This window comes from uncultured Roseobacter sp. (assembly GCF_947493125.1).
In the GTDB taxonomy this organism is placed as follows: domain Bacteria; phylum Pseudomonadota; class Alphaproteobacteria; order Rhodobacterales; family Rhodobacteraceae; genus Roseobacter.
This window is the reverse complement of sequence record NZ_CANLQB010000006.1, coordinates 282,501-337,303: the sequence shown is the minus strand read 5'-3', so window position 1 is coordinate 337,303 and position 54,803 is coordinate 282,501. Positions and strand designations below refer to the sequence as shown.

Sequence of the window (54,803 nt, the reverse complement as noted above, 5' to 3'; positions counted from 1 at the left end):
CCCACATTGTTGGCGAGGCCGGAGGCGTCGGCGCCGTCGATGATGCCGGTTTCAAGGGCCGTGAAGATCTCGGTGAAGTCCATCACGATGGGCGAGGCGCCCAGCTTTTCGAAGATGATGGTCTGCATGCCGGGGGGGGAGCGGAACTTCCAGTCCTTGAAGTCTTCCACCGATGCGATGGGTTTCGAGGAGGCAAAGCTCTCCTGGCCGTAGACCCACCAGCCGATCAGCTCCATGCCGTATTTGTTATAGAGCGGGGCCGCGGCTTCCTTGCCGCCACCGAAATAGAGCCAGCTGAGCTGTTGGTAGGGCGTGTCGTAGCCGCCCATGATGTCGCCCACAAACTGGAACGCGGAGTTCTTGCCGGTCTGATAGCCGCCGCCGGTCATGTCGCAGTCGAGAATGCCGGTGGAGGCCGCGTCAAACGTCTCCACGGATTTCACGACGGAGGAGGAGTAGAACATCTCCACCTCGATTTCGCCGTTCGACATGTCCTGAATGTCCTGCATGTATTGCGCGGCGAGTTTGCCGGAGACGGTTTCAGGGGCGTAGTGTGTTTGGATGCGCAGCTTGGTGGTCTCTGCCGACGCGGTGAACGCAGTCGACGCAGCCAGCGCTGCCACGGCGGCAGCGGTCGCCGCCTTCTTGATGAGTGTCATGTTGTCCTCCCAGACGTTGAGCGCACATTTTCGTCGGGGCGTTTCGGCCCGGTCTGTCTTACGCTATCGAAACGTTAGGCTGAGGGGTGCATGGCAAGCAAGAAAATATTTTATTTTTCCCGAATTTCGATATTTTCTTTGATTTTCGAAATTTTGCGCGTAACGCTGAGGTTGTACTGGGAGGGTTCACATGGCTGCGCAGGATGCCGATATCTTCGACGATATGCGCCACCGGCTGATCACCGGCGAGTTCGGATATGGTACCAAACTGCGCGCCGAAAAGCTACGCCATGATTACAATTGTTCGGCCAGCACGGTGCGCGAGGTGCTGTTTCGGCTCTCCACCGTGGGCCTTGTCGAGTTTCAGGAGCAACGCGGATTTCGGGCGCCAGTTCAATCGGTTGAGCGCCAGCATGAGCTGACGCATATGCGGATTTTGCTGGAAACGGAGGGCGCGTGCCTGTCGATCCGCATGGGCGGTGTGGAGTGGGAATCGCGGCTGACCGCTGCCCACCATAAGTTGTCTCACATTGAAACGCGGGTGCGCTCATCAGGCGATCTGATTCCCCTGCTGGGGTTGTGGAGCCGGGCGGAACAGGAGTTTCACGAGACGCTGATCGATGCCTGCGGGTCGGGGCTCCTGATGCGTACGCACGCGGTAATTTACGAACAATTCCGCCAGCAACTCGTCTCGGCGGAGACGAATTACGGGTATTTTCCCGAGAATATTCGCGAGCATCAGGCGATTCTGGACGCCGCTTTGCAGCGCAATGAAGACCTGATGCGGGTCTGCGTGAACGACCATCTGGCGCGCAACCTGACACGTCCGATGCCGCGCAAGGCTCAGCCCGAAGCCCTGGGCAAATCCTCCGCCATATAGGTTTCGACGATCTCATCGAAACTGCTTTCGGCTTTGAACCCAAGGGCTGTGGCGCGGGCCGGGTCGAAGTTGCGGGGCCAGCCGGCGACGATTTTCATGATCGCCTCATCGGGCTGGGGTTTGATCAGATCGACGGCCTTTTGTCCCGCGGCCCGGCGCAGGGCCTCGATCTGTTCGGCCACGGTGCAGCTGAGCCCCGGCAGGCTGAGGGCGCGGCGACCCTCGAGCCGGGCGGTGTCGAGCGTGGCGGCGTGGGTCAGGAACCCGGCGGCGGATTTGGGCGAGGCGTGCCAGTGGCGCACGGTATCGGGCACCGGCAGCACCGCCTCCTGCCCGTTCAGCGGTTCGCGGATGATGCCGGAGAAGAAGGATGAGGCCGCGAGGTTCGGCTTGCCCGGGCGCACGCAGATCGTCGGCAGGCGCAGAGACATCCCGTCCATGAAGCCCTTGCGGCTGAAATCCTGCAACATGAGCTCGGAGATCGCCTTCTGCGCACCATAGCTGGTTTGTGGGGAGCAGAGGAATTCGTCGCCGATCTTGTCCGGGTAGGGTGCGCCGAAGACGGCGATGGAGGAGGTGAAGATCACCCGCGGCACGTATGTCCCGCCCGAGGCGTCGTGCTCGGCCCGCAAGGCTTCGAGCAGATGCCACATGGCCATCATATTGGTGGCCCAGCCCTTGTTGAAATCGGTTTCGCATTCGCCCGAGACGATGGCGGCGAGGTGATAGATCAGATCGGGGCGCAACGCGGCGAGCTGGGTGATCTTCGCGGGATCGGTCAGATTGCCGGTGATCTGCGCGGGGCCGTCGGGGCAGGTGGGTGGAAAGCCGATGTCGAAGAGCGTGATGTCGAGCGTGTCGTGCCCGGGTAGCCCTTCTGCCAGTAGTTTTGCCAGCAGTTTCTGGCCAACCATACCGCCGCCGCCGATGATGAGAATATGTGTCATGTGAGCAGCCCGTTGCGTGCTTTCAGTTCGAGATAGAGGCCCGAGTGGTCCTTTTCGCCCCCGTCCATCGCGTCGATGAAGTGCTGGAAGCGGTCGCGGACGCTTTCGGTGGCGGGCAGGGTGAGGTCGTGGCTGGCGGCCTCCTCCAGCGTGTTGTTGAGGTCCTTGACCTGGAATTTGGTGAGGCCGCCGGGCTCAAAGTTGCCCTCCGTCATACGCTCCCCATGCTGTTGCAGGATCACGCTGTCGGCAAACCCGCCTTTGAGGGCTGCACGCACGGCTGCCGGGTCGGCGCCGCCCTGTTCGGCCAGCAGCATCGCTTCGGCCACGGCGCTGATGGTGACGGCGACGATGGTCTGGTTCGCGAGCTTGGAGAGTTGCCCGGCACCGGAAGGGCCGACGTGGACCGGGCGTCCCATGGCCTCGAAGACCTCGCGTGCGGCCTCAAAGGTCTCCGTCTTGCCGCCGACCATGATGGCGAGGCTGCCTGCCTCGGCGCCTTTGGTGCCGCCCGAGACCGGCGCGTCGAGGTGGCCGAAGTGCAGGCTCTCCAGCAGCTTTGCCTGGGCGCGGGCGTGTTCGGGCTTGGCGCTCGACATGTCGATCCAGATCGCACCGGGCCCGAGCGCCCTGGCGGCGAGGGCCTCTTCGATCATGGCGCCGGAGGCAAACCCGTCGGACAGCATGGTGATGACGAACTCGGCGCCCTTGATGGCGCTCATCGCGTCGGCGGCGACGGTCGCGCCGTCCTTGGCCAGCGGTTCGGCGCGGGCAAGCGTGCGGTTCCAGACCGTCAGAGCGTGCCCGGCCTTGAGCAGATTGCGGCTCATGGGGACGCCCATCAGCCCGGTTCCGATCAGCGTGATGTGTCGCGATGTGGTCATGGTGCTGGATGTCCCCCCTCGATCCGTTTTCCAAAGCAGTAGCCAAAGTGGCGCTGTTGTCATACGCTAACGAAAACCAGCCATTGGACCAGCCCGTCCGGTGGTTTTTTGATGAAGACGGCAAGATTTGTGTTGCGACCAAGGGGGAGGCCCCCGGTTTGGAGAGCCGGTCGCAGGCACATCGGGGGAGAGAATATCATGACAGGGCAACGGCTTGAGGGTAAGCGCGCGTTGGTGACAGCGGCCGGGCAGGGCATCGGGCGGGCCAGTGCCCTGGCGATGGCCGCAGAGGGTGCGCAGGTCTTCGCAACCGACATCAACATGGATGCGCTTTCCACGATTCGGGATGCGAATCACGAAAATATCGAAATTTTCGAACTTGATGCGCGTAGTGATGAGAGTGTCTCCGCCGGGGTGGCGCAGGCGAAACCAGACGTTCTGTTCAACTGCGCGGGCTTTGTGCATCATGGGACCGTGCTGGATGCCAAGGACGACGAGTGGGACTTTGCCTTCGATTTGAACGTACGCTCGATGCTGCGCACGATCCGCGCCGCACTTCCGGGGATGCTGGAGCGCGGGGCTGGGTCGATCATCAACATGTCGTCGGCCTGTTCCAGCGTGATCGGCGCGCCGAACCGCTTTATCTATGGCACGACGAAGGCGGCGGTGATCGGGCTGACGAAATCGGTGGCGGTGGATTACGTGTCGAAAGGCATCCGCTGCAATGCGATCTGCCCCGGCACGGTGGAGAGCCCAAGCTGGCATGACCGGGTCGACGCGCTTGGGCAGCAGCTCGGCAGCAAGGACAAGGCGATGGAGCAATTCGTGTCGCGTCAGCCCATGGGCCGGGTGGCCACGGCGGAGGAGATCGCGGCGCTTGTGGTATACCTCGCCAGCGACGAGAGCGCATTCACAACGGGGCATCCCCATATCATTGACGGAGGCTGGTCAGGACAGTGACAGAGTCTGGAACAAAGAAAATCGGCATCGAAGATCTGCGGTCGCGCAAGTGGTTCATGAACCCGGACAATCCGGAGATGACCGCGCTCTATCTGGAGCGTTATCTGAACTACGGGCTGACGCGGGAAGAGCTGCAATCGGGTAAGCCGATCATCGGGATCGCGCAGACGGGCAGTGACCTCAGCCCCTGCAACCGGCATCATCTGGAGCTGACCAAGCGGGTGCGCGACGGGATCATCGCGGCAGGTGGCACCTGTATCGAGGTGCCGGTGCATCCGATCCAGGAGACGGGCAAGCGGCCCACGGCGATGCTGGACCGGAACCTCGCGTATCTGAGCCTCGTCGAGACGCTGTTTGGCTATCCGCTCGACGGGGTGGTGCTGAACATCGGCTGTGACAAGACCACGCCTGCGCTGCTGATGGCGGCGGCGACGGTGAATATTCCGGCGATTGCGCTTAGCGTGGGGCCGATGCTGAACGGCTGGTTCCGGGGCGAGCGCACGGGCTCGGGCACCATCGTCTGGAAGGCGCGCGAGATGCATGCCGCGGGCGAGATCGACGATGAGGGGTTCATGGAGCTTGTGGCCTCCTCGGCGCCCTCGGTTGGGTATTGCAACACCATGGGAACGGCCACGACAATGAATTCGCTGGCCGAGGCTTTGGGCATGCAGCTGCCGGGGTCCGCGGCGATCCCCGCGCCTTACCGTGAGCGCGGGCAGATCAGCTATGAGACTGGGCGACGGATTGTGGATATGGTCTGGGAGGACCTGCGACCGTCTGAGATCATGACGCGGGAGGCGTTCGAGAATGCCATCGTGATCAACTCGGCCATCGGCGGCTCGACCAATGCGCCCATTCACCTGAACGGAATTGCGCGGCATCTCGGCGTGCCGCTCGATAACAATGACTGGCAGAGCATCGGGCATGACGTGCCGCTGCTCGTGAACCTTCAGCCCGCGGGGGAGTACCTCGGTGAGGACTATCAGCACGCCGGTGGGGTGCCTGCGGTCGTGGGTGAGTTGATCGCCGAGGGGTTGCTGCCGCATCCGGATGTGATCACCGCCAATGGCAAGACCATGGCGGAGAACTGCGGGCATCTGCGCAGCGAGGATACCAAGGTGATCAAGCCGGTTTCCGAACCGCTGAAGGACCAGGCCGGGTTCATCAACCTGACCGGCAATCTCTTTGACAGCGCGATCATGAAGACCAGCGTGATCAGTGCCAATTTCCGCGCCAGGTATCTGTCGAACCCGGATGACATGAACGCCTTTGAAGGCCGTGCGGTTGTGTTTGACGGGCCGGAGGATTTTCATCATCGGATCGATGACCCGAGCGAGAACATTGACGAGGATTGCATCCTCTTCATGCGCGGTGCAGGGCCCAAGGGGTATCCCGGGGGCGCAGAGGTCGTGAACATGCGCCCGCCGTCTTACCTGCTGAAGAAGGGGGTCGAAGCGCTGCCGTGCGTGGGGGACGGGCGGCAGTCCGGCACCTCCGGGTCTCCGTCCATCCTGAACGCCTCGCCCGAGGCGGCGGCGGGCGGGGGGCTGGCCTTGCTCAAGACCGGCGACCGGGTGCGGATCGATCTGAACAAATGCACGGCGGACATGCTGGTGCCGATGGAGGACCTGGCCGAGCGGGCGCGCATCTTCGAGGCGCAGGGCGGCTATGACGCGCCCGAAAGCCAGTCGCCCTGGCAGGCGCTGTTCCGCGAGAAGGTGGGCCGCTTCGATCAGGGCATGATCCTTCAGGATGCGGACCAGTACCAGGACATCTCACGCAAAGGGCTGCCCCGTGACAATCACTGATCCGCAGGGTCCCGGAACGTGGAAACCTGTCGATATCGTCAAATGGATCGCGACCGTGATCCAGCTCATCGGCTATGCGCTGACCGGCATGGGCGTGACGCCCTGGAACATCTGGGCCTTTTTTGCCGGGATCATTCTTTGGTTTGCCGTGGGTGCGATGTGGAAGGACAAGGCCATCATGGTGGTCCATGTAGGCGCCTTCCTGTCGCTGCTGATCGGCTATTTGAACGCCTCATAGGGAGAAGAACATGAAGCTAGTACGCTACGGCGCGCCGGGCGCCGAGAAACCTGGACTGTTGGATGGGGATGGCACGCTGCGTGATCTGTCCGCACATGTTGATGATATCGCGGGTGAGGTGCTGTCGGATGCGGGGCTGGAGACGCTGCGGGCAATTGATCCGGCGAGCCTGCCTGTCGTGGACGGCGATCCGCGCATCGGGGCCTGCGTCGGCAACATCGGCAAATTTCTTTGCATTGGGCTGAACTATTCCGACCACGCCGCCGAGACGGGCGCGGATATCCCCGAGCACCCGATCCTCTTCTTCAAGGCGAACTCCGCCGTCGTGGGTCCGAATGATGACGTCAGCATGCCGCGCGGATCGACCCATACGGATTGGGAGGTCGAGCTGGGCGTGGTGATCGGCACCACGGCGAAATACGTCAGCAAGGAAAACGCGCTGGACCATGTGGCGGGGTACTGCGTGGTCAATGACGTGAGCGAGCGGCATTTCCAGACACAGCTGACCGGACAATGGACCAAGGGCAAATCCTGCGACACCTTCGGGCCGACAGGTCCCTGGCTGGTGACGCGGGACGAGGTACCGGACCCGCAGGCGCTCGCCATGAGCCTCGATGTAAACGGCAAGCGGATGCAGACAGGCAATACCTCGACCATGATCTTTACGGTGGCGGAAATCATCGAACACCTGTCGTCGCTGATGACGCTGCACCCAGGCGACGTGATCACCACCGGGACGCCGCCCGGTGTGGGCATGGGGATCAAGCCGGAGCCGGTGTACCTGAAGAAAGGCGATGTGATGGAATTGACCATCGAAGGGCTGGGGCACCAGCGGCAGACCGTGACGGAGGATGCGTAAATGGCGGAGTTGTTTTTGATCGGTGGCGCCACCGATGTGATGCTGGAGCGGTTGAACGCCGCCTTCACCGTGCACAAGGCGAAGGACATGGACGACCCGCAGGCGTGGCTGGCCGAGCACGGGGAGAAGATCACCCATGTGGCGACCAACGGTCATGACGGGGTGAAGCCAGAGTATATGGCGGCGATGCCGAACCTGAAGGCGATCAGCTGTTACGGCGTGGGCTATGACGCCATCGACGTGCAGGCGGCCAAGGCCAAGGGCGTTGTGGTGACGCACACGCCGAATGTGCTGAATGCCGAGGTGGCGACGACGGCGGTGCTGTTGATGCTGGCGTGTTATCGGGAACTCTTGCGCGATGATGCCTACGTGCGGTCAGGGCGCTGGGAGGCGGAGGGCAACTCCGCGCTGACGCGGTCGGCGGACAACCAGACCGTGGGCATTCTGGGGCTCGGCCGGATCGGTCAGGCGATTGCCGACAAGCTTGCACCCTGGGGCACAACGATTGTCTACCATTCGCGCAGCCCGAAGGATGTGGACTACACCTATTACGGCGATCTGACCGAGATGGCGAAGGATGTGGATACGCTCATTTGCATCACGCCTGGCGGGCCGTCCACGAACAAGATCGTGAATGCCGAGGTGATGAATGCGCTTGGGCCGCAAGGCACGCTGATCAACGTGAGCCGCGGCTCGGTTGTCGATGAGGCGGCGATGATCGCAGCGCTGCAAGAGGGGCGGCTGGGTTGGGCGGGTCTCGATGTCTTCGAGGCGGAGCCGCACGTGCCGGAAGCGCTGCGCAAGCTCGACAATGTGGTGTTGCTGCCGCATGTGGGCTCGGCCACCCATGAGACGCGGGCGGCCATGGGGGCGCTGACGGTGGACAACCTGCTGCAGCATTTGAAGGACGGAACGGTGATCTCTGCCGTGCCGGAATGCGCGGATATGTGAGCCGGTGACCCGGATTGCGCGCGTTATTGCCCGGCTCTTCAACGTGCCGCTGGATGAGGTGCTCGTGGATGCCAAACATGGCAGCCACAGCCACTTTCACCTGATCACTGCGACCGTCACGCTGGAGGACGGGCGCGAGGGCACGGGGTACACCTACAATGGCGGACGCGGCGGGCATGCGACCGCCGCGATGATCACCTATGATCTGGCGCCGTTTCTGGTGGGTCGCGACGCGGAGGATGTCGAGGCGCTCTACGAGGCGATGCAATGGCATATGCACTACGTCGGGCGCGGCGGCATCCTGAGTTTCGCGATCTCGGCGGTGGATATCGCGCTCTGGGATCTGCGCGGGCAGGCCTCGGGCCAGCCGCTGTGGCAGATGGCGGGTGGGGCTGGCAAGACCTGCAAGGCTTATGGCGGCGGGATCGATCTGGCCTATCCGCTGCCGAAGCTTCTGACCCATGTGCAGGGTTACCTCGATGCGGGGCTGAACGGCGTGAAGATCAAGATCGGACAGCCGACGGAAGCCGAGGATGTGGCGCGCATCCGCGCGGTGCGCCAGCAGATCGGGCCGGATGCCGCCTTCATGATCGACGCGAACTATTCCATGACGGTGCCGCAGGCCATTTCGCTTGCCAATGCAGTGAAGGACCAGAACATCCTGTGGTTCGAGGAGCCCATCATCCCGGATGACTACGCAGGCTATGCGAAGATCACTCAGGCCACGGGCATGGCTGTGGCGCAGGGCGAGAACCTGCACACGATCCATGAATTCGAGATGGCGCTGGACCAGGGTGATCTGGGGTTCATCCAGCCCGATGCCTCGAACTGCGGCGGGATCACCGGCTGGCTGCAAGCCTCGGAACTGGCGCGGCAGGCGGGTGTCCCGGTCTGCAGTCACGGGATGCAGGAGCTGCACGTGAGCCTTGTCTCAGCACAGGCGCACGCAGGCTGGATCGAGGTGCACAGCTTCCCGATTGACCGCTATACCACGCGGCCCCTCGTGATCGAAAACCACCGTGCCGTGGCGCCCGACGCGCCGGGCACGGGCGTTGTATTCGACTGGCCGCGACTAATACCCTTCGAGGTCGCTTCATAGCGCTCGTGCAAACATCCACTTCAATTGCAGCTTCACCCTTCCGAAAATACTCAATCCAGTGGTTGGCCACTGGCACCTAAGGCTCAGATCCGCAGGAACCGCTGTGCAATTTTCGGGATCAGACGGTCGAACTGCAGCGGCGCATCGGCCACCGCGAGGCAGATGCAATCCTCGTGGATGTCCGCCACTGGCGTGTGATGCATGTCGCTGTCTGCGATCTCCACATCCCCGCGGGCAAAGTAATCATCCTCGTCCTGAAAGGCGCCTTTCAGCACCATGGTCATCTCTGTTCCGTGGTGGCCGTGATCCGGCATCGCCGTGCCCGCCGGAATGAACAGCAACCGGGCGGAGGCCTCCTTCGAGGTCGGCAGGATCGCCTGTTTCACACCCATGCCCACCGGCTTCCAGCGGATGGTGTCGAGATCACCGCCCACATAGTCACGCAGCGGCTTCGGCAGCACCGAGCAGGCTGTCTCGTTGGTTTCCGCCGCATCGACGGGGCCCCCTGCGATCAGCGCCAAAGTGGCTTCGAGACTGTCGGGGCGCAAGGCAACCGCAGCGTCGTCTGCCATCGCCTCCAGCACCTCGCCGCCCAGAGCATCGAAGCTTTCGGCCTGCGCGCGGCAGGTGTCGCACAGCGACAGATGCGAGGCGACCATCAGGTTGAACGCCTCCGGCAAGGACCCGGCGGCATAGGCCATGAGAATGGCGTCATTCAGGTGGTATTTGATCTCGTTACTCATGTCATTCACTTCATTGTGTGGCGCAGGCGATCCAGCGCCAGCCGTATTCTCGATTTGATCGTGCCCAGGGGCAGACCGGTTTCCTTGGCGATTTCGCTGTGGGTCAGATCCCCGAAATACGCCTTTTCAATCAGCTCCCGCTGCGCGTCCGGCAGTTGTGCCAGAGCCGCACCGAGCGCCTCGGTTTCCTGTTGCAGGCTCAGGATATCTGCCTGATCCGGTTCTTCTTCGGGACCCCATCCGAGGTCCTCTGGTTCTGGCCTGCGCTGGCGGCGCAGGATGTCGATCTTGCGGTTCCGCGCGATCGTGAAGATCCACGTGGCGACCGAGGCCCGCGTCGGGTCAAACTGATGCGCCTTGTTCCAGAGCGCGGCCATCACATCCTGCGCACACTCCTCGGCGAGCGACGCATCGGCGCCGGATTTCATCAAGAACCCCTTCACGCGCGGCGCGAAGTGGTCAAACAGTTCGGCAAACGCCTGCGTATCTTTGTTGTCGCGGATGCGCATCACATGCTCCACCCACAGCAGCCTTGAAGGTACGGTCTTACCACTCACGTGTTCTGGTCCAGCCTTCATCATCGTCAACAACGGACCCGCCGCCGCGGAGGCGGCAGACTTTGGTTTCATGTGACTGTCAAGGCCCATCAACATGCCAGAGTTACGCCGCAGGTGCAAAATTGGATCAAAAAAACTTTGTTTTCGCGGCAATACATCCATTTTGAGGAGCAGGTCGTATACACGGCACACCACGAAGAATGATCGGACGGCCTTTTATGCCTTTTGAAGCCCTGACAGCAGGCACGTTTGCGCCTTTCCGCCAGCCCCGCGTATCCCAGAAGATTGCCGTGATCGGCGGAGGGATTTCTGGCATGGGCGCGGCCTTCATGCTGAGCAAGGACTACAATGTCACGCTCTTTGAGGCTGAACCGCGGCTTGGCGGGCATGCGCGCACCGTCATGGCGGGCAAGAACGGTGACCAGCCGGTCGACACCGGGTTCATCGTCTTCAACCACGCGAACTACCCTTATATGTCGGCGCTCTTTCGACAGCTCAATGTGCCGATCACCAAGTCGAACATGAGCTTCGGCGCCTCCATTGACGGCGGGCGCCTGGAATATGCGCTGACCTCGCTGGACGCGCTGTTCGCGCAACGCCGCAATATCGTCAGCCCTGCGTTCCTGGGCATGGTGCGGGACATCCTGAAATTCACAAAGCGGGCCGAAAGCGTGGCGCAGGATCGCAGCCTGAGCCTTGGCGACTTCCTCGAGGTTCTGGGCACGGGCAAGGCCTTCCGCGACCATTTCCTGCTGCCGTTCTCGGGCGCGATCTGGTCGACGCCTGTGGACAGGATCATGGATTTTCCGGCGCATGCGCTGATCCGGTTCTTCAAGAACCACGCGCTTCTTGGCGTTCATGGGCAGCATCAGTGGTACACCGTCGACGGCGGCTCGCAGCAGTATGTGAACCGTCTTGAGGCCGCTTTGAAGAACCAGGGCACGGACATCCGCCTGGGGGCCGCGGTGCAGGCGGTCATTCGCGGGCCCGAGAAGGTCGTTTTGCGGACCTGGGGCGGAGAGCCTGAGGTCTTCGACCATGTGGTGTTTGCAACGCATTCCGACGACAGCCTGGCGATGCTGGGCGATCCGACACCGGAGGAGAGCCGCGCGCTTGGGGCCATCGGGTACCAGCCCAACGACGTCGTGCTGCATGCCGACACCAGCCTGATGCCGAAGTCGCGCAAGACCTGGGCGAGCTGGGTCTACACCGAGGACAAGGATGCGCGGTCGGACCGGATCGACCTGACCTATTGGATGAACTCGCTGCAGCCCATTCCCATGGACGATCTGCATTTCGTGACGCTGAACACCAAGCGGACAATCCGCGAGGATTTGATCTATGACACGGTCACCCTGCGGCATCCGGTCTATGATCTGGCGGCATTGGAGGCCCAGACGGATGTGCAGAGGTTCAATGGCGCGCGCAACACCTGGTATTGTGGAGCCTGGATGAAGAACGGCTTTCACGAGGATGGTCTGTCGAGCGCGGTCGATGTGGTGCGCAGCCTGCGCGCGGTGGAACAGGGCCGGGTCGCTGCCGAATGACGGCCCGCGTCGATCATATCGCAGGCCAGACCTTTCATGGCCGCAAGGGATCGGTTGAGAACGCCTTTCGCTATTCGGTGGATTACATCCTGCTGGATGCGGAGGCCGAGGTGCGGGGCCCGCGGCTCTTTGCACGCAATGGTGCGGCGCTGACCTCGCTGCATGATGTGGACCATGGTGGCGCTCCCAAGGCCGGACGCGGCGCGCCCTGGGTGCGGGACGTGCTGGAGCAGCATCAGATCACGGGCGTGGCGCAGATCGAACTGCTCGCCCAGCCGCGCATGCTGGGGCATGTGTTCAACCCGGTGAGCTTCTGGCTGTGCCGCCGTGCGGATGGCGCGCTGATCACGGTGATTGCGGAGGTGAGCAACACCTTCGGGGACCGGCACAGCTATCTGTGTTATCATCGGGATCTGCGGCCCATCGCGCCGTCGGACACCTTGACCGCGACCAAGATTTTCCATGTCTCGCCGTTTCAGCCCGTCGAGGGCGGTTACAAGTTCCGCTTTGATATATCTGACGCCCGCATCGGCATCTGGATCGACTATGCGCGGGCGGAGGGGGGGCTGATCGCCACGCTCACCGGCAAGCGCCGCCCGCTCACCAACCTCGCCATCCTGCGGTCAGCGCTGTTCCGGCCGCTGGGCGCGCGGCGGGTGCTCGGGCTCATTCACTGGCAGGCGCTGAAGCTCTGGTGGAAGGGCGCACGATACCGCGCTCGCCCGCTGCCACCGAAGAAAGAGGTGTCGCGGTGACGCAAGCCTCCGAGCGTCTGCCGGCCTATTCTCTCTTCGCAGCCCTTCTCGCGGCGGCGGGTCTGCCGATCTATATTCACGCGCCGAAATTCTATGTGGATGAATACGGCGTGTCGCTGGCGGCCCTGGGGGCGGTGCTCTTCGGGTTGCGGCTGCTGGATGTGGTGCAGGATCCGCTTCTGGGCAAGCTGGCGGAGCGGGTGCGCGACCGCCGCGCGGGGGCGGTGGCGATCGGCTGTGCGGTGATCGGCGGTGCGATGGTGGCGCTCTTTGCGATCCCGCCACTGCTGCCGCCGCTGGTGTGGTTCGGGCTGACGCTGACGCTGGTGTTCTCGGCTTTCAGTTTTCTGACCATCAACTTCTATGCGCAGGGCGTGATGAAGGGGGCGGGACTGGCCGGCAAGGGGCATCTGCGGCTGGCGCGCTGGCGCGAGAGCGGGGCGCTCTTGGGCGTGTGCGTGGCTGCCGTGGCGCCGGTGGCCTTGGCCGCGGCCTTTGAGGCCCCCTTTGCCTGGTTCGCGCTGGGATTTGCCGGGCTTGCGGTGGGGGCCGCCTATGCCATGCGCAGCGAGTGGAGCACGGCGGGTCTGGCCGCCTCGACCGGGTTCGGCGTGGTGCTGCGGGACGGGCTGGCGCGGCGGCTCCTGCTGATCGCGCTGGTCAATGCAGCCCCCGTGGCGGTGAGCTCGACGCTGTTTTTGTTCTTCGTGGAAAGCAAGCTCGATGCGCCGGGCTATGAAGGGCCGCTCCTGCTGGTTTTCTTCCTGTCTGCCGCCGTGGCAGCGCCTTTCTGGGGGGCCATGGCCGAGCGGTTCGGACCCAAGCGGGTGCTGATCGTGGCGATGGTGCTGGCCATTTGCGCCTTTGGCCTGACCCTGACGCTGGGGCCTGGCGACTGGGCGCTCTTCGCGCTGATCTGCGTCGCCTCCGGCGCGACACTTGGAGCGGATCTGACGCTTCTGCCGGCGATCTTTGCTGACCGAATGGCGCGCATTTCGCCCTCGGCAGCGGAGGGGTTTGGCCTGTGGTCCTTCGTGTCGAAGCTGACGCTGGCCTTTGCCGCGGTGACATTGCTGCCGGTGCTGGAGCGCGCCGGATTTCAGAGCGGCGGCGCGTCGGAGAATACGCCCGAGACGCTGGCGCTGCTGGCGCTGCTTTACGCGGGCGTGCCCTGTGTTTTGAAGGTCGTGGCGATTGCGCTGCTGGCCGTGACCGACTTGAGCGAGGTGTGAGCGATGACGGCTTGGATGTATGTGATCACCGGTGCGCTGTTGGCCCTTCTGGTGTTCGTGATCAGTCGGCGGATGATGGGGTTCACCGCGCAGAAGCCCGAGGACTACGAAGACGGTACACCTGACTTCGACATCCGCAAGCACCTCAATGGACCGATGCTCTGTGAAGGTGTGATTTATGGACCGACCGGGCGGGTCAGCAGCCGGTTCGTTGCCGATTTCGACTGTGCCTGGGAGGGGGACCGCGGGTCCATGAAGGAGCATTTCGTCTATGACGACGGCAGCACCCAGCAGCGGGAGTGGCATCTGCAGCTGCATGACAGCGGTGCGATCAAGGCCACGGCGGAGGATGTCGTGGGGCAGGGATCGGGGCGGCAGACCGGGCCGACGGTGCTGTTGAACTATCGCATTCGGCTGCCGGAAGGATCCGGCGGGCATGTGCTCGACACGGTGGACTGGATGTATCTGACGCCCAATGGCACGATCATGAATCGCTCGCAGTTCCGCAAGTTCGGGATCAAGGTGGCGGAGCTGGTGGCGACGATGCGGCCCAAGGATGCTGCATGAGGGACTGGTCCGGCAAACGCTATTGGCTCGTCGGTGCAGGAGACGGGCTGGGTGCGGCGCTGGCCCGGCGGCTGAGTGCTGCGGGTGCGCATGTGATTGTCTCGGCCCGGTCGGAGGACAAGCTGCAAGCGCTTGTGGCGGACCTGCCCTCCGAAGGCAGCTATCAGATTGTGGACGTGTCGGATGACGACAGTGTCGCGCAGGCGGCGGAGGCGGTCGGGCCTGTCGACGGGGTCGTGTTCCTGGCCGGGGTCTATTGGCCGTTCGGCGCGCAGGAATGGCATGCGGCGCAGGCCACGGCCATGGCCGACATCAATTTCACCGGGCTGGTGCGGGTGATGGGGGCGGTGGTGCCCGGCATGGTGCGGCGGGACGCGGGCCATATCGTGATCACCGGGTCCCTGAGCGGGTTCCGCGGGTTGCCCGGGTCGATCGGCTATACGGCGTCGAAGGCGGGCACGATGTCTCTGGCGGAGTGCATGTATGCGGATCTGCGGGAGACGGGGGTGCAGGTGCAGGTTGCGAACCCCGGGTTCATCAAGACGCAGCTCACCGACAAGAACGACTTCAAGATGCCGTTCCTGATGACACCTGAGGACGCGGCGGAGCATATGTTTCGTCAGATGAATGGCCGCAAGTTCAAGGTGAGCTTTCCGTGGCTCTTTTCGCTGGTGTTCCGGGGCAGCCAGCTTTTGCCGGATTGGCTTTATTTTCGGATTTTCTCCTGAGGTTTGGCGGCTGGATCCGCCTCCGGCGGGAGTATTTTGCGAAGAATGAAGCGGGCGATGGTCAGAGCCGGGCGACGTGATCGCGGAAGGTCTGTGCGGCCCGGGTCCAGACGGGGGCGTCTGCGGCTTTGAGCTGCATGAGGGAGGGCAGCAGCTGTTCGGCATAGTCCTCGCTGCTCTCCAGCGGCAGCATGGAGGGCAGGTTGTCGATGGCCGTGACGTCGAGCACGGGGTCGTCGTGGACCCGCAGGGCCGGAGCGTCCCAGCTGGTGGTGCGGTCGTAGAGTTTGATGGGGGAGAAATCGCTGTCGGGGTCGCAGGCGATGTCGCCGATGACGCTCAGTTGGCGGGGGCGTGTGGTGGCGTCAGCGGGGACAAAGACGGGCGTGCCGGGGCGGGCGAGGATGCAGTTGAAGAAAAGATCGTGCGCGAGCACCTCGGGAAAGGGGCCGCCTGAGGCGGTTTCCGTCATGTCCCATTTGGTTGTCGCGACGCCCATGGCGGTGCAGAGGTCTGCGGCCCCCGTGCCCACGCGGCCCAGCGCGCCGATGATGAGCGCATTGGGGCGGTGGCTGCCGGTGGCCACAAGCTCGGCCTGAAGTTCGGTCAGCAGGTGGGTGGAGCTGTCGTAGCTGCCGATGGGGCCTGCGCGGGTGCCGCGCCGCTGGGCGGACCAGCATTTCAGGGCCACGGCGGCGCCCGCATAGCCCGCCCAGTAGCCGAAGGCGGCGACGCGGCGGCCGGTGTCGTCCGTGAGATATTCCAGATCGAGCAGCGTGCCGCCGCCCGCCTTGAAGCGGTGCAACAGGCGCAGGCCGGCAGGCTGGCCCTTGAAGGCGTGGCCGAACATGATGTGCCGGTGCGGCAGCGGTGTGCCATCGTCGGGCAGTTCTTTCAGGCCGAAGATGATCGCGTCGCGCGGGGCGTTGGGCCAGCTTTGGCTCGGCACCATGGCGCAACCGGCGTCGGCGTAGGCCTGGTCGGGGATGGCGCGGTTGGGGGAGGCTTCGACGCTGACCTCAATGCCTGATGCCATAAGCGCGGCGGCACCTTTCGGCGTGAGCCCGACGCGGGTCTCATTGTCGCGGTGTTCGGCGCGCAGCCAGAGGTGCGGCATCAGAGCATGCCTTTGGTTTTGACCGTCTGCACCGAGGGCCGCGCCTCCATGCGCTCAAGATAGGCGGCGACCTCCGGAAAGTCGGAAAGAGAGACCTCGTCGCGTTCGAGCCAGCTGCAGAGCATGTAGGAATAGGGGTCGGCGATGGAGAACTCGTCGCCCAGCACGTAGTCGCCCTCAAGGCAATCGCTCACGAAGTAGCGGGCGTTTTCTGCCATGTTTTCAGGCGTTTTTGCGATCATGTCATTGAGGCTCGATTTCTTGGTCGCCCAGCGGTCGCCGCGGCGCATATGCGCGTGGTTGACGTGCATGGTGGTGCCGAGGAAGTACATGACGCTGCGCATCTGGGCCGCGCGTTCCGGATCGCTCGGGGCCAGATTTGCGCCGGGGGCGAGGGCGGCGATGTAGTCGAGCAGCGCGCCGGTCTCGGTGAGCACCGTGCCGCTGTCGGTCTCCAGCGTCGGCACGCGGCCTTTGGGGTTGAGCGCGAGGTAGGTATCGCCCTTCTGCTCGCCCGCGCCGAAGTCGACCGGCACCGCCTCATAGGGCAGGCCCGCCTCTTCCAGCGTAATGGCAACGGCGATGGAGATGGTGCGGGGGGCGTAGTGCAGGCGCATGGGCGGGTCCTTTCACACGTGGGTCTGGGCGTAGTGCCGGTCGGGTGCTTCGAGGTGCGGGATGGCGTTGAACATCGTGGGCGAAAGGGTTCCGCCGATGGGGAAGAGCCGGTGCTGCGAGGTGTTGTAGATCGCCAGCGCCATCTGCGCCATGGCGGTGATGTCGAGGCGCAGGACCTGCCGCATGGCCATGGAGATGAGCCCGCCGGAGGTCACCACCAGCGCGGGGCCGTCGCCTTCGGCAATCTCGGTGAGCGCGGCGCTGACGCGGGCCTCGAAGTCGGCGAAACGCTCCGGCGCGCCGTCGATCTTGTCGTCCTGCCAGTACTGGAAGACCTGTGGCAGATGCGTGGTGAAACTGGCGTTGTCGGTGGGAAAGGGGATGCCGTGTTCGGCCTCCAGCGCACGGGCGAGGGTGAGGTATTCGAGTTCGTTAAGGCGCGCATCGCGGACGGGCTCGAGGCCAATGTCCATCGAGGCGGCAGTTTCCACGTGGCGTTTCAGCGTGCCGGTATAGAGCCGCGCGTGGTGCTGGCCGCGCTCGCGCAGGTGGGCGCCGAGCCAGGCGGATTGCTGGTGGCCCAGGCTGCTGAGCTTGTCGTAGCTGGCCTCGTCCTGAGCACCGGAGTTGGCCTGGCCGTGGCGTATGAGGGTGATGTGGGACATCCGCTCTTCTTAGGCGAGCCATGGCGCGGTGGAAAGGGTGGACCCTGCGGGGCGAGTATTTTCGGAAGAATGAAGGAACGGCTGTTCTCTATCGGAAACGCGGGTGGCGTGAATCTCATGCGAGTGGTCGGGATTGGGGCTACGGTGGTGGATGTGCTACCCTTATAGTCGGGCGGAGGTTTCCGGGAGGGCGGTGCGATGAGCGGCAAGATCACGTTTACACTGGACGGTCAGCAGGTTGAGGCCGACGCAGGCCTGACCATTTGGGAGGTTGCCAATGGCCGTGGGCTGGTGATCCCGCATCTGTGTCATAAGCCAGCACCGGGGTACCGGCCCGATGGGAACTGCCGCGCCTGTATGGTGGAGATCGACGGCGAGCGCACGCTTGCGGCCTCCTGCATCCGGGAGCCCTCTGAGGGGATGGTTGTGACAACCAATTCCGCGCGCGCCGAGGGTGCGCGGAAGATGGTGGTCGAGATGCTGCTGGCCGATCAGCCGGAGCAAGAGGTGGCGCACGACAAGTCCAGCCATCTGTGGGAGATGGCGGAGTTGAATGGCGTCAGCGAGAGCCGCTTTCCGAAGCTGGAAGAGGGGCGCATTCCGCTGCTCGACGACAGCCATGTGGCGATGAGCGTGAACCTGGATGCCTGCATTCAATGTGGGCTTTGTGTGCGGGCCTGCCGTGAGGTGCAGGTGAACGATGTGATCGGCATGGCGGGGCGCGGGCATGACAGCTATCCGACCTTCGATATGGCCGATCCGATGGGCGAGAGCACCTGTGTGGCGTGTGGCGAATGTGTGCAGGCCTGTCCGACCGGGGCGCTGATGCCGTCGACGGTTGTGGATGAGAACCAGGTGGGCGACAGCGCGGATTTTGACCAGGAGGTCGAAAGCATTTGCCCCTTCTGTGGGGTGGGCTGTCAGGTCTCGCTCAAGGTGAAGGACAACAAGGTCAAATATGTCGAAGGGATCAACGGCCCGGCGAACGAGGGGCGGTTGTGCGTGAAGGGGCGCTTTGGGTTCGACTATATCCACCACGACCATCGCCTGACCAAGCCGCTGATCCGGCGCGAGGACGCGCCTGCCAAGGGGTTGAACGTGAATCCGGGCAATTGGCAAACCCACTTCCGCGAGGCCAGCTGGGAGGAGGCGCTGGATTTTGCGGCTGCGGGTATGAAGGGCCGCGGGCGCGAGATTGCGGGCTTTGGCTCGGCCAAATGCACCAATGAGGAAGCCTATCTCTTCCAGAAGCTGATCCGGCAGGGCTTTGGCCACAACAACGTGGATCACTGCACGCGCCTCTGCCATGCGTCGTCGGTCGCCGCGCTGATGGAGAATGTGGGCTCGGGCGCCGTGACCGCGACCTTCAATGAAATCGAGAATGCGGATGTGGCGATCGTGATCGGGGCCAACCCGATCGAGAACCATCCCGTCGCCGCGACCTTCTTCAAACAGTTCGCCAAGCGCGGTGGCAAGCTCATTGTGATGGACCCGCGCGGGCAGGCGCTGAAGCGGTTCGCGTCGCATATGCTGCAATTCCGGCCCGGCGCGGATGTGTCGATGCTGAACGCGATCATGCATGTGATCGTCGAGGAAGAGCTTTACGACCAGCAGTACATCGAGGCCTATACCGAAAACTGGGAGGCCGAGAAGGCGCATCTGGCGGATTTCTCGCCCGAGGCGATGGCGCCGATTTGCGGCATTGAACCGGAAGTGCTGCGCGATGTGGCGCGGACCTTCGCAGGCGCCAAGGCCGCGATGATTTTCTGGGGTATGGGTGTGTCGCAGCACATCCATGGCACGGATAATTCCCGGTGCCTGATTTCACTGGCGCTGATGACCGGGCAGGTGGGGCGGCCGGGGTCCGGTTTGCACCCGCTGCGCGGTCAGAACAACGTGCAGGGCGCGTCTGATGCGGGACTGATCCCGATGTTCTTGCCGGATTACCAGCCGGTGACGGACGACGGTGTGCGCTCGGCCTTCACCAAGGTCTGGGGCACGGCGGATTTCTCGAATGAACGCGGGTTGACCGTGACCGAGATCATGGACGCGGTGCATGAGGGCAAGATCAAAGGCATGTATGTGCTGGGCGAAAATCCGGCCATGTCGGACCCCGATTTAGAGCATGCGCGCAGCGCGCTGGCCAAGCTCGATCATCTGGTGGTGCAGGACATCTTCCTGACCGAGACGGCGAATTATGCGGATGTGATCCTGCCGGCCAGCGCCTTTGCCGAGAAGACGGGCACCGTGACAAACACCAACCGGCAGGTGCAGATGGGGCGGCCTGCGGTGTCGCCTCCCGGTGACGCGCGGGAGGACTGGTGGATCGAGGTGGAACTGGCCAAGCGGCTGGGTCTGCCATGGGACTATGAAAGCCCGGCGGATGTCTTTGCCGAGATGACGCAGAATATGCGCAGCCTCGACAACATCACCTGGGATCGTCTGGTGGGTGAGAATGCGGTGACCTACCCGTCGCTGAGCCCGGAGGACCCGGGGCAGGCGATTGTGTTTGGCGATGGCTTCCCGCGCCCCGAGGGCCGCGCGCGCTTTACGCCAGCCAGCGTGATTGCGCCCGACGATGTGCCCGATGAAGACTATCCCATGATCCTGACCACAGGGCGGCAGTTGGAACACTGGCACACCGGGTCGATGACCCGCCGCTCGGCGGTGCTGGATGGGCTGGAGCCCGAGGCGAATTGCTCGCTGCACCCCTCCACCCTGCGCAAACTTGGCGTGGCACCGGGCGAGCACGTGGTGCTGACGACCAAGCGCGGCAGTATCTCGATCATGGCACGGGAAGATCGCGCAGTGGCCCCGGATATGGTCTTTGTGCCTTTCGCCTATGTGGAGGCGGCGGCGAACATCCTGACAAACCCGGCCATTGACCCCTTCGGCAAGATCCCGGAGTTCAAATTCTCTGCCGTGCGTGTAGAGAAAGCCGAAGGCGCTGTCGCAGCTGAGTGATCTTCTCTTTGTCGGCAGCGGGGCGTAGGGTCTGACGGACCGACGAAGGAGGGTGCGCGCGTGGTTGATCCCGATCGTTTTCTGGCTGATTTGCATGAGTTGCGCGGCTTTGGCGCTGCGGATGTGGGCAAGGGTGTGGTGCGGCCCGCCTATTCCGAGGCCGACATTGCGGCGCGCCGGTGGTTGGCGGGTCGGATGGAAAACGCCGGGCTGCAGGTCGAGGTGGACCCGATGGGCAATGTCTTTGGCCTCGCCGAGGGCACATCGCTCCTGATGGGTTCGCACAGTGACAGCCAGCCGGAGGGCGGCTGGCTCGACGGTGCGCTTGGGGTGGTTGCGGCGCTGGAGGTGGCGCGCGCAAGCCAGGCGACGGGTGGGCCGCCCGTATCGGTGGTGTCCTTTCAGGATGAGGAAGGGCGGTTCGGCGTGACCACCGGGTCGACTGTGTGGTCGGGGCTTTTGTCGATGGAGAAGGCCGATACGCTGAGTGATCATGCCGGCGTGACGCTGGCCGAGGCGCGGGCGGCGATGGCCGATATGGTCACGGGCCAAGTGGATCCGACGCAGTTTTCCGGGTTCATGGAGATGCACATCGAGCAGGGCCCGACGCTTGATGCGACGCATGAGCAGATCGGGGTGGTGACCGATATCGTCGGTATTCGCGACATGAAGATCACCTTCGAGGGCCAGCAGAACCATGCGGGCACGACGCCGATGCACCTGCGGCGGGATGCGTTCCAGGCGGTGTCGGCCTTCAATGCGCTGCTGGAGGAGCGGTTGCGCAACGTGGTCACACCGCAGACGGTGTGGACGATCGGGCATGTGAGTCTGCACCCCAATGCGTCCTCCATCGTGCCGGGGCGGGCGGTGTTTTCGATGCAGTGGCGCGATGCGGATGTGGATCGCTTGACGCGGATGGAGAGGATCATCCGCGGGACGGCGCAGGAGGTGGCGGCGCAGCGCGGGATGCAGCTCTCCTACGGGCCGATGCTGGGGTTGGAGCCGGTGCATATGGATGCGGGGCTGCAGGAGGCCTTGTGCCGTGCGGCGCGGGTGCATGCACCGGAGACCTGGCGCAAGATGCCATCGGGGGCCTTGCATGATGCGACGAATGTCTCGCGGTTGATGCCGGTGGCGATGCTGTTCGTGCCGTCGATTGGCGGGGTGAGCCATACCTTCGAGGAAGATACCGACGAGGACGACTTGGTGGTCGGGCTGAAAGTGCTGGCCGATGCGGTGGCCTCGCTGGCCTAGGGTGGCCTGAAAGCCCACCCTACCTGTCTGTTCGGATGTCTCGCCATGTGGCGATGTCTTCGAGACGTGCCCAAGGAGCGCCATGGCCCATAGGTGGCTGAAACAGTGAGGTCCTCGATACGCCTGTTATCTGTGTGACACCGGTTGGGATGTCGCGCCCGGCGGGCAGCGCCGGGCAGCGCCCGAGCCCCTTCGATGGGGGCGAGGGCGCTCCCTTCTCCAAGGTCAGGGTGCAGTTTTCGTGCGAGGAGGTGGGCATGGAGACCTTCCATTGAAGGTTCCCGATCGCATGAAACGCCTCACTGCCAGGTGACGTCACCCAGAAAGATGTAGCCCGCACCGTAGATCGTCTTGATCAACCGGGGGTTCTTCGGGTCTTCGCGCAGCTTGGTGCGCAGCCGGGAGATCCGCACATCCATCGCCCGGTCAAAGCTTTCGCTGGCCGCGCCGCCCAAATGATCCTGCATCTGCGCGCGGCTGATCAGACGCTTTGGATTTTCCAGAAACAGCCGCAGCACCTCGCCTTCGGCATGCGAAAACGGGGTCTGGGCACCGCCCGCGTCTTCCAGCATGTACTGGTCGAACAGCACCTGCCATCCGTTGAAGCGCGCCGTCTGTCCGGTCGCCGCCGCAGATCTGGTCGTGCGCAGGCGGGCGCGGATGCGCGCGACGACCTCCGCCGGATCGAAGGGCTTGATGATATAGTCGTCGGCTCCGAGCTCCAGCCCCGTGACCTTGTCCTGCACAAGCGCGCGGCCCGAGATGATGATCACGATGGCGCCCTGCTCCAGCGCCAGCTTGTGCACCAGCGTCAGCCCATCCGTATCGGGCAGCGACAGATCGACGAGACAGACATCGGGCTGATGCTGGGCCAGCGCGGCGGTGAAGGCCTGGGCGCGCGCGAAGCTGAGCGTGCGGAAGCCCGCGTCCTCCAGCGCGTCGGTCAGCATGGAGCGGATGGCAGGTTCGTCGTCCAGAATGGTGACAAGAGGGGCGGTCATGAGGCGATGGCTTTTGCAGGATGGGTGAGGAGCGCGTCGAGCGTGTCTGCGCCGAAGGGCTTCTGGAGCAAGGGTGCCGCTTTCTGTGCACTCTGGAAGAGCGGATCATCGGGGGGCAGGGAGGTCATCAGAACAACCGGCACAACGCCCGTGAGACGCTCGGCAAGGTCGATTCCCGTGGCCTCACCGGCCAGCTGGATATCCGACAGAACCAGCGAAATCTCGGGGAGATCGGCCATCAGGGCGCTGGCCTCGTCGGCGCTGGCCGCCTCGATCACGGAGTGGTTCAGCCCGGTCAGCATGTCGCGGTAGAGCGCGCGCAAATCGTCGCGGTCTTCCACCAGCAAGACGAGCGCCTGTTCGGTCAGGGCGGCAGGTCGGTAGGGCAGTCGCAGCACCACGCGCGCGCCCTGCCCGGTGTTCTCCAGCCGCAAGTCGCCGCCCGCGAGCTTGGTCATGTCATAGACCATGGGCAGTCCGAGACCGGAGCCCTCGGCGCCCTTGGTTGTGAAAAAGGGGTCAAAGCCGTGGCTCAATGCGCGGTCGGAAAATCCGGGGCCGGTATCGCTCACCTGCCATTCGATCCAGGTGTTGTGCACGATGCGCTGGGTCACCCGGATACGGCCGGTTGCGCCACAGGCGTCACGGGCGTTCAGAATGAGGTTCAGGAGGCTGTCGGTCGCCATGCCGGCGTCCAGCATGATCGTCTGGTTCGGGGCGGTGCTGTCGATCTCCAGCGTCACGCCCGCGGGCAATGTGTGGTCGGCCAGCGTGCGCAGGTTGTCCATCAGGTGCCGCAGGTCCGTCGCCCTCGGACGCAGGGTCCGGTCTGCGGTCATGCCCGCAATGCTGCTGAGCAAGGTGCCGCCCCGGCGCGCGGCCGCCAGCGTGCCACCTGCCATCTCACGCACGTCCGGCGGCAGGCCGTCTTGGCGCAGAAGCTTCGATTGCAGCCCCAGAATGATGGTCAGCAGGTTCGAGAAGTCATGAGTGAGGCCAGAGGTGATCTGCGCGGCGAGCGCACGGCGGCGCGTCTGCTGCAGCGCGACGCGGGCCTGCATCTCGGCGGTGACGTCCATCGACAGGATGTAGACGCCGCCGCGCGTATCCGGCGTGAAGGCCGCGCGGATGCGCCGGGCGCTGGCATCATCGGTGAACTCGAAAACGGAGGGCTGCCCGTCGTAGGCCGTGCTCAGATGTGGCGCAACCCGGTTGTAGGCAGAGGCGCCAAGCGCGTCGCTGATGTGCATGCCGGAGATGTCGGAGGGCCGCCCCGGCATCACGCTGCTGAGCTGGCGGTTGGAATAGGTGTAGTGGCCGGAGGCATCCACATGGGCGATATGCGCGGGCATCATCTCGGTCGTCAGGCGGGTGCGCGCCTCGATCTCGGTCAGCTCGCGCTTGGCCTCCTGCAGGGCGGCGTTCATCGCCGCCAGCGCGCGGTTGGTGCTGGAGAGTTCCTCGGCATAGGTGTTGAGCTGGTCCGACAGCTCCTCCGAGCGGCTTTGCAGCAGCGCTTCCTGCTGCTTGGTGCGCGTGATGTCGGTGTAGACCGTAACCCAACCGCCCTGCGGCAGTGGCGCGCCCTCGACGCTGATGATGCGCCCGTTGGAGCGCGTGCGCTCCATGTAATGCGGCTCGAACGCGCGGGCCTGCTCGACCCGCTCGGTCACGAAAGCGTCGACGTCGGCCACTTCGCCGTATTCACCGCGGTTCACCAGATGGCGGATGGTGTCTTCGAAGGTGGCGCCGGGGGTGACCAGCGCGTCCGGCAGATCGAACATGCGCTGGAACGGGCCGTTGCAGACCGCCAGCCGCAGATCGGAATCGTAGATCGTGAGCGATTGGCCGATCAGGTTGAGCCCGGCGGCCATCAGCTCCTGTCGTCTGCTGTCTGTAACGGCCACGTCCCCTCCCCTGCCGGATGCTGCGCCGCGCGATCCTATCATGGAATCGGGTGAGGAAAATCTGCATTGTCGGCAACTCGAAACCGGGCGGTGTAACAATTCGTAAGGATTGAGAAATCATGACGAAAAAGTTGACGCCGACCCTAAAAGACACATTGTTATCTGTATGACCGCGCACACGCGGCGCTTGTCTGAAAAAGGCAAGGTCTGGGAGGACAACAGTTGAGTGAACGCACGACAGGCGCTGGCGGGCTGCAGTCCGTCCCGGCGCTTCTGCACCGCAATGCCACGGAGTTTGCGAGCGCGCCCGCGTATCGCGAGAAGGAGTATGGCATCTGGCAGAGCTGGACCTGGGCGGAGACGCGCGAGGAGGTTGAAGCACTGGCGCTTGGGATGCTGGATCTCGGCGTGGCCGAGGGCGATTTCGTCGCCGTCATCGGACGCAACCGGCCTTATCTCTATTGGTCGATGGTGGCGGCAGAGATGTGCGGCGCTGTGCCGGTGCCGCTCTATCAGGACGCGGTCGCCGAAGAGATGTCGTACGTGCTGGGCCATTGCGGTGCGCGCTTTGTGATTGCAGGCGATCAGGAGCAGGTTGACAAGGTCATCGAGGTGCAGGCGGAGTTGCCGAATTTCGAGCAGATGATCTACCTCGATCCGCGCGGCTTGCGGAAGTACGACCATTCCCGCCTGCATCAATACAGCCACATTCAGGACGTGGGGCGGGCCAAGCGCGATGAACTCTTGGGCGAGTTGGAAGCGCGGCAGGCACGGCTGGATTACGACAGCACCTGCGTGATGCTGTATACCTCGGGGACGACGGGTAAGCCCAAGGGTGTGGTGCTCAGCAATCGCAATGTGATCGAGACCTCGAAGTCCTCCTCTGAATTCGATGATTTGCGCCAGACGGATGATATTCTGGCCTATCTGCCGATGGCCTGGGTCGGCGATTTCATCTTTTCGGTGGGTCAGGCGATGTGGACGGGCTTCTGCACGAATTGCCCGGAGAGCGCGGATACGATGCATGTGGACCTGCGCGAGATCGGGCCGACGTACTACTTCGCGCCGCCGCGCGTGTTCGAGACGCAGCTGACCAATGTGATGATCCGTATGGAGGATGCGGGGCGTTTCAAGAAGTGGCTCTTTGACGTCTGCATGGCGCAGGCGCGGAAGGTGGGACCGGCGATCCTGGATGGGCAGTCGGTGAGCCAGTGGGACCGGTTCAAGTACAACCTCGGAGAGCTCTTCATCTATGGTCCGCTGAAGAACACGCTGGGGTTTTCCCGCGTGCGGGTGGGCTATACCGCGGGGGAAGCCATTGGCCCGGAAATCTTTGATTTCTATCGGTCTTTGGGGATCAACCTCAAACAGCTTTATGGTCAGACCGAGGCGACGGTGTTCATCACCGCGCAGCCCGATGGCGAGGTGCGCAGCGATACGGTGGGTGTCTGCTGCCCGGGTGTCGAGCTGAAGATCGCGGAGAATGGCGAGGTATTCTATCGCTCGCCCGGGGTGTTTGTGGAGTATTACAAGAACCCCGAGAGCACGGCGGGCACCAAGGATGCCGAGGGCTGGGTGGCCACGGGGGATGCGGGGTTCGTCGAGGAAGACACCGGGCATCTGCGCATCATCGACCGCGCGAAGGACGTGGGGCAGATGGCGTCAGGCGCGCTCTTTGCGCCGAAATATGTCGAGAACAAGCTGAAGTTCTTCCCCAACATTCTCGAAGCCGTGGTCTTCGGGAACGGGCGGGATGAATGCACGGCCTTCATCAACATCGACCTGACGGCGGTGGGCAACTGGGCGGAGCGGAACAACATCGGTTACGCCTCTTATCAGGAGCTGGCGCGTCACCCGCAGGTGATGGACACGATCCAGAGCCATGTGGAGGAGGTGAACGCCTCGGTCGCGCAGGACGACATGCTGTCGGGCTGTCAGGTGCACCGCTTCGTCGTGCTGCACAAGGAGTTGGATGCGGATGACGGCGAGCTGACGCGCACGCGCAAGGTGCGCCGCCGGATCATTGAAGAGAAATACTCCGATATCATTGCCGCGCTCTATGACGGGTCGACGTCGGTCAGCACGGTCACGGAAGTGACCTATGAGGATGGGCGCAAGGGGTCGATTTCGGCCACCTTGGAAGTGCGGTCAGCGGCCGTTCAGGCGGTGGCTCAGAAGATGGCGGCGGAATGATGGGACGACGCTCGGCTGCGCCATCGCCCCGCCCACCCTCCCGCAGGGGGTGGTCAGATGCTGGCTTTTGGTCCGTTGTACGCGGCGCTGACGGCGCGGCTGATGTGGAAATGTGTGGAAAATCCGCGCAGGGCGGCGTTGATGTCCTTGATGGCCGCGGCGCGGCTCAGGCCTGCGCGTTTGTGGCTGCGCGCCATTTCGATCAGGCAATTCCGTTCCCAGTCGTTCGACATGGCCGCGGTTCCTTTTGCTGCTCCCGCGACAACCATAAACACAAAGTGGTTAACGTTTCGCGCAAGCACCGCGCGGGAGGGGCACGACATGCTTGATCAGACCGAAGGCTATACCACCGAGGACGGCCGCAAGATCGGTGGCGTGGTCATGGAGATGCGCAATATTACCCTGCGATTCGGGGGGGTTGAGGCGATCAAGGACATCTCTTTTGACATCCGCGAAGGGGAGATCCGGGCGATCATCGGGCCGAATGGGGCGGGCAAATCCTCGATGCTGAATGTCATCTCGGGCTTCTATGTCCCGCAGGAGGGGCAGGTCTATTACAAGGGCGCGCCACGGCCCCCGATGAAGCCCTACCAGGTGGCGCAGCAGGGGATTGCGCGGACGTTTCAGAACATCGCACTTTTCGAAGGCATGAGCGTGCTCGACAACGTGATGACCGGGCGGCTGACCCATATGAAGACGGGGCTGTTTTCGCAGTCGTTCTGGCTGGGCAAGGCGGAGAAAGAGGAGACGGAAAACCGGGAAGTTTCTGAAAAGATTATTGATTTTCTGGAAATTCAGGCGATCCGCAAGACGCCGGTGTCGCGCCTGCCCTACGGGTTGAAAAAGCGCGTGGAGCTGGCGCGGGCGCTAGCGGCGGAGCCGTCGCTGCTGCTGCTGGACGAGCCGATGGCGGGCATGAACGTCGAGGAGAAAGAGGACATGAGCCGCTTCATCCTCGACGTGAATGACGAGTTCGGCACGACCATCGCGCTCATCGAGCATGACATGGGCGTGGTCATGGACCTGAGCGACCGGGTGGTCGTGATGGATTACGGCAAGAAGATCGGCGACGGGACGCCGGATGAGGTGCGTGGAAATCAGGCGGTGATCGACGCCTATCTGGGGGTCGCCCATGACTGAAATGGCCCCGTCGGTGGCGCATCGGTTTTGCGTCGGTATCACGTCGGTATTACGTCGGTGCGTGGCGGTCGGTGTTGTAACGCTCTGTTCATATCCCGCGCTCGCCGAGGAGTTGGTGGAAAATCAGACCAACTCTGCGCTTAGCGCTTTTTACGGGTTCTGTCTGAATGAGATGTTCGATTTGGATCAGGTGAGTGAACTAGCTACTCGCTTCGGTTGGGAGGTAATCCCTAACGAGGAGCTTCAAGTCTTCGTTCCTCAGATCGAAGCGGAGGTAACCGACTACTCTGGGTATCTTGCGTTGACACCTGATGAGCCGCCCTTACCGATTGCCGTCTTCGTCGGCCAAAGCGTCGATCCCGATGGGCTGACATATCATTGCTCGATCTTTTTCAGAGATGTTTTGCCGGATGAGTTTTTGACTGCCTTCATCGCAGACACACAGGCGATTTATGTCGGAGGAGAGCAAAAAGCTGCAGGGTGGGTCGCTTTCTATGCCGTCCCAGAGTTTCGAGGTGATTTTATTCTCATCGAAAGCCAGACGCGGGGTCGTGGTTTGCGTGCGACTCGATTGATGCCGCAAGGAGATGAGTGAATTGATGAGTTGGTCGAACACTCTTCATAGGTGCGCCGCACCTCTTTTGTTGCAGCGGGACAAGACTTTTGCCCCTGTTTCGAAGGCAGCGTGCCCACCCATTGTGCAGACCAACCATACCCTCACGAACCTTCTCTTTCTGTTATATTTTTTGAACAAAAGGTTAACCATCGGCGGATTGTTTCCGTGGTACCAAGGCAAAATGGGCAAGAACCCGCTTTGTCTGCCGGCGGTCCTGTCCTTGAGCACGCATCGGCACGGTTTCGCCGGTGTCAGAGAGCAGACGGACAATGGATACCGTTTGGAGGGTACACATGAGTAAGTGGTTGTTAGCAGGGGCATGCGCCCTTGGAAGTTTAGTGTTCATGGGCACAGAGGCCGAGGCGGCACCGCAGTTTTGCGGGCAACCGACGCCCGCGATGCAGGAAACCTGCGATCTCTATCAGTCCTATTGCGCGGCTTATCTGGAGGATCCGGCCTCGCTGGACCGGTCCACCTTGCGCGAAATCCCCAGTGGCGCGCGGGCGCGGTTTGCGGCGAGCGAGCTGACGCAGGTCACGCTGGGGTATCTCACCACGCCGAACCCGCAGGTGGCTGTGGTGTATGGCGATGAGTATCCGTCATGCGAGCTGTTGATGACCGGGATGGCGTATTCCGATCTGTTGCTCGCCTATCGCGACTGGCGCGAGGGGGAAGGGGCGCTGTTCGCGGCCACGGCCCCGTTTGAGCCGGTCTCGAAACGGGAAATGCCGCGCGCCTATGCCGCCGTTTTCCTGGCCGCCCCGCGTGAAGACGGGCGGGTGACGGAGATCACGTTGAACTGGAACCTGAGCGAGGCGGGTCTGACCCGGCTCAAAGTCTCGTATCAGCCGGAGCGCGAGCACACGCGGCTTCTGCTGGGGCAAGGAGCGAACTGATGCCGGAACAGCTGGCCTTTACCATCGAGGTATTTCTCAACGGGCTCATGGCGGGGGTGCTCTATGCGCTCGTCGCTCTGGGCTTCGTTCTGATCTACAAGGCCAGCGGCATCTTCAACTTTGCGCAAGGGGTCATGGCGCTGTTTGCGGCCATGACCCTGTACGGGATCATGAATGGGCAGGTGCCCTTTGCCCATCTGATCAATGCGATTTTCGGCACCGAGATTCACTATTTTGGCTGGGAGCTGCCGGCGCTCTTGGCGATTGTGATGACCGTGGGGGTGATGATCCTGCTCGCCTGGATGGTGCAGCGGTTCATCTTCAGGTACCTCGTGGGGCAGGAGCCGATCATCCTCTTCATGGCGACCATCGGGCTGGCCTATTTCCTGGAAGGGGTCGGGGACCTCATGTGGGGCTCGGACATCAAGACGCTGGATGTGGGCCTGCCGCAGGGCATTAATGAGACCATCGACGAGGTGACCTTCGGCTGGTTCGGCTATGGGTTTTTCATCGACAATCTGGACATCGTGGCGAGCATTGTGGCGATCATTCTGGTCGCAGCGCTGGTGGCCTTTGCGCAATACACCAAGCAGGGGCGCGCGATGCGGGCGGTGGCCGACGACCATCAGGCGGCGCTCAGCGTCGGTGTGTCGCTGAACTTTATCTGGATCCTGGTGTGGTCGCTGGCGGGATTTGTCGCGCTTGTGGCGGGCATCATGTGGGGGGCGAAGTCGGGCGTGCAGTTCTCGCTGAGCCTGATTGCGTTGAAGGCCCTGCCGGTGCTGATGCTGGGCGGTTTCACCTCGATCCCCGGCGCGATTGTGGGCGGGCTGATCATCGGGGTGGGCGAGAAGCTGTTCGAGTTCCTGATCGGACAGCCCTATCTGGGGGGCGCCACCGAGAACTGGTTTGCCTATATGCTGGCGCTGGTGTTTCTGGTGTTCCGTCCGCAGGGCCTGTTCGGGGAGAAGATCATTGAACGGGTTTGAGGACAAATTCTTGAAAAGGTCCAGTGGACCTTTTCGTGTCCTCAAAGGGCGGAGCCCCGGATTGCGGCGTCTTGCAAAACCCTCCGGGGGAGGTTTTCAGCCCGGCAATGAGCGGAGCCCTGTCTGCGGTGTCGGCAGGGGACAGCGGCCCGGGGATGCGCGCTATTCCTCCAACGAGCGGAAGAGGGCGACCGTGAGGGCCGCGAGGATCGTCACACCGAGGGTCAGTGCCAGGTTCATGTCGCCGAAGATCAGCATGGCAAAGCAGAGGCAGACACCGATGATGCCGAGGCAGAGCACGATGCCGAAGCCCCAGGTCATCGAGCCGGAGAGCTTTTGCTCCGGGCGTGCGGAGGGGGTGTCGACCTCGACAAAGTCGGTGTCGACGACGTCGATGCTGTCGATCAGCGCGGCCCGTTGGGCCGTATATTCCACATCTGTGATCTCGCCGCGGCTCAGACGGGCGTCGAGCTCGCGCAGATCGTTCAGGATGGCTGTCATTTCGTCCACTCCTGCCCCCACTGGAATGTGTGGCAGGGGAAATGGGGCGAAATTGGGAGATTCCGTGGAAGATTGTGATGTGGTTAACGGCTGGAGTTTGCGGCGTCCCAGTATCCATTCGCCACAGAAAACCAGGCTGGGGGTGGGTGCATGACGGGGGTTGATCGTACAATGTACAAACTGCTGGTCGTCGGTCTGTTCATGACGACTGTCGCCTTGGCCTTGAGCATGATGATTCAGATCAGCGCTGTTACGACCGCCTCGGGCCAAGGCTATCCGTCGACCTTACAGGTCATCACCGTTCTGGCGGTCAGTGGTCGGTTTCTCTTGGCGCTTGGCGCGCTTTATTGGGTGCCCAGATTCATTAAGAGAATTTTTCCGGAGGTTGCATAATGTTCTATCGTGAAGCCGGAGATTTCAGCACCACCTACCCGCAGGACAGCCAGACCTTTCCGATCAAGTTCGACCGGTGGCGGTATTATGCGGTGCTGTTCATCGCGGTGGTGATCATCCCCTTCGTGATCAATGACTACTGGGTCAACTCGATCTTCATGCCGTTCCTGATCTATGCGATTGCGGCGATCGGGCTGAATATTCTGGTGGGCTACTGCGGGCAGGTGTCCTTGGGCACCGGCGGGTTCATGGCTGTGGGGGCCTACGCCTGTTACAAGCTGATGACCGGGTTCCCGGAGGTCAGCATGTTCATCCATGTGCTTCTGGCCGGCGGGATCACGGCGATGGTGGGCGTGCTCTTTGGCTTGCCGAGCCTGCGGATCAAGGGGTTCTATCTGGCCGTGGCGACGCTGGCCGCACAGTTCTTCCTGGTGTGGCTCTTCAACAAGGTGAGCTGGTTTTATAACTATTCCGCCTCGGGACAGATCAACGCGCCGGAGCGGGACACCTTCGGTATTCTGATCACCGGGCCGAATACCGAGGCCTGGGCAACGTATATGTTCTGCCTGATCTTTACGATCTTCTCGGCGGTCGTCGCGCGCAACCTGACGCGTGGATCGGTCGGGCGGCAGTGGATGGCGATCCGCGATATGGACATCGCCGCCGAGATCATCGGGGTGAACCCGCTGAAGGCCAAGCTGACAGCCTTTGCGGTGAGTTCCTTCTTCGTGGGCATTTCGGGCGCGCTGTTCTTCGCGGTCTATCTGGGTGCTGTGGAAGTCGGCGAAGCCTTTGGCATCACCAAGTCGTTCCTCGTGCTCTTCATGATCATCATCGGGGGTCTGGGCTCGATCTTCGGCAGTTTCGCGGGGGCGGCGTTCCTGGTACTGCTGCCGGTGGCGCTGAAGATCATCGGGGTGGATTGGCTGGGTTGGCCCACGGATATCGTGGCGCATCTCAACCTCGTCATCGTGGGCGGGCTGATCGTCGTCTTCCTCATTGCGGAACCGCACGGGCTCGCGCAGCTCTGGCGGATCGCCAAGGAGAAGCTGCGGCTGTGGCCGTTCCCGCACTGAGCAACTGCCAGGTGGGGTGGGCTTTCAGGCCACCCCCAACAGAAAAACAGAGCCGGGCCACCGGCACGTCGGACAAAAACCAAGGGAGGTATCACCGATGAACTACAAACTGGGTACATGGGCCGTGGCGGGCCTGATGGCGGCAAGCCCCGTGATGGCGGATCTTGTCTTTCCATCGCTGAGCTATCGCACCGGGCCTTATGCGGCGGGGGGCATCCCCTTTGCGGATGGCTATGCCGATTACTTCACCCTGCTGAACGAGCGGGATGGCGGCATCGGCGGGGTGATGACCCGCGTGGTGGAATGCGAGACGGGCTATAACACCGAAAAGGGTGTGGAGTGCTATGAGAGCACGAAGGGCGAAGGCGCGCTGGTCTATCAGCCGCTCTCCACCGGCATCACCTATCAGCTGATCCCGAAGGCGACGGCGGATGACATCCCGATTCACTCCATGGGCTATGGCCGGACCTCTGCCGCAAACGGCGATGTCTTCAGCCATGTGTTCAACTACCCGGCCAACTACTGGAACGGCGCCTCGGCGGCGGTGAATCATATTCTGGATGTGAACGGCGGCGATATCTCGGGCAAGAAGATCGCGCTGGTCTATCACAACTCCGCCTATGGCAAGGAGCCGATCCGCACGCTGGAGAAGCTGTCGGAGAAGCACGGGTTTGAGCTCTTGCTGCTCGCCGTCGATCACCCGGGGCAGGAGCAGAAGAGCCAATGGCTGCAGATCCGCCGCGAGCGGCCTGACAACGTGATCATGTACGGCTGGGGCGTCATGAACCAGGTGGCGATCCAGGAGGCCGCGAACATCCGCTTCCCGATGGAGAATTTCATCGGCATCTGGTGGTCGGGTGCCGAGATCGACGTGGAGCCGGCGGGCGACAAGGCCAACGGCTACAAGGCGCTGTCGATGTCGGCGGTGGGTGATGACTTCCCGCTCTATGACGATCTGCGGCAATATGTGGTCGAGGCTGGCAAGGCCGCCGGTGCGGGCGATCAGCTGGGCACTGTGCCCTACAACCGTGGGCTCTATGCCGCGATGCTGGCCGCTGAGGCCGTGAAAGTTGCGCAGGACATGCATGGCGTGGCCGACATCACCAGCGGTCAGATGCGCGATGGGATGGAGAACCTCGTCATCACCGAGGAGATCATGGCGGCGAATGGTGTGCCGGGCTTTGGGCCGGAGTTCACCGTGTCGTGTGAAAACCACGGTGGCGACGGTCTTGTGGCGGTGACGCAGTGGGATGCGGCGGCGGGTGAGTTCGTGCAGATCGCGGATTTCGCACCCACGGATATGGAGATCATCCAGCCGCTGATCGATGAGGACTCCGCTGCTTACAAGGCGGAGAACAACATCGAGAGCAATTGCAACTGATGTGACCTCTCCCCGGCGGTGGTTTGCGCCGCCGCCGGGGGATTTGAGTATTTCGGGAAGAATGAAGCCCATGCTGGACGCAGATTCTGAGGCAATGACCCAAGCGGAGACGGTGCTCGATGTGAACAACATCGAGGTGATCTACAATCACGTAATCCTGGTGCTGAAGGGCGTGAGCCTGACCGTGCCGAAAGGCGGGATCACCGCGCTGTTGGGGGGCAATGGCGCGGGCAAGACCACGACGTTGAAGGCGATTTCGGGGCTCTTGGCGTCGGAGCGCGGCGAGGTCACCAAGGGCTCGATCAAGTATCACGGGACGCCCATTCATCATGCGGACCCGGCGGAGACTGTGAAGCGCGGCGTCGTGCAGGTGATGGAGGGGCGGCATTGCTTTGAGCATCTGACGGTTGAGGAGAACCTGCTCACCGGGGCGTACACCCGCAAGGATGGCAATGCCGCGATCCAGGCGGATCTGGAGATGGTCTATGGTTATTTTCCGCGCCTGAAGGAGCGGCGGAAAAGCCAGGCGGGCTATACCTCTGGTGGCGAGCAGCAGATGACGGCGATTGGCCGGGCGCTGATGTCGAAGCCGGAGACGGTGTTGCTGGATGAGCCGTCGATGGGGTTGGCGCCGCAGCTGGTGGAGCAGATTTTCGAGATCGTGAAGTCGATCAATGAAGAGCAGGGCGTGACGATCCTGCTGGCCGAGCAGAACACCAATGTGGCGCTGCGGTTCGCGCATTACGGCTATATTCTGGAGTCGGGCCGCGTGGTGATGGACGGGCCCGCGGCGGAGCTGCGGGAGAACCCGGATGTGAAGGAGTTCTATCTGGGCATGTCGGAGGAGGGGCGGAAGTCGTTCCGCGATGTGCGCAGCTATCGGAGGCGCAAGCGGTGGCTGTCGTAAGCGAGGGTCGGGTCGCCTGTCGCACCCCGGCAGAGGGGCGCGAGGGGGTGACCAATATCCCGGTCTGGAAGTTCGACCTCATTCGCGGGCATATCGCCGAGATCCTCAGCGATGGTAAGCCGCAGGTCTACAACAATGTGCGTGATGCCGTGGGCGCACGGCTCACGGCAGAGCAGGCGCGGGCGCTGGGCAAACTGGGATGGCATGTGATCACCGTGAAGCTGGAGCTGGAGGTGCGCGGCGAGGTGGAACGCGTGGCGGCGAAAGGGCTGCAGCAGATCAGGTGGGCGGGATGACATTTTTTGACGAGCTGGAGACGCGCAGTGCGGATGCGCGTGAGGCGGCACAGACCGAGGCGTTGATCGCGCAGGTGGCGCGGGTGCGTGCGGCGGCGGACAGTTGCTTGCCTGGAGATGTGGAGGTTGCGGGGCTCGGGGATTTGACCAAGCTGCCTGTTTTGCGGAAGGCGGATCTGGCGGCCTGGCAGGCGGACAAACCGCCGTTTGGGGGTATTCCGGTCCGCAATGCGGCGCATGTGTTTCAGTCGCCCGGGCCGATTTATGAGCCCGGTGGGGTGAGCCACGACTGGTGGCGCATGGGGCGGTTTCTGCATGCGGCGGGCATCGGCGCGGACGATGTGGTGCAGAACTGTTTCGGCTATCACCTGACGCCTGCGGGGATGATTTTCGAGAGCGGCGCGCGGGCCGTGGGGGCCATGGTATTGCCTGCGGGCACGGGGCAGACGGAGTTGCAGGTGCAGGCGGCTGCTGCCGTGGGCACGACGGCCTATGCGGGCACGCCGGATTATTTGAAGGTGATCCTCGACAAGGCCGATGAGATGGGGGTGAGCCTGGGCATCACCAAGGCGGCGGTGGGCGGTGGGGCGCTGTTCCCGGCGATGCGCGCGGGCTACGCGGAGCGGGGGATCACCTGCCTGCAGTGCTATGCGACGGCCGATCTGGGCAACATTGCCTACGAGAGCCCGGCGATGGAAGGCATGATCCTCGATGAGGGCGTGATCGTCGAGATCGTGACGCCCGGCACCGGCGATCCGGTGGCCGACGGCGAGGTGGGCGAGGTGGTGGTGACGACGCTGAACCCGGACTATCCGCTTATCCGCTTCGCGACCGGGGATTTGAGCGCGGTGATGCCCGGCCAGAGCCCCTGCGGGCGGACGAACACGCGGATCAAGGGGTGGATGGGCCGGGCCGATCAGACCACGAAGATCAAGGGGATGTTCGTGCGGCCCGAGCAGGTGGCCGCTCTGGTGGCGCGGCACGAGGAGATTGTGAAGGCCCGGGTGATTGCCAGCCGCGATGGGGCGCAGGATGCGATGACCGTGCAGGTCGAGGCTGCGGGTGGCTCGGCGGAGCTGTTCTCGCAGAGTGTCGTCGATGTGCTGAAACTCAAAGGTGCGGTCGAGGTGGTCAGCCCCGGCAGCCTGCCGCGCGACGGGTTGGTGATCGAGGACCAGCGCAGCTACGAGTGACACAGCCCCCGCCGTCCCTGATCTATGATGCGGACGCGGTCGCGCGCGCGCAGCGGCTGGTGATCTGTGCGCCTGGCGCGCTGACCCGTATCGAGATTTTCGACCCCGTGCTCGCCTGGCGTGCGCGGGGGTGGGAGCCGGTGTTCTATCCCTTCCCGGGGCTCGACGGGCGGGCCCTGTCGCTGCTCGATATTGACGGAGCGGCAGCGCAGATCGCGGCCTTTGCGGAGGCGCATTCCGACAAGCAGATCGGCCTTTTGGGCTTCTCCACCGGCGGCGCGATTGTGATCGAGGCAGCCGCCCGGCTCGGGCCCGAAGTGCGCACCGTCGCACTCGCGCCGGGGCTGCCACAGGCGGGCGGGTGGCGCACCATGCTGGCCACCACCTGGGACATTCTGGGTGCTGCGTGGCGTGCGCGGGCGCTCCGGGTGCGGCCGGTCTGGCTGGAGTACTACCGGGTGTTGCTGTTTGGACGGGCGGTGCTGCGCCATGCGGATACGCGTGCGCGCAGCCACGAGATCGTAGAGGCCCGCGCGCCGCGCATGGTCTATCCCGAGAGCGGGCTCTTGCGCGCCCATGCGCATGGGTTGAAACGGTGGAGAGGCCCGCGCGCGCCCTTGCCCGTGCCGGGGCATGTGACCGTGCTGGCCGGATCGGAGGACCCGGTGTTTTCCACCGCGCAGACCCGGGCCTTTGCCGCCGCCCTGGGCGATGTGGCCCTGCGGGTGTTTCCGGGGCATGGGCACATGCTGTTCCTGACCGAGCCCTCTGTCTTTGACATCGCGCGCGCGGTTTTGGAGGGGGCGGAGGAACGCTCTGGCCTTTCTGACTGAATTTGTCGAAAAAGGGCCTCATGTCTGACGTGCCCTCTCTCTCCTCCCCGGCTCCGCGCCGCCGACGGGCAGAGGGGTTGCGCCTTCTGGCCGGTGCGGCGCTTGTCTTCGCCACACTCTGTGCGCTGCCGATGGTGGCGGTGGCGATTGCAGCACTGAGCGGCGGGACGGAGACGATCAGCCACCTGATGGAGACGGTGCTCTGGCGCTATACCGCCACGACGCTGTGGCTGGTGGTGCTGGTCTCGGCGGGGACCTTTGCGCTGGGCGTGGGCGCGGCCTGGCTGGTCACCATGACGCGGTTTCCCGGCGTACGGCTTTTCGAGATTGCGCTGGTGCTGCCGCTGGCCTTTCCGGCCTATGTGCTGGCCTATGCCTACACCCATGTGCTGGATCATCCGGGCATCGTGCAGACGGTGCTGCGCGATCTGACGGGCTGGGGGCCGCGGGACTACTGGTTCCCGGATGTGCGGTCGACCGGTGGGGCGGCGGCGATGCTGATCCTCGTGCTTTACCCTTACGTTTATCTGCTCGCGCGGGCGGCCTTCCTGCAGCAGAGTGCGACGACGTTTCTGGCGGCCCGCGCCCTGGGGGCGAGTGCCTGGTCGGCGTTTTTCAAGATCAGCCTGCCGCTGGCGCGCCCGGCGATTGCGGGCGGCGTGTTGCTGGCGGTGATGGAGACCATCGCGGATTTCGGCACGGTGGCCTATTTTGGGGTGCAGACCTTTGCGACCGGGATTTACACCAGCTGGTTTTCCCTCGCGGATCGCGCGGGCGCGGCGCAGCTTGCCCTGTGTCTGCTGAGCTTTGCGCTGCTTCTGGCGTTTCTGGAGCGGGCACAGCGGGGCGGGGCCAAGTATCATGATGCGTCGCGACGGCAGCAGCGGATGGAGCCTGCGGATCTGCAGGGGATGCAGGCAGTCTTTGCGGCGGTGCTTTGCGGTATTCCGGTGCTGCTGGGCGCGGTGCTGCCGGTGGTGATCCTCTTCTCCATGGGGCTCGGCTCGGAGCAGAACCTGCTGAGCCCGCGCTATCTGGGGTTCATCCAGAATTCGCTGACGCTGGCCTCGGTGGCGGCGGTCTGTACCGTGGGCGCAGCGATCGTGGTGGGGTTCTTTCAGCGGCTGAGCCCGGGGCGGCTGTCGCATGGGGCCGGCTATGTGGCGCGGTTGGGCTATGCGGTGCCGGGGGGTGTGATCGCCGTGGGTCTGCTGGTGCCCTTTGCGGCCTTTGACAATGCGCTCGATGCGTTCATGCGGGCGCGGTTCGATATCTCGACGGGGCTGCTGATCACCGGGTCGATCTGGTTGTTGGTGGCGGCCTACATGGTGCGGTTTCTGGCGGCCGCACTTGGGGCTTATGAGGGCGGGCAGGCGCTGGTGCCGTCCAACATGGATGCGGCGGCGCGGTCGCTTGGTCAGACACCGACGGGGACGCTGCGGCGGGTGCATCTGCCGATCTTGGCGCCGAGCCTGCTGACCGCGCTGCTCATTGTCTTTGTGGACGTGATGAAGGAACTGCCCGCGACGCTGATCATGCGACCGTTCAACTACGACACGCTGGCGGTCCAGGCCTATCGGCTGGCGAGTGACGAGCGGTTGGAGGGCGCTGCGGTGCCGAGCCTGGTGATCGTGGCGATTGGTCTCATGCCCGTGATCCTGATCTGTCGTCAGGTGGGACGGCACCGCCACAGGTAGGGCGGGCCTTGGGCCGCCGCTACGTGCTGAGGGCAGCGCCCGGCTTGGAGGGCGTCTGTACCTGATGGGCTGCACGCGTCATCACCAGAAGACCTGACGTATTACTGCGTCCGAGGTTGCAAAATCGCCCTCCGGGGGGAGGTGTCGGCATTGTCGCTCGGACCAATGGCGCGACAATGACGACCGAAGCCCGGCCTATCGGCCGGGCGGGACATCTGAGCGGGGCGTGCCGAGGTTGATCAGGCGTCCTCGCCGATCTTGTCTTGGGTCTTGGTGTCAAAATCGCTGGCGTCGTGGCGCTCGTGCAACTGGCCTTCCGGCGGGCCGCTGGTCCGGTTCACCATTACACCGCGTTGCACCGCCTCGCGCGCGCCGATCTGCTTCTCCCAGCGGATGACATTGTGATACTCATGCACTGAGAGAAACTCGCCCGCGTCATAGCTTTCGCCCCGCACGGTGCGCCCGTACCAGGGCCAGGTGACCATATCGGCAATCGTATAGTCCGCGCCCGCAAGGTATTCGTGATCGGCAAGATGCCGGTCGAGCACGTCGAGCTGGCGCTTCGTTTCCATCGCGAAGCGGTTGATCGGGTATTCCTGCTTGAAGGGCGCATAGGCGTAGAAATGGCCGAAGCCGCCGCCAAGATAGGGTGCGGAGCCCTGCAGCCAGAACAGCCAGTTGAGGCATTCCGTGCGCGCCTTCAGCTCGGTGGGCAGGAAGGCGCTGTCGAATTTCTCGGCCAGATACATCAGGATCGAGGCGCTCTCGAAAACGCGCAGGCCCGTGTCGCGGTCAAACATCGCGGGGATCTTGGAGTTCGGGTTGATCTCGACAAAGCCGCTGCCGAATTGATCGCCGTCGCCGATGCGGATGAGCCAGGCGTCGTATTCCGCCCCAGTATGGCCCAAGGCGAGCAGCTCTTCGAGCATGATCGTGACCTTCTGGCCGTTGGGCGTGGCCAGCGAATAGAGCTGCAGCGGGTGCTTGCCCACGGGCAGGTCCTTGTCGTGCGTGGCGCCAGCGATGGGGCGGTTGGTGCTGGCCCAGGTGCCGCCGCTCTCCTCGTCCCATGTCCAGACGTTTGGCGGCTCGTATTCGGTGGTGCTCATGGCGGGCCTTCCCCTTGTTACATCTTACCTCCACCTATCGTGGATGGTCCCCAGAGCAAGGGCAAGGTCTGCGGGATCAATGTGCGGTGAGGAGTGCCAATAGGCCCACGATGATCAGGCTGAGCGCCCAAATCAGATCGAGATCGAACCAGCTCTTCTGCAGGAACTTGAGGCCGAGCCAGTGGTAGACGCCGACCGCAATGGTGCCGCCCGCGAGCACCATCGCCCCGGTGTGGGCGAGTGCGACGGCGAGGGCGGTGGTCGCGTTGTTCCACATCAGGCTGTAAGCGGCGGCGTGGCCGGCGTCGGTTTCAAGTGTGCCGCAGATCCCGAGGTAGATCGGCACCAGCATCAACCCGGCACCATGGGCCATGGCGGCGAGGAAGGACCAGAGTGCGAGTCGTGACGGCGGCACGCGGGCCAGAAAGCGCGGGTGGCGGCGGTTGATGAGAAGGTAGATCCCGAGCGCGATGACCAGCAGGGCGGCCCCTGTCTGGATCTGTACCTGCCACTCGACCAGCACCAGGAGCGCGGAGAAGGGAAAAAGGATAGCGGCCATGGCCAGCAGGTGCCCCGCCGCGAGGGCGGCGAGGGCGCTGTAGAGGTTGCCGGTGTTGCGCGCCATGAGGGCCGCCGACACCGCCAGCGGCCAACCCATGCCCGGGTTGACCCCGTGATAAAGCCCTGAGACCACGACGGCGGACCAGAGGGACGCCGCCGTGTTCATGCTCTCCATTCAGCTAGACGGAAGGATAGCAGAAACTGTCGGTTGAGCAGTCGCCGCCCTCAAGCCTAATCTGGTGGCTGCGGTAGCCCTCGGGGAACTCGACCCAGAAGTTCTCATTGAGGGTCAGCCCGCCGTTTTCACCCACATCGGCGCAGACCATCGCGGCACCCCGGTCACCCGGATAGAACTGATCGTCCCAGGTGGAGTAGAGCGAATTGGTCCAGTAGACGCGCTTGCCGTCGCGGCTGATCTCGACCATTTGCGGGCCGTAACCGAAGGTCTTGCCGTTGGGGTGCGGTGTCTTCTTCACGATGCCGCCAATCTCGACCTTGCCCGCAAGCACGGGGTTCATCGGGTCGGAGACGTCATATTGGTGCATCTCGCCCAGGCCCCAGCAGGCGACGTAAAGGTATTTGTCATCGAGGCTGAGGTCGATGTCGGTGACCAGCGGCGGCACGGCCTCGAAGCCCTTCAGAAGGTCCGGCAGGTCGTCGGCGGAGGCGGGCACCGGGTCGATCGTGATGGTCTTTTTCGCCTCGAATGTGCCATCCTTTTTGCGCCACCACGTGAAGATCGCGCCTTGCAGGTTGGTGGTGTCGACCACGACGCCGCAGAAGCCGTATTCCTTGGCGGGGTCATGGGCGGGGCGGATCTCCAGTGCCATCTGGTGGTTCTCGCCCAGGTCGATGGTCTGGATGTTCTTGCGCGCGCGCAGGTCCCAGAAGTGGATCGAATGGCCGTATTTGTTGCTCAGCAGATCCTCGGGCACGATGCCGTTCTCAAACTGCGGCGGCAGGCCCCATTCGGAACTGACCATGTAGTCGCGCGGCAGATTCCACCAGAAGTCATAGTGCTTGTCCTGCGCGCCCCGGTCCATCTCGTAGCGGCCGAGGATCTCGAAGGTTTCGCAATCCATGATGAAGATGCCGGGAGGGCCGTCGGTGCCATCCTCGCCCCCACCGCCCAGCGTCGAGACATAGATGCCTTCGGGGCCACAATGGATCGTGTGCGGGCGGGAATAGCCCGTTTTCGTCATCAGCTCTTCGGGCTCGATGATCTTGTGGATTTTCGCCTTCAGCGGTTCCTTGACGTCGATCACGTAAATGCGGCTGGAGCGGATGCCGGGGATGATCAGATAGCGCCGTTCGAGGAACGCGTGGCCGGTGAGCGGGCTCAGCGCCGAGGAGCAGGCGTTCCAGCCGAAGTGGTGAAACTCGTCGCCCGTGTTCGGCATGAAGAGGCTGTGCACGATCTGGCCGTAGGTGTCGGACTTCGGGTCCACATCGACCACCGCGAGGCCATCGGGTTGCGCGCCGTCGGGGCTGAGCATCAGCGTGAAGGCGAGTGTCTCCACCGGGGCCTGCATGGCCATTTGCGGTGTCGGATAAAATGTCGGATCTGGTCTAAGATTCATCTGTTTTCCTCCCTGTCGAGCGCATCTGGATGGAAGCGCCCCCCGGGAAAAAGCTGGCACAGAATCAAATGTCAGACAATTGATTTCTCGCAGAGGGTGTAAGCGGAGATGATCCGCTGTGATATAGGAGAGGAAATATTGATGTTTTGGAATGGGTTACGGATCCGGTTCCGGCATGCGACCGGGTCTTGGTGCGATCGGGTCGGGGCGGGATGAGACGGGCTCCCGTCCAGATTCGCGTCTTGCGGTGGTTTGCGTGGCCGCCGGGACATGCGGTGCGAGAGAAGGGGCATCCGGTGCAGGGTGCCTGTGCGTGGGGTTGAGTTGGGGGGCGTTGCGGGGCGGGATCACCGGCTGTGGTGCATCGCGTGGGCGTTCGGGATCAATGGCCCGCGAAGGCATTGAGGAGCAGGCGACCCCTGAGACCGGCCAGGCGCGGCGCTCGGGTTGGGTGGCGCGATGGCTTTGCCATGCAGATCACCGGTGACGGCGGCCTTGTGTTCTGGCGGGGTCTGCGTGGGGTTCTGGTGTTGGGTGACGGGGGCTGCACGCTTCCGCGGTGCGCGGCCGTGTCTAGGGGGCGCCCTGAGAGGAGTTCTGAACAATTTTAGTCAAATTCGCTCTGTCGGAGGCCATTTGGTGCGCGGGGTGGTGCTCGTTTTGGCGCCTCTGGTGCGGAAAGGGCCTGCAGGTGATGGCGCGTTTGTCGCCGTGTTGCGACCGGCTGGCGTGGCATCAGCATGTCAGGCGGCGGCGTCGCGGACCCCATCCTGCCGGGGCAGGACACGCGGGCGTCGGGCGATTGCGCCGAAAGGACGGGGCGGTGGGGCCTACGGGGCTGATGTCCAATGATCCCGGAGGCTGCACAAGGCGGGCGGTCTCCTGCCTTGTGCAGTTGATGGCAGCGCCGGTGCGCGGACCGTCAGGCCATCGGGCGCGGTGATCACTTCGCGCAGGCGGATGCGGCGCAAGACCCGTTGCAAAACAGCCGCCATTAACCTCTTTCACATTCCGAATGCGTAGATTGATCGTTGACAGCCCGCCGGCGCGTGGGACAGCAATCAACAATCTCGTGATGGATGCAAAGATGAAAACTCAGATTATTTGGCCACTTGCACTGACCGCGCTGCTGGGCGCCTGCGCCGAAACGGCGACCACGGGAGCGCCGATCCGCAATCTGCCGGAAGAGGTGGTTGCCATGGCAGCGCCGAACCAGGACCTGAGCTCGGTGCGGATCCTGCCCCAGGATGGGTGCTATTGGTACCGGCATGTGGGGCCGGTGGAGACCACGCTGCTGCCGCTGCGCAATACGGCGGGCAGCCCGATCTGTACCCGGGCTCCGGAGGCAAGCGCCACCTGAGCCCGGATCTCGTCAGACCTCAGCTGCGCGCCGTGACGAAGCGCTCGGCTGGGTAGAGATGCGCGGTCACGCCGGTCGACACGTTGTCATAGAGCCCGTTGATATGGGCCATGACCATGCGCACACAGCCGGAGCTGGCGCGCCCCCCGATCGAGCGGGGATAGGGTGTGCCGTGAATGCGCAGATAGGTGTCGCGGTTGCCCTCGAAGAGGTACAGCGCGCGTGAGCCCAACGGATTGGTCGGCCCGCCCGGTACACCGTCGGCGAATTCCTCGTAGAGATGCGGTTCGCGCTTGATCATCGCGGCGGTCGGCGTCCATTTCGGCCATTTCGCCTTGCGGCGGATGGTGTAGACGCCCGGCTCGTAGAGGTTGCCGCGGGCAATCGCCACGCCGTAGCGCATCGCCGTCCCGTCGTCTTCGACATGGTAGAGATAGCGCGCCACCGCATCCACGTGGATGTCGCCCGGGCGCAGGCTGGCGTTCGCCTCCACACGGGTGGGCAGAAAGCGCGGATGCAGCCCCCAGGGATTCGTTGTCGCCGGGTCGTAGTTTGCGGGTGTTACACGCGCGTCCCAACTGGCCCAGTTGCTGCGGGCGGCATCGGCGGGCGTTGCGATCAGCGACGCGGGAATCGCTGCGGAAAACAGCGCGGTGGTCGTTTGAATGAAATGTCGTCTCGTTAACATGAGTCTCTGGTCCTCGATTACTCTGCACACAACGCATCATAACGCATGATAGTTTCCACCGACTTTACAGCAGAACCGGGGTCGAATCGCTTTGCTCACGCATTTGTCAACGCGCCGGGCGCTGCAACGGGCGGTCTGGTGGCCTGTTCCAAATCAAAAAACCGCCCCGAAAGGAGCGGTTTTCAACGATTTGGCGTGTGCGGTGCTCAGCCTTGGCGGGCTTTGAACCGGCGCTGTGTCTTGTTGATCACGTAGACGCGGCCTTTGCGACGCACAACACGGCAATCGCGGTGCCGATTCTTGAGCGAGCGGAGCGAATTGCGAACCTTCATGGTCCTCTCCTTTTGTCTCGGTCGGCGCGCGGGCCAGCGCCGGGGGTTGCGGGCAGTCCGGGCGGGCCGGACCGGTGAAAGGCGTGGTGGGCGATACTGGGATCGAACCAGTGACCCCTTCGATGTCAACGAAGTGCTCTACCGCTGAGCTAATCACCCAAGATGCCGACCCGAATGCCCCGACCCCAAATAAAATGGGGCGCGAGAGGTCGCGCCGGTAGCGGGTCTTTAAAAGGACTCGAAGATAAGATCAAGGGCTTTCGGTTTTCACTTTTTCTGCGCTATGGTCGGCCCTGAAGGAAGAGGTATGTCACAGTCTGCGTTTGAAGTCAGTTACCCGGAAAAAGCGCAGTCCTGCGTGGTGTTCGCCTCTCCCCATAGCGGACGGGCCTACCCGTGGTCGCTGCTGCGCGCCAGCGTGTTGGACGAGCTGGCGATCCGCTCGTCCGAGGATGCCTTCGTGGACCAGCTCTTTGACTGTGCGCCGCAGTTCGGCGCGCCGTTTCTGAAGGCGGGTGCGCCGCGGGCCTTCGTGGATCTCAACCGCAGCTGCGACGAGCTGGATCCGGCGCTGATCGAAGGGGTGCGGCGGCGCGGGCACAATCCGCGGGTGGCTTCGGGCCTTGGCGTGATCCCCCGTGTGGTCGCGAATGGCCGGGCGATCTACCGCGGCAAGATCAGCCTGCTGGAGGCCAAGCGGCGGCTGGATGAATATTGGCATCCCTATCACGACATGTTGCAGGGGCTGCTGGATCGCGCGGTGCACCATCACGGGCAAGCGGTTCTGATCGACTGTCACTCGATGCCGCATGAGGCGGTGCAAGGCATTGCGCGCACCGGCGCGCGGCGGCCCGAGATCGTGCTGGGAGACCGGTTCGGGGCGGCGGCCGCGGGCGATGTGGTGGACCGGATCGAGGCGGCGTTTGCGGCGGCGGGGTTTGTGGTCACACGCAACGCGCCCTTTGCCGGGGCCTATGTGGCGCAGGCCTACGGGCGTCCGACGCGGGGCCAGCACGCGGTGCAGGTCGAGATCGACCGGGCGATCTATATGGACGAGGCCCTGATCCGCCCCTCGGCGCAGTTCGAGGATGTGCAGCGGACCTTGAAAGGCGTGATCGCGGAGATCGCGCAGATCGGCCAGGAGCGGATGCCGCTCGCAGCGGAGTAGCGGGTCTTTTCCTCTCGGCGGTGCAGGCCTGTTGAAGGGTGCGCCGCGAACCATCAACCCGGCGCAACGCCCAGATAATCCGCGGCAACCCTCTCCGCTGGCCCGCCCGGCGGAGATCGCCGGGCAGCGCCCGAGCCCCTTCGATGGGGGCGAGGGCGCTTGGCCTCCTGAGGCAAACGCTTGGAACGAGATACGCCGCGCTAGCGCAGCGCGCGGCCCTTGAGAATGGCGTCCGGGCCGAAGCGGGCGCGGATTTCATCCGTCGCCCGTTCGGCCTTGCCGCGTTGTGCGGCCTGTGGGTCGAGCAGATCGCCGGAGCGGTCCGCGGCCTCGGCACTGATCAGATCCGACAACCCGCAACCGAGCAACCGGTAAGGGCCCTCATTGCCCACCTGGTCGAACAGGCCGCGCGCGGTGCGATAGATCGTATCGGCCATCTGGGTCGCATCGCGCAGGCTGGTCCGGCGGGACAGCAATGAGTGGTTGGCGCGTTTCAGCTTCAGGGTCACCACGCGGCCCGCGAGGTCCTTCGCCTTGGCGCGGTCCGCGACCTTTTCGGCCATGCGCCAGAGGTGACCGTCGAGCAGGTCCGGATCTGCGGTGTCTTCGTGAAAGGTGGTCTCGTTGGAGATGGATTTCATCGGTGCGTGGGCGGAGACGCGGCGCCGATCCTGACCGCGGGCGAGGTGCCAGAGCCGGTCGCCCATGGCGCCGAAGCGGGCGATGAGGTCAGTCCGATCCCAGCGCAGGAGGTCGGCGAAGGTTCGGATGCCGGCCCGGTCCAGCGCGGCCTGCGACGAGGCGCCCACACCCCAGATCAGGCGCACGGGCTTGTCGTGCAGAAACGCTCCCGTCTCGGCTTTGCCGATCACGGAAAACCCGTGCGGCTTGTCGAGATCGGAGGCGACCTTGGCCAGAAACTTGTTGTGGCTGAGCCCGATGGAGCCGGTAAGGCCCAGCTCCTCCCGCATGCGCTTGACCAGCCGCGCCAGCATGGTGGCGGGCGGGTGGCCGTGCAGCCGCTGCGTCCCTGACAGATCCATGAACGCCTCGTCGAGCGAGAGCGGTTCGATGTCAGGCGTCAGCTCCTCCATGATGGCGCGGATCGCGCAGGAGGCCTCCACATAGGCCTGCATGCGCGGCTTGATGATCACCGCCTCGGGGCAGAGTTTCAGCGCCTGGAACATGGGCATGGCCGAGCGTACACCGCGGATGCGCGCCACATAGCAGGCGGTGGAGACCACGCCGCGCCGCCCGCCGCCGATGATCACCGGCTTGCCTTCGAGGCTGGGATCGTCGCGTTTCTCCACCGAGGCGTAGAAGGCGTCGCAGTCCATATGCGCGATGGAGAGTGAGAAAAGCTCGTCATGCGCCACCACACGCGGGCTGGCGCAGGCAGGACAACGCCGACCGCTCTCGAATTCTGTCAGGCAATCGCGGCAAAGGGCGGGCATTCTCGCAGGCTTCTGCTATCGCTGTGGCATGTCCCGATCTTATGCCACCAGTCCGGAAATGAACATGCCCTTCCACGGGGCGAAGCTGGCGCTTCTGACCGCGCGCCACGTGGTCACCCTGTTGCGGGACGACGACCCGGGAATCGACCATGCGGGGTTCTGGGACCTGCCAGGCGGCGGCCGGGAAGGGGATGAGGGGCCGCTTGCCTGCATTCTGCGGGAGACCCGCGAGGAGCTGGGCCTGCGGCTGCCGCCCGAGCGCGTGCTTTGGGGGCGCCGGTTCGAGCGGGACGGCCTGGGGTTCTGGTTCTTCGCGGCTCCGGTCGAGGAGGCTTTGCTCCGCGAGATCGGTTTTGGTGACGAGGGTCAGGGCTGGGCGGCCATGACCCCTGCGCTTTTTCTGCGCCATCCGAAGGTGATTGCACGGTTCCGCGACAGGCTGCGGCTGTGCCTTGATGAGTTGTCTTTGATGGAAAAACCCCCCGCTGATCTGAGCGGGGGGAGGTAACGAACCTCAGGAAGACGCGGTTCGTTGGGGAGTATCACCTAACGTAAACTTACCACCTAAAGGCGAACCCTCCTAACCGCGAATGGTCGGATTGACCCACATCCTGTGGTCTGTTGTGCGATAGCCACAGTCTCTTGAGCGGCTTTCAGCCGCCCCGTCCTGTGGGTAAATCGGAATTATGATCTGAGATCAGTGGTTTGGCTGGTGTGCTTGCGGGCTGTTCAGCTCGGCCAGAATCGCTTGCGCCGCTGCCTTCGGATTGGGCGATTGCCACACGGGACGCCCCACGACGATATGATCAGCGCCATCGGCGATGGCATTTGCGGGGGTGGCGACTCGCTTCTGGTCGCCCAGATCGGCGCCTGCGGGGCGCACGCCGGGGGTCACGATCAGGCGGTTGTCCGCCTCGGGCAGGGCCCGGATCAGAGCCGCCTCCTGCGGCGAGGCGATCACCCCATCGGCCCCGGCCTCGAAGGCGCGCACGGCGCGGGTTGTCACCAGTTCCGGCAGATCACCTGCGCGGATCTGGCAGGCGTCGAGGTCGTCCCGGTCGAGCGAGGTGAGGATCGTGACGGCGAGGATTTTCATCTCCGATCCCGCGGCCCCTTCCTTGGCGGCGGCGACCACATGCGGGTCGCCATGCACGGTGAGAAAGTCGAGGTCGAACTGCGCCAGCCCGCGCACCGCCGCCTCGATGGTGGCGCCGATGTCGAAGAGCTTCATGTCGAGGAAGATGCGTTTGCCCTGCTCCTGCTTGAGCTCATTGGCCAGCGCCAGCCCGCCCCCCGTGAGCATGCCCAGGCCGATCTTATAGAAGCTCACCGCGTCACCGAGCCGGGTGGCCAGCTCGGCGCCCGCCAGCGCGTTCGGCACATCCAGCGCCACGATCAACCTGTCATCTCTCATCTGCCACTCCTGTTCTGGCTGCGTCTGATTAGGCGCTCTGGCGGCGGCTGTCCATCGGCGGGGGGCGCAAAAAAAGACCCGGAGAATGCCGTCCAGCGGCCTCCGGGTGAGGGTGTGACATACGACCCGGACCGCCGTGGCTGCCTGGCCGCATCTGGGGTGGCGTGACGGGCCGGCAGCTTCTTTCACGGTCTGGGCCGGTCCCCGCGCCTGACAAGTGGTTGTGTGAGGCCAGGCGAGAGGACAGGAATTGGCGTAACATGCCAACTGGTTACATATGGACAAAGCTGGCAGAATACGGGGCGAACCGATCCTGTGCCCTTGTCTGGAGTGGAGATAAGCGCTGTGGGCTTTTGGTTAACGGGGAAAGCTTTTGGCGGTTTCCCATGGGTGCTTTTCTTGATTCACATCAGGGCAACATCCGTGCTTTACACCTATGGTTGATTTTGGGGCGTCGTCGGGCTTGAAGCAGGCCGGATGGCCTCCCAGATAACCCATAAGGTTCCGCCGCTGACGTGCCGCCAAGCCGGGCGCAGCACAGGGGACGCTTAACACAAAGGAGAAGACCCATGGACTTGAGCAAGTTCACGGAGCGGTCGCGCGGGTTCATTCAGGCCGCACAGACCATTGCCACACGGGACAGCCACCAGCGGTTGGCGCCCGAACATATCCTCAAAGCGCTGATGGATGACGATCAGGGGCTGGCGAGCAACCTGATTTCTGCCGCGGGCGGGCAGCCTGCGCGCGTGGTGGAAAGCGTTGAGACGGCGCTGTCGAAGATGCCGAAGGTCAGCGGCGACGCCGCGCAGATCTACCTCGACAACGCGACGCAGAAGGTGCTGGCCGAGGCGGAGACGCTGGCCAAGAAGGCGGGCGACAGCTTTGTGCCGGTCGAGCGCATTCTGATTGCGCTGTGCATGGTGAAATCGGCCGCCAAGGAGGCGCTGGATACCGGTGGTGTCACCGCGCAGGGGCTGAATGGTGCGATCAATGACATTCGCAAGGGCCGCACGGCGGACAGTGCGAATGCCGAGGAGGGCTATGACGCCCTGAAGAAATACGCGATGGACCTGACTGAGCGGGCCGAGGCGGGCAAGATCGACCCGATCATCGGGCGTGACGAGGAAATTCGCCGCGCGATGCAGGTGCTGAGCCGTCGGACCAAGAACAACCCGGTGCTGATCGGCGAACCGGGGGTCGGTAAGACGGCGATTGCCGAAGGTTTGGCCTTGCGCATTGTGAATGGCGACGTGCCCGAGAGCCTGAAGAACAAGAAGCTGCTGGCGCTGGATATGGGCGCGCTGATCGCCGGTGCGAAGTATCGCGGTGAGTTCGAGGAGCGGCTGAAGGCGGTGCTGACCGAAGTGACCGAAGCTGCGGGTGAGATCGTCCTGTTTATTGACGAGATGCACACGCTGGTGGGCGCGGGCAAGGCGGATGGCGCGATGGATGCCGCCAACCTGATCAAACCCGCCCTGGCGCGGGGCGAGTTGCATTGTGTGGGGGCGACCACGCTCGATGAATACCGCAAGTATGTGGAAAAAGACGCGGCGTTGGCGCGGCGGTTCCAGCCGGTGATGGTGCAGGAGCCGACGGTGGAAGACACCGTCTCGATCCTGCGCGGCATCAAGGAGAAGTACGAGCTGCACCATGGGGTGCGGATATCGGACTCGGCGCTGGTGGCAGCGGCGACGTTGAGCCATCGCTACATCACGGACCGCTTTTTGCCGGATAAGGCCATTGATCTTGTGGACGAGGCGGCGAGCCGCTTGCGCATGGAAGTGGACAGCAAGCCCGAGGAGCTCGATGCACTCGACCGCCAGATCCTGCAGATGCAGATCGAGGCCGAGGCGCTGCGTCTGGAAGACGATGCGGCGAGCAAGGACCGGCTGGAGACGTTGGAGAAGGATCTCGCCGAGTTGCAGGAGCGCAGTGATGAGCTGACCGCGCAATGGCAGGCCGAGCGGGACAAACTCTCCAGCGCACGCGACATCAAGGAGCAGCTTGATCGGGCGCGGGCCGATCTGGAGATCGCCAAGCGCGAAGGCAATCTGGCGAAGGCCGGGGAGCTGTCGTATGGCGTGATCCCGCAGCTGGAGAAACAGCTGGAGGCCGCCGAAGGCCGCGATGACGGGGACGTGCTGGTCGAAGAGGCCGTGCGCCCGGATCAGATCGCCAGTGTCGTCGAGCGGTGGACGGGCATTCCGGCGGGCAAGATGCTGGAGGGTGAGCGCGACAAGCTTCTGCGCATGGAAGACCAGCTGCACGCACGGGTCATCGGCCAGAACGCCGCTGTGGGGGCTGTGGCCAATGCGGTGCGCCGCGCGCGGGCCGGTCTGAATGACGAGAACCGCCCGCTGGGCTCGTTCCTCTTTCTGGGGCCGACCGGCGTTGGCAAGACGGAGCTGACCAAGGCGGTGGCCGAATTTCTCTTTGACGATGACAATGCGATGGTGCGCATCGACATGTCGGAGTTCATGGAGAAACACGCGGTTGCACGGCTGATCGGCGCGCCTCCCGGCTATGTGGGCTATGATGAGGGCGGTGTGCTGACCGAAGCGGTGCGGCGCAGGCCCTATCAGGTGGTGCTGTTCGACGAGGTCGAAAAGGCGCACCCGGATGTGTTCAACGTTCTGCTGCAGGTGCTGGATGACGGTGTGCTGACCGACGGGCAGGGCCGCACGGTGGACTTCAAGCAGACGCTGATCGTGCTGACCTCGAACCTCGGGTCACAGGCGCTGAGCCAGCTGCCGGAGGGGGCGGATTCCTCCCAGGCGCGGCGGGATGTGATGGACGCGGTGCGGGCGCATTTCCGGCCCGAGTTCCTGAACCGTCTAGACGAGACCATCATCTTCGACCGGCTGAACCGCGAGAATATGGACGGGATCGTCGAGATCCAGATGGCGCGCCTGCTGAAGCGGCTGGCCGGGCGGAAGATCATGCTTGATCTGGATGATGGTGCACGCAAGTGGCTGGCCGATGAAGGCTATGACCCGGTGTTCGGCGCCCGGCCCCTGAAGCGGGTGATCCAGCGGGCGCTGCAGGATCCGCTGGCCGAGATGCTGCTCGCCGGGGATGTGAAGGACGGCGACAGCGTGACGGTGACGGCAGGCACCGAGGGGCTGATTATCGGGGACCGCGTGGCGGCGTCGAACCGGCCCAAGCCGGATGATGCTGTCGTTCACTAACGGCATCCGCATATGACAAAAGGGCCCGGCGGAGTGATCCGCCGGGCCTTTCATTTGGGTCAGCTGCTCTCTTCGGGCAGGATCACCGTGTCGACCACGTGGATCACGCCGTTGGAGGCTTCCACATCCGCGGAGGTGACGGAGGCCTCGTTGATCTTCACACCGTCCGACAGATCGACGGTCAGGTCACCGCCCTGTACGGTCGTGGCGCTCATCCCGTCGCTGAGGTCGGTGGACATCACCTTGCCCGGTACCACGTGATAGGTGAGGATCGCAATCAGCTGGTCCTTGTTTTCCGGCTGCAGCAGCGACTCGACGGTGCCCTCGGGCAAAGCGGCAAAGGCCTCGTCGGTGGGTGCAAAGACGGTGAAGGGGCCTTCGCCTTTCAGCGTATCGACCAGATCGGCGGCCTCCACCGCAGCGACAAGCGTGCTGAAGCTGCCGGCATTGGCGGCGGTGTCGACGATGTCCTTGGAGGCGCTGCCCGCGAAGGCGGATGTGCCCAGCAGGGCTGCGCCGGCGGTCAGGCTCAGAAAGTTGCGACGAAACATAGATGTCTCCTTTGGTTGAAGGTGAATGCCGGTGTGGCATCTGAAGAGGGAACGCCTGGCGTGGCCAATTGGATCACGGGGGATTCCCGCCGATGTGGTTTGACCGAAAACCGGCGCGCACTAAGCCGCGCCGCGATCCGGTTTCCAATAACAATATTGTCAGGCGAGACGTCGATCCGGGCGCCACGGGATGTCGGATATCGCAACAGACCAAACCGGGCGCCGTCACCTCGGGCCTTGGGCCGAGGCTTGTGGCGCATTGACCTCTGCCCTGAAATCACGACAGAAAGGCCCGGCATCACAACCCGGCCTTTTTCATGACGCTCCCTCCTGATCTGGTGATTTTCGACTGTGACGGCGTGCTGGTGGACAGCGAGCCGCTGACCAATGTCGTGATCCGTGACAACCTCGCCCGCCACGGGCTGGAGCTGTCCCTCGAGGAGATCCTCGAGACCTTCGTGGGCGGCACCATGGCTGGCGTGATGCAGGAGGCGCGCGCCATGAGCGCCCAGCTCCCCGACGATTGGGTGGATTGCATCTATGAAGAGATGTTCGCGGTACTGGCACAAGAGGTCGAGATCATTCCCGGGATCGTGGAGGTGCTCGAGGCTTTGGATCAGGCCTCCATTCCTTATGCGGTGGGCTCGAACGGGCCGCACCGCAAGATGGAGATCACGCTTGGACGCACGGGTCTGATCGAGCGGCTGCGGGGACGGATCTATTCCCGCGAGGACGTCCCCAAGCCCAAGCCCGCGCCCGACCTCTACCTGCATGCTGCCGCACGGGCGGGGGTGTCACCAGACCGCGCGGTGGTCATCGAAGACAGCCCGACCGGGGCCCGCGCGGCGCAGGCGGCGGGGATCCCCTGTTTCGGCTATGTGGCTGAGACGGACCCGGCGCGGATGACCCCGCTCTGTGACGCGGTGTTTGATCGGATGCAGGTGCTGCCCGGGCTGCTCGGCCTCTGAGGCGGTCTGACAAAGATTACAGGCGCCTGTCACATTCGTGACCTGAAATGGTTTGGCGCATGGGCCGGAACCCCCTACATCACGGGTGATCACGAAGCTCAGGAGGGTCCCATGGCCTATCGGTGGACCAACACATTGACACGCGCAGATGCCACGCCCGAGGCGCTGTTTCTCAACCGGCGCCAGCTGATGGCCGGGGCGGCCGCTGGCATTGCGCTTGCGGGTACAGGCGCGCGGTCCGAGGAGGCGCTGGAGCCCAACTCCTGGGAGGACATCACACAGTACAACAACTTCTATGAGTTCGGCACCGGCAAGAGCGACCCGGCGAGTTATGCCTCGGCGCTGACCACCGAGCCTTGGAGCATTGAGATCGACGGGCTGGTGGAGCGCCCGGGCACATACGACTTCAAAGACATCATGGCCGAGATGAACGTGGAGGAGCGGATTTACCGCTTCCGCTGTGTCGAGGCCTGGTCGATGGTGATCCCGTGGAACGGGTTCGAACTGGCCGACCTGCTGGCCATGGCGGGTGTGCAGGCGCAGGCGAAATACGTCCGGTTCGAAACGCTCTATCGCCCCGAGGAGATGCGCGGGCAATCGAGCCGCTTTATCGACTGGCCCTATGTGGAGGGGCTGCGGCTCGATGAGGCGCTGCATCCGCTGACGATCATGGCCACGGGCATCTACGGGCGCACGATCCCGAACCAGAACGGCGCGCCGATCCGGCTGGTGGTGCCGTGGAAGTATGGGTTCAAGTCGATCAAGTCGATTGTGAAGATCACGCTGACCGAAGAGGAGCCCGTGAACACCTGGCAACAGCTGCAGCCGAGCGAATACGGATTTTATGCCAATGTGAACCCTGAGGTGGATCATCCGCGCTGGTCCCAGGCGACCGAGCGCAAAATCGGCGGCGGGCTCTTCTCGCCGCGTATCCCGACGCTGATGTTCAACGGCTACGAAGAGGAGGTGGCCAGTCTGTACGAGGGCATGGACCTCACGCGCTTCTACTGACCGAAGACCACCTGATGCATCACGCGCCCCGGCAACAGGGTGAAGGCCCCCGCTCCGACAAGCGCGATCCAGAATATTTGACGCATTGTTTTCCTATGTGCCGTAATGTTGCCGCGTCGGGCGTCGCGGAGGCCCGAGGCCACGCCGAACAGGGTGTAGACCGACAAGAGATGAATGGCGCTGAAGGGACCGACATGGCGGATATCATGGATCCAGAAGCTCGACAGGGCGACCAGCACCATCAGGCCGACCCAGATGTAGCCGCAGATCCGGTGCGTGTCGCTGCCCTTGGGCAGCAGCAATTGCACCGTGCCGAGCGTCAGCGCGGTGAGCGCGCCGAGCGCGTGGAGGATGATTACCAGGTTCGA

General features: G+C 63.6%; 54 protein-coding genes and 1 tRNA gene (2 of these 55 cut by a window edge). 33 read left to right on the top strand and 22 right to left on the bottom strand.

What is annotated here, in order from left to right:
* Nucleotides 1-659, bottom strand: the 5' portion of a protein-coding gene (locus Q1A71_RS15260) for a TRAP transporter substrate-binding protein (RefSeq protein ID WP_299677937.1). 364 nt of this gene lie to the left of the window's left edge; the window shows 659 of its 1,023 coding nt (coding positions 1-659); it begins with the start codon at nucleotides 657-659; its stop codon lies off the left edge, out of view.
* Between the two features lie 190 nt (nucleotides 660-849).
* Between Q1A71_RS15260 and Q1A71_RS15255 the strand changes: the two genes are divergently transcribed.
* Complete coding sequence (locus tag Q1A71_RS15255) at nucleotides 850-1,539, top strand: GntR family transcriptional regulator (RefSeq protein WP_299677934.1); 690 nt, start codon at nucleotides 850-852, stop codon at nucleotides 1,537-1,539.
* Here Q1A71_RS15255 and denD read toward each other — a convergent pair.
* Nucleotides 1,503-2,486, bottom strand: coding sequence for a D-erythronate dehydrogenase (gene denD / locus Q1A71_RS15250; RefSeq protein ID WP_299677931.1), 984 nt, complete (start codon nucleotides 2,484-2,486; stop codon nucleotides 1,503-1,505). The genes Q1A71_RS15255 and denD overlap by 37 nt on opposite strands.
* On the bottom strand, nucleotides 2,483-3,370 hold the full coding sequence (locus Q1A71_RS15245) for an NAD(P)-dependent oxidoreductase (RefSeq protein WP_299677928.1): 888 nt from the start codon (nucleotides 3,368-3,370) through the stop codon (nucleotides 2,483-2,485). The genes denD and Q1A71_RS15245 overlap by 4 nt, the downstream gene beginning before the upstream one ends.
* Nucleotides 3,371-3,568: 198 nt before the next feature.
* Between Q1A71_RS15245 and Q1A71_RS15240 the strand changes: the two genes are divergently transcribed.
* From Q1A71_RS15240 to Q1A71_RS15215, 6 genes are read left to right on the top strand one after another with little or no spacing between them, the layout of a single operon-like run.
* The gene (locus Q1A71_RS15240) at nucleotides 3,569-4,330 is read left to right on the top strand and encodes an SDR family oxidoreductase (RefSeq protein ID WP_299677925.1); all 762 of its coding nucleotides are present in this window, start codon (nucleotides 3,569-3,571) and stop codon (nucleotides 4,328-4,330) included.
* 56 nt (nucleotides 4,331-4,386) lie between these two features.
* On the top strand, nucleotides 4,387-6,138 hold the full coding sequence (locus tag Q1A71_RS15235; RefSeq protein ID WP_299678115.1) for an IlvD/Edd family dehydratase: 1,752 nt from the start codon (nucleotides 4,387-4,389) through the stop codon (nucleotides 6,136-6,138).
* Nucleotides 6,125-6,376, top strand: a complete 252-nt coding sequence (locus tag Q1A71_RS15230) for a DUF6552 family protein (RefSeq protein ID WP_299677922.1) — start codon at nucleotides 6,125-6,127, stop codon at nucleotides 6,374-6,376. The genes Q1A71_RS15235 and Q1A71_RS15230 overlap by 14 nt, the downstream gene beginning before the upstream one ends.
* 10 nt (nucleotides 6,377-6,386) lie before the next feature.
* Nucleotides 6,387-7,235, top strand: coding sequence for a fumarylacetoacetate hydrolase family protein (locus Q1A71_RS15225; RefSeq protein ID WP_299677919.1), 849 nt, complete (start codon nucleotides 6,387-6,389; stop codon nucleotides 7,233-7,235).
* The gene (locus Q1A71_RS15220) at nucleotides 7,236-8,186 is read left to right on the top strand and encodes a 2-hydroxyacid dehydrogenase (RefSeq protein WP_299677916.1); all 951 of its coding nucleotides are present in this window, start codon (nucleotides 7,236-7,238) and stop codon (nucleotides 8,184-8,186) included.
* 4 nt (nucleotides 8,187-8,190) lie between these two features.
* Entirely contained in the window at nucleotides 8,191-9,285 is a 1,095-nt protein-coding gene (locus Q1A71_RS15215) for a mandelate racemase/muconate lactonizing enzyme family protein (RefSeq protein ID WP_299677913.1), read from the top strand.
* A gap of 83 nt (nucleotides 9,286-9,368) precedes the next feature.
* On the opposite strand, the gene Q1A71_RS15210 is transcribed toward Q1A71_RS15215, so the two are convergent.
* Together Q1A71_RS15210 and Q1A71_RS15205 are read right to left on the bottom strand one after the other, a co-directional pair.
* Complete coding sequence (locus Q1A71_RS15210; RefSeq protein ID WP_299677910.1) at nucleotides 9,369-10,028, bottom strand: ChrR family anti-sigma-E factor; 660 nt, start codon at nucleotides 10,026-10,028, stop codon at nucleotides 9,369-9,371.
* 5 nt (nucleotides 10,029-10,033) lie between these two features.
* Nucleotides 10,034-10,537, bottom strand: a complete 504-nt coding sequence (locus Q1A71_RS15205; RefSeq protein ID WP_299678112.1) for a sigma-70 family RNA polymerase sigma factor — start codon at nucleotides 10,535-10,537, stop codon at nucleotides 10,034-10,036.
* A 266-nt stretch (nucleotides 10,538-10,803) separates the two neighbouring features.
* Between Q1A71_RS15205 and Q1A71_RS15200 the strand changes: the two genes are divergently transcribed.
* Genes Q1A71_RS15200 through Q1A71_RS15180 form a run of 5 tightly spaced genes read left to right on the top strand, consistent with a single transcriptional unit; the run spans nucleotide 10,804 to nucleotide 15,414 of the window.
* Nucleotides 10,804-12,132 (top strand): FAD-dependent oxidoreductase, encoded by a 1,329-nt coding sequence (locus Q1A71_RS15200; RefSeq protein ID WP_299677907.1) that lies wholly within the window; start codon nucleotides 10,804-10,806, stop codon nucleotides 12,130-12,132.
* Nucleotides 12,129-12,887 (top strand): DUF1365 domain-containing protein, encoded by a 759-nt coding sequence (locus tag Q1A71_RS15195; RefSeq protein WP_299677904.1) that lies wholly within the window; start codon nucleotides 12,129-12,131, stop codon nucleotides 12,885-12,887. Before Q1A71_RS15200 ends, Q1A71_RS15195 begins: the two co-directional genes overlap by 4 nt.
* On the top strand, nucleotides 12,884-14,119 hold the full coding sequence (locus tag Q1A71_RS15190) for an MFS transporter (protein ID WP_299677900.1): 1,236 nt from the start codon (nucleotides 12,884-12,886) through the stop codon (nucleotides 14,117-14,119). Before Q1A71_RS15195 ends, Q1A71_RS15190 begins: the two co-directional genes overlap by 4 nt.
* Nucleotides 14,120-14,122: 3 nt before the next feature.
* Complete coding sequence (locus Q1A71_RS15185) at nucleotides 14,123-14,686, top strand: DUF3833 domain-containing protein (RefSeq protein WP_299677897.1); 564 nt, start codon at nucleotides 14,123-14,125, stop codon at nucleotides 14,684-14,686.
* Nucleotides 14,683-15,414, top strand: coding sequence for an SDR family NAD(P)-dependent oxidoreductase (locus Q1A71_RS15180; protein ID WP_299677894.1), 732 nt, complete (start codon nucleotides 14,683-14,685; stop codon nucleotides 15,412-15,414). The genes Q1A71_RS15185 and Q1A71_RS15180 overlap by 4 nt, the downstream gene beginning before the upstream one ends.
* 61 nt (nucleotides 15,415-15,475) lie before the next feature.
* Here the strand turns inward: Q1A71_RS15180 and Q1A71_RS15175 are convergent, their stop codons facing one another.
* The 3 genes from Q1A71_RS15175 to Q1A71_RS15165 are packed head-to-tail and all read right to left on the bottom strand — an operon-like array spanning nucleotide 15,476 to nucleotide 17,814.
* Nucleotides 15,476-16,531, bottom strand: coding sequence for a saccharopine dehydrogenase (locus tag Q1A71_RS15175; protein ID WP_299677891.1), 1,056 nt, complete (start codon nucleotides 16,529-16,531; stop codon nucleotides 15,476-15,478).
* Nucleotides 16,531-17,148, bottom strand: coding sequence for a glutathione S-transferase family protein (locus Q1A71_RS15170; RefSeq protein ID WP_299677888.1), 618 nt, complete (start codon nucleotides 17,146-17,148; stop codon nucleotides 16,531-16,533). Before Q1A71_RS15170 ends, Q1A71_RS15175 begins: the two co-directional genes overlap by 1 nt.
* A 12-nt stretch (nucleotides 17,149-17,160) precedes the next feature.
* On the bottom strand, nucleotides 17,161-17,814 hold the full coding sequence (locus Q1A71_RS15165; RefSeq protein WP_299677885.1) for a histidine phosphatase family protein: 654 nt from the start codon (nucleotides 17,812-17,814) through the stop codon (nucleotides 17,161-17,163).
* 198 nt (nucleotides 17,815-18,012) lie between these two features.
* On the opposite strand from Q1A71_RS15165, the gene fdhF reads away from it, so the two are divergent.
* Both fdhF and Q1A71_RS15155 read left to right on the top strand, forming a co-directional pair.
* Nucleotides 18,013-20,778 (top strand): formate dehydrogenase subunit alpha, encoded by a 2,766-nt coding sequence (gene fdhF, locus Q1A71_RS15160; RefSeq protein WP_299677882.1) that lies wholly within the window; start codon nucleotides 18,013-18,015, stop codon nucleotides 20,776-20,778.
* 60 nt (nucleotides 20,779-20,838) lie between these two features.
* A complete protein-coding gene (locus Q1A71_RS15155; protein WP_299677879.1) occupies nucleotides 20,839-22,032 on the top strand; it encodes a Zn-dependent hydrolase in 1,194 nt (397 codons plus the stop codon).
* A gap of 299 nt (nucleotides 22,033-22,331) precedes the next feature.
* Here Q1A71_RS15155 and Q1A71_RS15150 read toward each other — a convergent pair whose 3' ends face one another.
* Together Q1A71_RS15150 and Q1A71_RS15145 are read right to left on the bottom strand one after the other, a co-directional pair.
* Nucleotides 22,332-23,033, bottom strand: a complete 702-nt coding sequence (locus Q1A71_RS15150; protein ID WP_299677876.1) for a response regulator transcription factor — start codon at nucleotides 23,031-23,033, stop codon at nucleotides 22,332-22,334.
* Complete coding sequence (locus tag Q1A71_RS15145; protein WP_299677873.1) at nucleotides 23,030-24,940, bottom strand: PAS-domain containing protein; 1,911 nt, start codon at nucleotides 24,938-24,940, stop codon at nucleotides 23,030-23,032. The genes Q1A71_RS15150 and Q1A71_RS15145 overlap by 4 nt, the downstream gene beginning before the upstream one ends.
* A gap of 222 nt (nucleotides 24,941-25,162) precedes the next feature.
* On the opposite strand from Q1A71_RS15145, the gene Q1A71_RS15140 reads away from it, so the two are divergent.
* Nucleotides 25,163-27,133, top strand: coding sequence for an AMP-binding protein (locus Q1A71_RS15140; RefSeq protein ID WP_299677870.1), 1,971 nt, complete (start codon nucleotides 25,163-25,165; stop codon nucleotides 27,131-27,133).
* A gap of 53 nt (nucleotides 27,134-27,186) precedes the next feature.
* Here the strand turns inward: Q1A71_RS15140 and Q1A71_RS15135 are convergent, their stop codons facing one another.
* Complete coding sequence (locus tag Q1A71_RS15135) at nucleotides 27,187-27,366, bottom strand: hypothetical protein (protein ID WP_299677868.1); 180 nt, start codon at nucleotides 27,364-27,366, stop codon at nucleotides 27,187-27,189.
* Between the two features lie 88 nt (nucleotides 27,367-27,454).
* Here Q1A71_RS15135 and Q1A71_RS15130 point away from each other — a divergent pair, with 88 nt between their 5' ends.
* From Q1A71_RS15130 to Q1A71_RS15115, 4 genes are all read left to right on the top strand, one after another.
* Nucleotides 27,455-28,273, top strand: a complete 819-nt coding sequence (locus tag Q1A71_RS15130; protein ID WP_299677865.1) for an ABC transporter ATP-binding protein — start codon at nucleotides 27,455-27,457, stop codon at nucleotides 28,271-28,273.
* Nucleotides 28,266-28,868 (top strand): hypothetical protein, encoded by a 603-nt coding sequence (locus Q1A71_RS15125; RefSeq protein ID WP_299677862.1) that lies wholly within the window; start codon nucleotides 28,266-28,268, stop codon nucleotides 28,866-28,868. Before Q1A71_RS15130 ends, Q1A71_RS15125 begins: the two co-directional genes overlap by 8 nt.
* A gap of 359 nt (nucleotides 28,869-29,227) precedes the next feature.
* Nucleotides 29,228-29,785 carry a hypothetical protein gene (locus Q1A71_RS15120; RefSeq protein WP_299677859.1) on the top strand — a complete coding sequence of 186 codons (558 nt, stop codon included), beginning with the start codon at nucleotides 29,228-29,230 and terminating at the stop codon, nucleotides 29,783-29,785.
* The gene (locus Q1A71_RS15115) at nucleotides 29,785-30,774 is read left to right on the top strand and encodes a branched-chain amino acid ABC transporter permease (protein WP_299677856.1); all 990 of its coding nucleotides are present in this window, start codon (nucleotides 29,785-29,787) and stop codon (nucleotides 30,772-30,774) included. Before Q1A71_RS15120 ends, Q1A71_RS15115 begins: the two co-directional genes overlap by 1 nt.
* A 162-nt stretch (nucleotides 30,775-30,936) precedes the next feature.
* Here Q1A71_RS15115 and Q1A71_RS15110 read toward each other — a convergent pair whose 3' ends face one another.
* Nucleotides 30,937-31,275 (bottom strand): SHOCT domain-containing protein, encoded by a 339-nt coding sequence (locus tag Q1A71_RS15110; protein WP_299677853.1) that lies wholly within the window; start codon nucleotides 31,273-31,275, stop codon nucleotides 30,937-30,939.
* Between the two features lie 171 nt (nucleotides 31,276-31,446).
* Between Q1A71_RS15110 and Q1A71_RS15105 the strand changes: the two genes are divergently transcribed.
* The 8 genes from Q1A71_RS15105 to Q1A71_RS15070 all read left to right on the top strand — a co-directional run bounded on the left by Q1A71_RS15105 (nucleotide 31,447) and on the right by Q1A71_RS15070 (nucleotide 39,051).
* Nucleotides 31,447-31,668 (top strand): hypothetical protein, encoded by a 222-nt coding sequence (locus tag Q1A71_RS15105; protein ID WP_299677850.1) that lies wholly within the window; start codon nucleotides 31,447-31,449, stop codon nucleotides 31,666-31,668.
* A complete protein-coding gene (locus tag Q1A71_RS15100) occupies nucleotides 31,668-32,744 on the top strand; it encodes a branched-chain amino acid ABC transporter permease (RefSeq protein WP_299677847.1) in 1,077 nt (358 codons plus the stop codon). The genes Q1A71_RS15105 and Q1A71_RS15100 overlap by 1 nt, the downstream gene beginning before the upstream one ends.
* A 97-nt stretch (nucleotides 32,745-32,841) precedes the next feature.
* Entirely contained in the window at nucleotides 32,842-34,125 is a 1,284-nt protein-coding gene (locus Q1A71_RS15095; RefSeq protein WP_299677845.1) for an ABC transporter substrate-binding protein, read from the top strand.
* A gap of 70 nt (nucleotides 34,126-34,195) precedes the next feature.
* Nucleotides 34,196-35,032, top strand: a complete 837-nt coding sequence (locus Q1A71_RS15090; protein WP_299677842.1) for an ABC transporter ATP-binding protein — start codon at nucleotides 34,196-34,198, stop codon at nucleotides 35,030-35,032.
* The gene (locus Q1A71_RS15085) at nucleotides 35,020-35,328 is read left to right on the top strand and encodes a hypothetical protein (RefSeq protein ID WP_299677839.1); all 309 of its coding nucleotides are present in this window, start codon (nucleotides 35,020-35,022) and stop codon (nucleotides 35,326-35,328) included. Before Q1A71_RS15090 ends, Q1A71_RS15085 begins: the two co-directional genes overlap by 13 nt.
* A complete protein-coding gene (locus tag Q1A71_RS15080; RefSeq protein WP_299677836.1) occupies nucleotides 35,325-36,521 on the top strand; it encodes a phenylacetate--CoA ligase family protein in 1,197 nt (398 codons plus the stop codon). Before Q1A71_RS15085 ends, Q1A71_RS15080 begins: the two co-directional genes overlap by 4 nt.
* The gene (locus Q1A71_RS15075) at nucleotides 36,518-37,354 is read left to right on the top strand and encodes an alpha/beta hydrolase (protein WP_299677833.1); all 837 of its coding nucleotides are present in this window, start codon (nucleotides 36,518-36,520) and stop codon (nucleotides 37,352-37,354) included. The genes Q1A71_RS15080 and Q1A71_RS15075 overlap by 4 nt, the downstream gene beginning before the upstream one ends.
* A gap of 20 nt (nucleotides 37,355-37,374) precedes the next feature.
* Nucleotides 37,375-39,051 carry an iron ABC transporter permease gene (locus Q1A71_RS15070; protein ID WP_299677830.1) on the top strand — a complete coding sequence of 559 codons (1,677 nt, stop codon included), beginning with the start codon at nucleotides 37,375-37,377 and terminating at the stop codon, nucleotides 39,049-39,051.
* Between the two features lie 239 nt (nucleotides 39,052-39,290).
* Here Q1A71_RS15070 and yghU read toward each other — a convergent pair whose 3' ends face one another.
* From yghU to Q1A71_RS15055, 3 genes are all read right to left on the bottom strand, one after another.
* Nucleotides 39,291-40,160 (bottom strand): glutathione-dependent disulfide-bond oxidoreductase, encoded by an 870-nt coding sequence (yghU, locus tag Q1A71_RS15065; protein ID WP_299677827.1) that lies wholly within the window; start codon nucleotides 40,158-40,160, stop codon nucleotides 39,291-39,293.
* A 76-nt stretch (nucleotides 40,161-40,236) separates the two neighbouring features.
* Nucleotides 40,237-40,896, bottom strand: a complete 660-nt coding sequence (locus Q1A71_RS15060) for a hypothetical protein (RefSeq protein ID WP_299677824.1) — start codon at nucleotides 40,894-40,896, stop codon at nucleotides 40,237-40,239.
* A 4-nt stretch (nucleotides 40,897-40,900) separates the two neighbouring features.
* Nucleotides 40,901-42,301: a selenium-binding protein SBP56-related protein gene (locus Q1A71_RS15055; RefSeq protein ID WP_299677821.1), complete on the bottom strand. Its 1,401-nt coding sequence runs from the start codon at nucleotides 42,299-42,301 to the stop codon at nucleotides 40,901-40,903.
* A gap of 1,087 nt (nucleotides 42,302-43,388) precedes the next feature.
* On the opposite strand from Q1A71_RS15055, the gene Q1A71_RS15050 reads away from it, so the two are divergent.
* The gene (locus Q1A71_RS15050; protein WP_299677818.1) at nucleotides 43,389-43,661 is read left to right on the top strand and encodes a hypothetical protein; all 273 of its coding nucleotides are present in this window, start codon (nucleotides 43,389-43,391) and stop codon (nucleotides 43,659-43,661) included.
* A gap of 19 nt (nucleotides 43,662-43,680) precedes the next feature.
* Here Q1A71_RS15050 and Q1A71_RS15045 read toward each other — a convergent pair whose 3' ends face one another.
* From Q1A71_RS15045 to Q1A71_RS15035, 3 genes are all read right to left on the bottom strand, one after another.
* Nucleotides 43,681-44,349 carry a L,D-transpeptidase gene (locus tag Q1A71_RS15045; protein WP_299677815.1) on the bottom strand — a complete coding sequence of 223 codons (669 nt, stop codon included), beginning with the start codon at nucleotides 44,347-44,349 and terminating at the stop codon, nucleotides 43,681-43,683.
* 206 nt (nucleotides 44,350-44,555) lie between these two features.
* Entirely contained in the window at nucleotides 44,556-44,681 is a 126-nt protein-coding gene (ykgO, locus tag Q1A71_RS15040) for a type B 50S ribosomal protein L36 (protein WP_005850168.1), read from the bottom strand.
* A gap of 84 nt (nucleotides 44,682-44,765) precedes the next feature.
* Nucleotides 44,766-44,840, bottom strand: a tRNA-Val gene (locus Q1A71_RS15035).
* Nucleotides 44,841-44,988: 148 nt separating this feature from the next.
* On the opposite strand from Q1A71_RS15035, the gene Q1A71_RS15030 reads away from it, so the two are divergent.
* Nucleotides 44,989-45,849, top strand: coding sequence for an N-formylglutamate amidohydrolase (locus Q1A71_RS15030; protein ID WP_299677812.1), 861 nt, complete (start codon nucleotides 44,989-44,991; stop codon nucleotides 45,847-45,849).
* Between the two features lie 200 nt (nucleotides 45,850-46,049).
* Here Q1A71_RS15030 and Q1A71_RS15025 read toward each other — a convergent pair whose 3' ends face one another.
* Nucleotides 46,050-47,303: a DNA polymerase IV gene (locus Q1A71_RS15025; protein WP_299677809.1), complete on the bottom strand. Its 1,254-nt coding sequence runs from the start codon at nucleotides 47,301-47,303 to the stop codon at nucleotides 46,050-46,052.
* Between the two features lie 64 nt (nucleotides 47,304-47,367).
* On the opposite strand from Q1A71_RS15025, the gene Q1A71_RS15020 reads away from it, so the two are divergent.
* On the top strand, nucleotides 47,368-47,811 hold the full coding sequence (locus tag Q1A71_RS15020; protein WP_299677806.1) for an NUDIX hydrolase: 444 nt from the start codon (nucleotides 47,368-47,370) through the stop codon (nucleotides 47,809-47,811).
* Nucleotides 47,812-48,000: 189 nt separating this feature from the next.
* On the opposite strand, the gene pyrF is transcribed toward Q1A71_RS15020, so the two are convergent.
* Complete coding sequence (pyrF, locus tag Q1A71_RS15015) at nucleotides 48,001-48,717, bottom strand: orotidine-5'-phosphate decarboxylase (protein WP_299677803.1); 717 nt, start codon at nucleotides 48,715-48,717, stop codon at nucleotides 48,001-48,003.
* Between the two features lie 569 nt (nucleotides 48,718-49,286).
* On the opposite strand from pyrF, the gene clpB reads away from it, so the two are divergent.
* Nucleotides 49,287-51,905, top strand: a complete 2,619-nt coding sequence (gene clpB / locus Q1A71_RS15010) for an ATP-dependent chaperone ClpB (protein WP_299677800.1) — start codon at nucleotides 49,287-49,289, stop codon at nucleotides 51,903-51,905.
* Nucleotides 51,906-51,964: 59 nt separating this feature from the next.
* Here the strand turns inward: clpB and Q1A71_RS15005 are convergent, their stop codons facing one another.
* A complete protein-coding gene (locus Q1A71_RS15005; protein WP_299677797.1) occupies nucleotides 51,965-52,456 on the bottom strand; it encodes a fasciclin domain-containing protein in 492 nt (163 codons plus the stop codon).
* A 317-nt stretch (nucleotides 52,457-52,773) separates the two neighbouring features.
* Here Q1A71_RS15005 and Q1A71_RS15000 point away from each other — a divergent pair, with 317 nt between their 5' ends.
* Nucleotides 52,774-53,424 (top strand): HAD family hydrolase, encoded by a 651-nt coding sequence (locus Q1A71_RS15000; protein WP_299677794.1) that lies wholly within the window; start codon nucleotides 52,774-52,776, stop codon nucleotides 53,422-53,424.
* A 111-nt stretch (nucleotides 53,425-53,535) separates the two neighbouring features.
* Nucleotides 53,536-54,435 carry a protein-methionine-sulfoxide reductase catalytic subunit MsrP gene (gene msrP / locus Q1A71_RS14995; protein WP_299677791.1) on the top strand — a complete coding sequence of 300 codons (900 nt, stop codon included), beginning with the start codon at nucleotides 53,536-53,538 and terminating at the stop codon, nucleotides 54,433-54,435.
* Here the strand turns inward: msrP and Q1A71_RS14990 are convergent.
* Nucleotides 54,429-54,803, bottom strand: partial view of a DUF2306 domain-containing protein gene (locus Q1A71_RS14990; RefSeq protein ID WP_299677788.1) — the 3' portion only. Its footprint extends 24 nt past the window's final position; the window shows 375 of its 399 coding nt (coding positions 25-399); its start codon lies off the right edge, out of view; the stop codon is at nucleotides 54,429-54,431. The two genes, msrP and Q1A71_RS14990, sit on opposite strands and share 7 nt — an antisense overlap.

What these genes read in the sequence shown, in the direction of transcription:
- Q1A71_RS15255 (WP_299677934.1), top strand. Translation starts at nt 850, where the DNA reads ATGGCTGCGCAGGATGCCGATATCTTCGACGATATGCGCCACCGGCTG.
- denD (WP_299677931.1), bottom strand. Translation starts at nt 2,486, where the DNA reads ATGACACATATTCTCATCATCGGCGGCGGCGGTATGGTTGGCCAGAAA.
- Q1A71_RS15245 (WP_299677928.1), bottom strand. Translation starts at nt 3,370, where the DNA reads ATGACCACATCGCGACACATCACGCTGATCGGAACCGGGCTGATGGGC.
- Q1A71_RS15240 (WP_299677925.1), top strand. Translation starts at nt 3,569, where the DNA reads ATGACAGGGCAACGGCTTGAGGGTAAGCGCGCGTTGGTGACAGCGGCC.
- Q1A71_RS15235 (WP_299678115.1), top strand. Translation starts at nt 4,387, where the DNA reads ATGAACCCGGACAATCCGGAGATGACCGCGCTCTATCTGGAGCGTTAT.
- Q1A71_RS15225 (WP_299677919.1), top strand. Translation starts at nt 6,387, where the DNA reads ATGAAGCTAGTACGCTACGGCGCGCCGGGCGCCGAGAAACCTGGACTG.
- Q1A71_RS15220 (WP_299677916.1), top strand. Translation starts at nt 7,236, where the DNA reads ATGGCGGAGTTGTTTTTGATCGGTGGCGCCACCGATGTGATGCTGGAG.
- Q1A71_RS15210 (WP_299677910.1), bottom strand. Translation starts at nt 10,028, where the DNA reads ATGAGTAACGAGATCAAATACCACCTGAATGACGCCATTCTCATGGCC.
- Q1A71_RS15205 (WP_299678112.1), bottom strand. Translation starts at nt 10,537, where the DNA reads ATGCGCATCCGCGACAACAAAGATACGCAGGCGTTTGCCGAACTGTTT.
- Q1A71_RS15200 (WP_299677907.1), top strand. Translation starts at nt 10,804, where the DNA reads ATGCCTTTTGAAGCCCTGACAGCAGGCACGTTTGCGCCTTTCCGCCAG.
- Q1A71_RS15195 (WP_299677904.1), top strand. Translation starts at nt 12,129, where the DNA reads ATGACGGCCCGCGTCGATCATATCGCAGGCCAGACCTTTCATGGCCGC.
- Q1A71_RS15185 (WP_299677897.1), top strand. Translation starts at nt 14,123, where the DNA reads ATGACGGCTTGGATGTATGTGATCACCGGTGCGCTGTTGGCCCTTCTG.
- Q1A71_RS15180 (WP_299677894.1), top strand. Translation starts at nt 14,683, where the DNA reads ATGAGGGACTGGTCCGGCAAACGCTATTGGCTCGTCGGTGCAGGAGAC.
- Q1A71_RS15175 (WP_299677891.1), bottom strand. Translation starts at nt 16,531, where the DNA reads ATGCCGCACCTCTGGCTGCGCGCCGAACACCGCGACAATGAGACCCGC.
- Q1A71_RS15170 (WP_299677888.1), bottom strand. Translation starts at nt 17,148, where the DNA reads ATGCGCCTGCACTACGCCCCCCGCACCATCTCCATCGCCGTTGCCATT.
- Q1A71_RS15165 (WP_299677885.1), bottom strand. Translation starts at nt 17,814, where the DNA reads ATGTCCCACATCACCCTCATACGCCACGGCCAGGCCAACTCCGGTGCT.
- fdhF (WP_299677882.1), top strand. Translation starts at nt 18,013, where the DNA reads ATGAGCGGCAAGATCACGTTTACACTGGACGGTCAGCAGGTTGAGGCC.
- Q1A71_RS15150 (WP_299677876.1), bottom strand. Translation starts at nt 23,033, where the DNA reads ATGACCGCCCCTCTTGTCACCATTCTGGACGACGAACCTGCCATCCGC.
- Q1A71_RS15135 (WP_299677868.1), bottom strand. Translation starts at nt 27,366, where the DNA reads ATGTCGAACGACTGGGAACGGAATTGCCTGATCGAAATGGCGCGCAGC.
- Q1A71_RS15130 (WP_299677865.1), top strand. Translation starts at nt 27,455, where the DNA reads ATGCTTGATCAGACCGAAGGCTATACCACCGAGGACGGCCGCAAGATC.
- Q1A71_RS15125 (WP_299677862.1), top strand. Translation starts at nt 28,266, where the DNA reads ATGACTGAAATGGCCCCGTCGGTGGCGCATCGGTTTTGCGTCGGTATC.
- Q1A71_RS15115 (WP_299677856.1), top strand. Translation starts at nt 29,785, where the DNA reads ATGCCGGAACAGCTGGCCTTTACCATCGAGGTATTTCTCAACGGGCTC.
- Q1A71_RS15110 (WP_299677853.1), bottom strand. Translation starts at nt 31,275, where the DNA reads ATGACAGCCATCCTGAACGATCTGCGCGAGCTCGACGCCCGTCTGAGC.
- Q1A71_RS15105 (WP_299677850.1), top strand. Translation starts at nt 31,447, where the DNA reads ATGTACAAACTGCTGGTCGTCGGTCTGTTCATGACGACTGTCGCCTTG.
- Q1A71_RS15100 (WP_299677847.1), top strand. Translation starts at nt 31,668, where the DNA reads ATGTTCTATCGTGAAGCCGGAGATTTCAGCACCACCTACCCGCAGGAC.
- Q1A71_RS15095 (WP_299677845.1), top strand. Translation starts at nt 32,842, where the DNA reads ATGAACTACAAACTGGGTACATGGGCCGTGGCGGGCCTGATGGCGGCA.
- Q1A71_RS15090 (WP_299677842.1), top strand. Translation starts at nt 34,196, where the DNA reads ATGCTGGACGCAGATTCTGAGGCAATGACCCAAGCGGAGACGGTGCTC.
- Q1A71_RS15080 (WP_299677836.1), top strand. Translation starts at nt 35,325, where the DNA reads ATGACATTTTTTGACGAGCTGGAGACGCGCAGTGCGGATGCGCGTGAG.
- Q1A71_RS15070 (WP_299677830.1), top strand. Translation starts at nt 37,375, where the DNA reads ATGTCTGACGTGCCCTCTCTCTCCTCCCCGGCTCCGCGCCGCCGACGG.
- yghU (WP_299677827.1), bottom strand. Translation starts at nt 40,160, where the DNA reads ATGAGCACCACCGAATACGAGCCGCCAAACGTCTGGACATGGGACGAG.
- Q1A71_RS15060 (WP_299677824.1), bottom strand. Translation starts at nt 40,896, where the DNA reads ATGGAGAGCATGAACACGGCGGCGTCCCTCTGGTCCGCCGTCGTGGTC.
- Q1A71_RS15055 (WP_299677821.1), bottom strand. Translation starts at nt 42,301, where the DNA reads ATGAATCTTAGACCAGATCCGACATTTTATCCGACACCGCAAATGGCC.
- Q1A71_RS15050 (WP_299677818.1), top strand. Translation starts at nt 43,389, where the DNA reads ATGAAAACTCAGATTATTTGGCCACTTGCACTGACCGCGCTGCTGGGC.
- Q1A71_RS15045 (WP_299677815.1), bottom strand. Translation starts at nt 44,349, where the DNA reads ATGTTAACGAGACGACATTTCATTCAAACGACCACCGCGCTGTTTTCC.
- ykgO (WP_005850168.1), bottom strand. Translation starts at nt 44,681, where the DNA reads ATGAAGGTTCGCAATTCGCTCCGCTCGCTCAAGAATCGGCACCGCGAT.
- Q1A71_RS15030 (WP_299677812.1), top strand. Translation starts at nt 44,989, where the DNA reads ATGTCACAGTCTGCGTTTGAAGTCAGTTACCCGGAAAAAGCGCAGTCC.
- Q1A71_RS15025 (WP_299677809.1), bottom strand. Translation starts at nt 47,303, where the DNA reads ATGCCCGCCCTTTGCCGCGATTGCCTGACAGAATTCGAGAGCGGTCGG.
- Q1A71_RS15020 (WP_299677806.1), top strand. Translation starts at nt 47,368, where the DNA reads ATGCCCTTCCACGGGGCGAAGCTGGCGCTTCTGACCGCGCGCCACGTG.
- pyrF (WP_299677803.1), bottom strand. Translation starts at nt 48,717, where the DNA reads ATGAGAGATGACAGGTTGATCGTGGCGCTGGATGTGCCGAACGCGCTG.
- clpB (WP_299677800.1), top strand. Translation starts at nt 49,287, where the DNA reads ATGGACTTGAGCAAGTTCACGGAGCGGTCGCGCGGGTTCATTCAGGCC.
- Q1A71_RS15005 (WP_299677797.1), bottom strand. Translation starts at nt 52,456, where the DNA reads ATGTTTCGTCGCAACTTTCTGAGCCTGACCGCCGGCGCAGCCCTGCTG.
- Q1A71_RS15000 (WP_299677794.1), top strand. Translation starts at nt 52,774, where the DNA reads ATGACGCTCCCTCCTGATCTGGTGATTTTCGACTGTGACGGCGTGCTG.
- msrP (WP_299677791.1), top strand. Translation starts at nt 53,536, where the DNA reads ATGGCCTATCGGTGGACCAACACATTGACACGCGCAGATGCCACGCCC.